This is a genomic window from Sphingomonas sp. FW306-05-A (genome assembly GCF_058782275.1).
Genome location: NZ_JBYSXN010000001.1, coordinates 1 through 57249, shown reverse-complemented (window position 1 = coordinate 57249; position 57249 = coordinate 1). Strand labels below are relative to the sequence as shown.

Here is a 57249-nt window from a genome sequence, read left to right as displayed (position 1 = left end):
CTCGTCGACGATCTTGTCGACCAGTGCGTGGTGGAGCATCCGCGCTTCGCCTAGCCGCGCGGACGATGCCGCGATCACCTGCGTCAGTGCATCCATTTCGCGGTCGAGCGCCCGAAGCGCTGCGTCATAGGGCGTCTGCATCGGTCCCCTCCATCAATTGCGCCATCGCCGCGAAGGCGTCAGCCGCATCGCCGCGGTCCTGCCGGGTCTGCGTCAGCAGCGCCTCGATCTGCGGCGCGATCCGGATCGCGCGATCGACCTCGGGGTTCGACCCCGTGGTGTAGGCACCGAGCCGGACGATCTCCTCCATGTCGCCATGCGTCGCGAGCAGTGCGCGCGCAGCAAGGCGAATCCGGTTCTGCTCGTCCGACAGGCAATGCGGCAGCGTGCGCGACACCGACTTGAGCAGATCGATCGCGGGATAGCGCCCCCGCTCGGCGATCCGCCGCGTGATGACGACATGCCCGTCGAGGATCCCGCGCACCGCGTCCGCGACAGGTTCGTTGTGATCGTCGCCATCGACCAGCACGGTGAACACGCCGGTGATCGTCCCCTGCCCCGGCAACCCCGGCCCCGCGCGTTCCAGCAGCCGTGGGAGCTCGGCAAACACCGTCGGCGTGTATCCGCGCGTCGCGGGCGGTTCGCCATTGGCGAGACCGATCTCGCGCTGGGCCATTGCGAAGCGCGTGACCGAATCCATCAGGCACAAAACGTTGAGCCCCTGGTCGCGAAAATGCTCGGCGATTGCGAGTGTCGTCCACGCCGCCTGACGCCGGATCAGCGCGGGCTCGTCCGAGGTCGCGACGACGACGACGCTGCGCGCAAGGCCTTCGGCGCCGAGATCGTCCTCGACGAATTCCTGCACTTCGCGCCCGCGTTCGCCGATCAGCCCGATCACCGCGACATCGCACGCCGTCCAGCGCGCGAGCATCGACAGCAGCACCGACTTGCCGACACCGGAGCCTGCGAACAGCCCGAGCCGCTGCCCGCTACAGAGCGGTACGAACAGGTCGAGTGCGCGCACTCCTGTTTCGATTCGACCGCCAACGCGCGCCCGGCCCGCAGCAGGCGGGGGGGCTGCCTTGATCGGTTGCGGGTCGGACCCGTTGGGAAGCAGTCCCAGGCCATCGATCGGGCGGCCCAGCCCGTCGACCATCCGCCCGAGCCAGCGCACCGAGGGCCGCACCGCGAAGCTGCCGTCCTCGAGCCACGCGCGCGTACCCGAACGAAGCCCGTGCGGATCGCGGAACGGCAGGCATTGCGCGCGCCCGGCGTTGATCCCGGTGACTTCGGCGGCGACGACACCGCCGCCGGTTTCGATCCCGATCCGCGACCCAATTTCCGCCGCACCCGCCAGCCCGTCGATCTCGATCAACGCGCCCTGCACCGACACGACCCGGCCGAACCGTCGATCGGGCGATGCGGCGGCGAGCGCACGGGTGGCGGCGGCAAGCGACTGCATCGCTCAGGCCGCCAGCATTGCGGCGATATCGCGCGCGGGCACGCCCTCCTGCTCCATCAGCGTCAGGCATTCGCGCAAGCCGCGGACATAGTCGCACGACGCGACTGCATTGGCGAAGCGGACGCTGGCGGCGCGCGCGGCATCGTCGCCCTGGCGTTCGAGCAGTTGGCCAAGATCGGCGACGATCTGCCGCTGCTGGGCAACGACGTCCTGGCCGACATACGCCTGGAGGCAAGCGTAATACAGCCGTCGTGCGGGGCTCGTGGCTTGCCCGGCGTCCATGATCGCGTCACCGCGCAGCACGGTGGCGCGATTGTCGACGATCACTTCGGTCGCGACGGGCACGCGCAATACGGCGCCGTTGACGATCATCGTTTCACCGTCATGCAATACGAAGCTGCGCACTAGAACGTCCCCAAGGAAAGGCATTGCGCTGTTATAGCTGCCGAGCCCCCCCGTCGGGCGCGCCGACGCGCGAATCACCCCTTGTCTCAGCCTTTTGGAGCAGCCGCGTCCGGGGATGCACCACCCCTCTATGATGGATGCGATATGGCCGGACCCGATCCGGCACCCTGCGACGTGGGAGACCCCGGTTGAGCCTTTATTCCGCCCTTTATGCCGGTGTTTCCGGTCTCAGCGCCGAGTCCGCCGCGATGGCCGCGGTCGCGGACAACATCACCAACATCAATACGATCGGCTATAAGGGCACCGACACGCAGTTCAGCACGCTGGTGACCGACGGCCGGTCGCGCACGACCTATTCGGCGGGCGGCGTCTCGGCACGCCCGCAGGCGCTGATCTCGAAGCAGGGGCTGCTCCAGGCATCGGGCAACACCACCGACCTTGGCATCGAGGGCGGCGGGTTTTTCGTGACGCGGACGGGTCTCGGTGGCCAGGACACGGTCGCCTTCACGCGCGCTGGCTCGTTCAAGCCCGACACCGCCGGTTTCTTGCGCAATACCGCGGGCTTCTATCTGCAGGGCTGGCGGCTCGACAACAGCGGCGCGTTCGAAAACACCGGCAATGTCGCCGCGCTCGAACCGATCCGGCTGAACGACCTCACCGGCACCGCGATGGCGACCAACAGTGTCGAGCTGCGCGCCAACCTCCAGTCGAGCGCCGTCCCCGTCGCCGGACCGGTCACGCGCGGCGACATCGCGAGCGGCACGCTCGCCCCGCAATTCACCCGCGCGATCGACGTGTACGACGCGCAAGGCGGCACGCACCGCGTGACCATGGGGTTCGTCAAGACCGGCCCCAATGCTTGGCACGGCGAAATCTACGCCGACCCGGCAGAGGTGACCGCGCCCGGCGGGGTGCTCGCGAGCGGCGAGATCCGCTTCAATCCCGATGGCAGCATCATCAACGATCCCGCGGTCTATACCTCCGAGATGTTCGGCCCGCTCAATCCCGGCTGGACCAACGGCGCGGCCTCCGACCCGATCACGCTCGCGATCGGCAGCAACGGGGGGTTGAGCGGCCTGACCCAGTTCGGCTCGGAATCGGCGCTCATCACGTCGAGCGTCAACGGCGGGATGCTCGGCAACATCGCCTCGGTCCAGGTGTCGGACGCGGGTGTGGTCAGCGCGGTGTTCGAGAACGGGATCGCGCGCAAGGTCTTCCAACTGCCGGTCGCAACCTTCCCCAATGCCGACGGGCTGACGCGGATGTCGGGCAATGCGTTCCTGATGTCGGATGCATCGGGCAATTACGCGATCAACCGCCCCGGCGCGCTCGGTGCCGGCACGATCCGGGCGAGCACGCTGGAAGCATCGACGGTCGATCTCGCGCAGGAGTTCAGCAACATGATCCGCTTCCAGCGCGCTTACAGTGCATCGTCCAAGATCATCACCACGGTCGACGACATGTTGCAGGAAGTCAGCAACCTGAAGCGGTGATGTGCTGAACACGGTCGACGGACCCGGTGACAGCAAGGCTTCGACTTCGCTCAGCCCGAACGGATTTGGGCTCAGCCCGGACGGGTTTGGGCTCAGCCCGAACGGGTTTGGGCTCAGCCTGAACGGGTTGGGCTCCGCCTGAACGGGTTTGGAGTGGATCCAAGCAACACTCCCCGTTCGCCCTGAGCGAAGTCGAAGGGCCCCTCGCAACAGGGACCGCGGCAAGCGGCAGGAACGGACGGGAACACGACAGACTCAAAGGTCGGCAGCGCACGACGAAAGGGCATAAGACATGGCGCTCAGCGATATTCTCGGATCCGCAATGTCGGGGCTCAACGCCGCGCAGGCGGGCTTGCGCGTCGTGTCGACCAACATCGCCAACGTCGGCACGGCCGGTTACGCGCGCGAGAGGCTCAACATCTCGACCAACGTCATCGGCGGGCGCGTCAACGGCGTGGTCGTCGGTGAAACCACACGCGTCGCCGATCGCTTCCTCGAAGCCGCAAGCTATCGCCGTGCAGGCGATGTCGGATCGGCCGAAACCACCGCGGGCTATCTCGATCGGCTTCAGGCGTTGCTCGGCGCGCCGGGTGCGGAATCGAGCCTGACCGCGCAGCTCGACGCGATCTCCAGCGCGGGCGTCGCGCTGACCGGCTCGCTCGCGGTCGTGCAGAACGCCGATGCGTTCGTCGCCAAGACGAGCGACGCGATCGGCTCGCTCCAGCAAGTCGACCGCGACGCCGCCAGCCTGTCGGCGGATGCCGATGCCGAAATCGGCGACACGGTGACGCGCGCGAATGCGCTGCTGACGCAGATCAGCAATCTCAACGACGCAGTGTCGCGGCTCGACGGGCTGGGGCGGAGTTCGTCGGGCCTGTCGGACCAGCGCATGCTCGCGATCCAGGATCTGAGCGGCCTGATCGGCGTCACGGTGCGCGACCAGCCCGATGGCCGCGTCACGATCGAAACCGCAGGCGGCGCGCCGCTGCTCGATCAACGGCTGCGGCTGCTGTCCTATCCCAATGGCGGCAACGCTGCCGGGGCGGCGCAACCCGCCTACCCGGGCGTCGACATTCGCTTCGCCGATTCCGCAGGGTTGCCCGGCGTCGCAACCGGCGACCGGATCGACAATGCCGCGGTGGGCGGCAAACTGGGTGCTTTGCTCGATTTACGGGATCGCACGATCCCCGGGTTTCGCGACCAGTTGGGCAGCCTGTTCACCGGGCTGAGCCAGGCCCTCAACGCTGCGTCGAACGCCGCCACCGCAACCCCTGCACCCGCGCAGATGATCGGCGCGGTTACCCCGCTGACGGCAGGCGACCGGCTCGGCTTCACGGGCAAGGCGACCATCGCGGTGACGGACTCCGCGGGCAAGCTCGTCGCCGCGGCAAAGCTCGATTTCGATGCGATGGGGCCGCAGGCGACCGTCGGCGACATGGTCACGGCGATCAACGCCGGCCTTGGCGGCAGCGCGAGCGCAACCTTCGCGAACGGCCGCCTCACGCTGTCCGCCACCGCCCCCGGCACCGGCGTCGCGATCGGACAGGATCCCGCCAACCCGTCGCAGCGGGCCGGGATCGGGCTGTCACAGGTGTTCGGGATGAACGACCTGATCCGATCGGACGGATCGACCATCCCGAGCGGCTTCGCGGCGATCGATCCGCATGGGTTCGTCGCGGGCGGCACCGCGCAACTGATGCTGCGCGACGGTGCGGGCCGCGTGCTTGCGCAACACACGCTCACCCCCACGCCCGGTGGCAGCTTCGGCGACCTGGTCGCGGATCTCGCCGCCAGTCCGCTTGGTCGATACGGCAGTTTCGCCCTGGATGGCGCGGGACGGATGCGCTTCGAGCCCAACCCGACCGTATCGGGCGCGGTACTGACCATTCCAAGCGATTCGACCGATCGCGCCGGTACTGGGCGCAGTTTCACGACGATCGCGGGCCTGACCGGCAGCGCGAGCGCACTCGCGACGGGCGAAGTGCGCCCCGACATTCTCGGCAACAGCGGACGCCTGCCGCTTGCACTGCTCGATACGCGCGCGACCGTCGGCGGGATCGCACTCGGCAGCACCGACCGGAGCGGCGCGGCGGGCTATGCCGATGCGCACGCGCGGACGGTCGACCTCGGCATGGCAGGCGCGACTTCGGTCGATCGCCGCGCCGCGCAGGTACTGGGTGGTGCGGGCAGCACCGCCGCGCTCGCCAAGGCACGGCTGACCGAGGCGGCGGCGCGACGCGACGACGCGGTCAACCGGCGCGACAGCTTCTCGGGCGTCAACATCGACGAGGAACTGTCACAGATGGTCGTCCTGCAGAACAGCTATTCCGCCGCGGCGCGCGTCATCAGCACGGTCACCGCAATGTACGACACCTTGTTGACGATGGTTCGCTGAAAGGACCCTGCATGACCCGGATCGCCACCATCCCGCAGCAACGTCTCACCGCCGACGCGATCCAGCGCAACCAGGAGCGGCTGGCGGTGACTCAGGCGCAGCTTGCCTCGGGCCGCAAGGCGAACGACCTCGCAGCGCTCGGCACCGATGCGGTGCGCACGCTGACGACGCATTCGATGCTCGCACGGTCTGAGGCGCAATCGGGCGTCGCACGCCAGCTCGGCACGACGCTCGCGCTGTACGACACCGCGATTAGCGGCGTCGACACGCTCGGTACCAACCTCCAGCAAAGCCTGCTGACGGCGCAGGGCACCGGCGAAACCGCAAGCCTGCAGGACACGATCGAAAGCGCCTTCTCGCAATTCTCGGCATTGCTCAACGCGGACGAAGGCGGCGTGCCGTTGTTCGGCGGGGGGCAGAGCACTGCCCCGTTCGCACCCGCCACGCTGGCCGAGCTGTCGGCGACCCCGGCGAGCGACTTCAACGACGGCACCGTCCACGCAAGCGCGCGCGTCGCCGACAATCTCGACATGACCTATGGCATCACCGCGCGCGAAGTCGGCGGCGAACTGGCGCAGGTGTTCCGCACGCTTGCCGATGCCGGGCCGTTCACAGGCGCTTTGACCCCGGCACAACACGCTGCGCTCAAGGCCGCGGGCACCGCGCTCGACAACGCGATGACCGGGGTGCGCGCGCTCAACGCCGAGAACGGCCACCGCCAGGCCAAGGCCGAAACGCTCGCGACGCGGGCGGACGAACGCGCAAACCTGTTCAAGGGCATCATCAGCGCCAACGAGGATGCCGACCTTGGCCAGATCGCGATGGATCTGTCGCAGCAGAAGACGATGTTGCAGGCCAGCTACTCGGTCTTCAGCCAGTTGAGCAGCCTCAGCCTGGTTGATTACCTGCGCTGATCGCAATTCCCGCGCTCCCGCGAACAGTCGTGGTGCGGAGCATCTATAACAGTCGGTATGCTTGCCTCGTCGCGATCACGCGGGGGCGGTCCATTTACGCAAAGGGGCGTCGATGCACATCTATTCGAATCTCAAGATCGCCGTAAAGATCGCCACGTTGCTGGTGTCGCTCGGCGTCGTCATGCTGGTCGTCCTCTACAATGGCGCAAGCCAGTTGGGCGTGCTTGACAAGAGCTATGCCGCGCTCACTACCGCGACCTTGCCCAACAATGCGCGGCTTGCGCAGGTCGCCGACGCATCGGGAACGATCGTCTATTCGGGGTATAAGGTCATGGCGTATGACGGTGCCAGCGCAGAGTCCCGCGCGGCCGCCGCCGAAGTGCGCCAGCAAGGCGATGCCGGGCGCGCGCTGTTGCAGAGGATCGGCCAGGCCGACCCGGCGGTGGCATCCAAGATCCCGGCGCTCCAGTCGCGGCTATCGCAAGTCGAGCAGACCGTCGCGCAGTCCACCCGCTATGGCCTGCGCAACGACAACGACGCCGCACGCAAGCTGCTGATGGAGGCGGACCGTCTGGATGCGCAATTCAGCGACGAGCTGTCCGCCGTCATCACGGAACGCGCAAACGCCTCGACTGCCCTGACCAAGACGCTTTCCCAGGATGCTGCGGCCACGCAGCGCAGCATGGTGCTCATCGGGCTCGTCAGCGTGGTCGTCGCGCTCGGCGCGGGCATCCTCATCACCCGCCGCACCATCGCCGGTCCGCTCAGCACGATGGAAACCGGCATGCGACAGCTCGCCGCCGGGGACAGTACGATCGCGGTCACCGCGGTCGATCGTCAGGACGAAGTCGGCGCGATGGCGCGGGCTTTGGTGGTGCTGCGCGACAATGCGCAGGAACAGGCCCGCGCCGAAGCGGTTAAGAAGCAGGCCGATGCCGATCAGGCGATGGTGATCGACTCAGTGTCCTCCCACCTCGAAATGATGGCGAAGGGCGATCTCACCCGCCCGATCGATCGCGATTTCCCGGCGGGCTACGCCGCGCTCAAGACGCATTATAACGCTGCGCTCGACAGCCTGCGCGACCTGATCAGCGCGGTATCCGAAAGCGCGCGGTCGATCCGCAACGGATCGAACGAGATCGAACAGGCGTCGGATGATCTTGCCCGCCGCACTGAGTCGAGCGCCGCTTCGCTCGAGGAAACCTCGGCCGCGGTCACGCAGATCAACGATCGGCTGCGGACCGGTGCGGATAAGGCCCACAGCACGGTCCAGCGCGCAGACCAGGCGATCGCCACGGTCGGCACCGGGCGCGACACCGCGGGCCAGGCGGTTCAGGCGATGCACCGCGTGTCGGACAGCGCCAAGGGCATCGACAGCGTCATCGAAGGGCTCGACAAGATCGCGTTCCAGACGCGCGTGCTGGCGATGAACGCCGCGGTCGAGGCAGGGCGTGCGGGCGAATCCGGGCGCGGCTTCGCGGTCGTCGCGGATCTCGTCGGGCAGCTTGCGATGCGCTCCGAAGAGGAAGCCAAGCGCGCACGCGAACAGCTCACCGCGACGCAGAACGACGTCGTTCTGGCGGTCGATGCGGTCCACAAGGTCGATCACGCGCTGGTCGCGATCTCGGACGATGTCGGCGTGGTGCACGAACTGCTCGCGGCGATGTCGATCGACAACAGCGCGCAGGCCTCCGCAATCCAGCAGATCGCCACCGCGATCCAGAGCATGGACGAAGGCACGCAGCAGAATGCCGCAATGGTAGAGGAAGCCTCCGCCGCCGCGCGCAACCTGAACGGCGAAGTCGGCGTGCTGACGCAAAAGGCGGCGGTCTTCACGGTCGGGCATCAGCCTGCGCCGGCTGCAACCCCGGCACGCGCCACCCCCGCCCCCGCCGCGCCTGCACCGAAGCCGTCCGCCGCCAAGGGCCCCCTCCCCGCCGCCGGTTCGTCTCCGGCCAAGCCGACGCCGGCCTATCTCGCCCCGCCCAAGCCGCTGCCTGCCGCCGCCATCCCGGCGCTGGTGCGCGACAAGGACGACTGGGACGAATTTTGATATCGGCCCTTGGGATCCATGGCTTCCCCGGCGAACGCCGGGGAAGCGCATTGGCTTAGCGGTCCCGCCGCCCCAGCAACCGCAACCGCAGCGCGTTCAACTTGATGAACCCGGCGGCGTCGCGCTGGTCATACGCGCCCTGATCGTCCTCGAACGTGACGACCTTTTCCGAATAGAGCGACTGCGGAGACTTGCGCCCGGTCACGTTGACCGAACCCTTGTACAGCTTGAGCCGGACGGTCCCCTCAACCTTCGCCTGGCTGTGGTCGATCGCGGCCTGGAGCATCTCGCGCTCCGGCGAGAACCAGAAGCCGTTGTAGAGCAGCTCCGCATAGCGCGGCATCAGCTCGTCCTTGAGGTGCGCCGCACCACGATCCAGCGTGATCTGCTCGATCCCGCGATGCGCGAGGTGATAGATCGTGCCGCCCGGCGTCTCGTACATGCCGCGCGACTTCATGCCGACGAAGCGATTCTCGACCAGATCGAGCCGCCCGATGCCATGCTTGCGCCCCAGCTCGTTGAGTGCCTCCAGCAGCGACGCAGGCGACATGCCCACGCCGTTGAGTGCAACGCCGTCGCCACGCTCGAAATCGATCGTGATCGTCTCAGGACTATCGGGCGCGTCCTCGGGGTTGACCGTGCGCGAATAGACATAGTCCGGCACCTCGTCCCACGGATTCTCGAGCACGAGCCCTTCCGACGAGGTGTGGAGCATGTTGGCGTCGGTCGAGAACGGTGCCTCGCCACGCTTGTTGTGCGGAATTTCGATCTGGTGCTGCTCGGCCCATTCGATCAGCCGGGTGCGGCTGGTCAGGTCCCACTCGCGCCACGGCGCGATCACCTTGATGTCGGGTGCGAGCGCGTAATAGCCGAGCTCGAAGCGGACCTGGTCGTTGCCCTTGCCGGTCGCGCCGTGGCTGACCGCATCCGCGCCGACCATCCGCGCGATCTCGATCTGGCGCTTGGCGATCAGCGGCCGCGCGATCGACGTACCGAGCAGGTACAACCCCTCGTACAGCGCGTTGGCGCGCATCATCGGGAAGACGTAGTCCTTGACGAACTCCTCGCGCAGATCGTCGATGAAGATGTGCTCGGGCTTGACCCCGGCTTGCTGCGCCTTGCGCCGCGCAGGTTCCAGTTCCTCGCCCTGCCCGAGATCGGCAGTGAAGGTGACGACCTCGCATTGATAGGTCTGCTGCAACCACTTGAGGATGACGCTGGTATCGAGGCCGCCCGAATAGGCGAGGACTACACGGTTGATTTTATCGGTCACGGGCAGGATCCTTCGTGTTCGGCTGCCCCCTATGCGACCGTGCGCGCGCGTGCAACCGCTGGCCTGCTCTTGCGGATCGCCAATTTGAGGCGCACGCTGTCGTTTCTTCGGTCGGGGGGCCTTTCAGACATGCATTTTCGTGCAACCGGCGGCGTTGCCGCGTTCGTTGTCATGGTCGCGGCCTCCGGTGCGGCACGCGCCGACGAAGGCATGTGGACGTTCGATGCATTCCCCACAGCCAAGGTCAAAGCCACCTACGGCTGGGCACCCGATCAACCCTGGCTCGACCGGGTCCAGGCATCCGCGGTCCGTCTGACCGGAGGGTGTTCCGCCTCCTTCGTGTCGCGCGACGGGTTGATGCTGACCAACCACCATTGCGTCCAGGCGTGCGTGCAGGAGCAATCGAGCGCGGAGACGGACTACATCACCAATGGCTTCGTCGCACGCGACCGCGCGAAGGAACTCCAATGCGCCGGCCAGCAGGCCGAGGTGGTCACTGCGATCAGTGACGTGACCGCGCGCGTCCGCGCGGCGATCGGGCGATCGACCGGGGCGGCATTGATAGCAGCCCGCAACGGAACGATCGCAACGATCGAGGCGAGCACCTGCACCGACCGCGAGACCACGCGGTGCGAGGTCGTCACCCTGTTTGGCGGCGGACGCTATGCCCTCTACCGCTATCGCACATACAGCGACGTCCGGCTGGTCTGGGCACCCGAACTCGCCGCTGCGGCATTCGGGGGCGATCCCGACAATTTCAGCTTCCCGCGCTACAATATCGATGCGGCCTTCCTGCGCGCTTATGAAAACGGCAAGCCTATCGCCACGTCGCAGCATCTGCCGTGGAATGCCCGCGCGCCACAGCCGGACGAGCCGACCTTCGTGATCGGCAACCCCGGCCGCACCCTGCGGTTGATCACCGCCGATCAACGCAACGTCCAGCGCAGCCTGGTCTTGCCATTCGTGGTGTCATTCCTCTCGGAATATCGCGGCCGTTTGATCACGGCGCGCGCGCAGAATGCGGAGCGCTTTCGCGAAGGGTTCGAGGAGCTCGCATCCATAGAGAACAGTTACAAGGCGCTGCGGGGAGAGTTGCAGAGCCTCAACGACGAAACCTTCGCTACCATGCTCGACGCGCAAGAGGCGCAGCTGCGATCGAGCAAGGCGGCGCGGCTTGGCCGCGGCGCCGGCGACGATCCCTGGCAGGCCATTGCCAAGGCGGATCGGATCTATCGCGACATCTTCTACGATCGCTTCGTCCTGGAGCAGAACAGCGGTTTTCAATCCACGCTATACGGATATGCCAAGACGCTGGTTCGCGCCGCGGCTGAGCGCGACAAGCCGGATGCGGAGCGACTGCCGGGCTATACGCAGGCATCGCTGCCGTTGACCGAAAAACAGCTGCTTGATGCAGTGCCGGTCTACCCCTGGCTAGAGCAGCTGCAACTCGAATTCTGGCTGTCCAAGACCCGCGAATATCTGGGCGCGGACAGTCCTGCGGTGAAGCGCCTGCTCGGGCGGGAATCCCCCGAGCGTCTTGCTGCCACCCTTGTCGCGGGAACGAAGCTCGCCGATCCCGCAGTGCGCCAGGCGCTGTTTACCGGTGGCATGGCGGCGATCCGCGCGTCGGACGATCCGTTGATCCGGCTCGTCCTCGCCAATGACGCGACCGCCCGCGCAGTGCGGGAGCGCTACATCGCCGAAGTCGACGCGCCGATCAGTGCCGCGCAGGCGCGTCTGACGGCGGTACGATTCGCAGCATACGGCGATGATCTGTACCCGGACGCGACCTTCACGCTGCGTATTTCCTACGGAAAGGTCGCCGGATGGGTCGAGCGCGGACAACCGGTACCCCCCACGACTCGTTTCGCCGGATTGTTCGATCGCGCCACCGGCCAGGATCCGTTCCAGCTCGCCGCCGCAATCGACCGCGCGCGATCGAGCCTTTCGCCTGCGACGACCCTCGACTTCGCCACGACCAACGACATCACCGGCGGCAATTCTGGATCGCCCGTGGTCGCGCGCGACGGATCGGTGATTGGCGCGATATTCGACGGCAATCTGCAGAGCCTCGGTGGAACTTTCGGCTATGATGCCAGCGTCAATCGCTCGGTCGCCGTCTCGACCGCAGCGATCGAGGCGGCGTTGCAAACCGTCTATCCTGCCCCGGCGCTGCTCGCCGAACTGCATCGGGGCTGATACCGGGGCTGAACACCGCTAGCCGCGAAAAGCGCGCTCGGTCTCGATCATGTAATCGCGCGTGATCGGCAGGACGTGGCGGTTGCGCGCGAACTGGACCTGGTAATTGACCAGCCCGCCGAAGTGGAACGCCGCGCTCGCGCCCGCCAGATAGAATTGCCACATCCGGAAGAAACGCTCGTCATACAAGGCGATGATCTGCTCGCGCGCGGCAACGGTGCGGTCGTACCAGTCATCGAGCGTGTACCCGTAATGCAGCCGCAGCACCTCCACGTCGGTGACCATGAAGCGCAGCCCCTCATTCGCCGAGATGATCTCCGACAGCGCGGGGTTGTAACCGCCCGGGAAGATGTACTTGGTTGTCCACTTGTCGGTAACGCCGGGACCGCCAGCGCGTCCGATCGTGTGGAGCAGCATCACACCGTCTTCGGTCAGCAGGTCGCGGCACTTGCGGAAGAAGGTCTTGTAATGCGCCGGGCCGACATGTTCGAACATGCCGACCGAGACGATCCGGTCGAACGAGCCGGTCAGGTGGCGATAGTCGATCAGCTCGAACTTGACGCGGTCCGCGACCCCCGCCTCCTGCGCGCGCCGCCGTGCGACCTTGAGCTGCTCCTCGGAAAGCGTGATCCCCAGCACGTCCGCGCCGGTATGCTGGTGCAGATACAGCGCCATCCCGCCCCAGCCGCAGCCGATGTCGAGCACCGTCATCCCGGGTTCGAGCGCGAGCTTGGCCGCGATATGCGCCTTCTTGTCGCTTTGCGCCTGTTCCAGCGTGTTGCCGGGGCTGGCGTAGTAAGCGCAGCTATATTGCCGGTCGGAATCGAGGAAAAGGTCGTACAGCCGGTCCGACAGGTCGTAATGGTGCGCGACGTTGCGCTTGGAGCGGCGCGCCATGTTGACCCGCCCGATGCGATGCGTGACCGCCTGGATCGCGCGCCGCAGCGGCGACGCCGCCAGGCCGTTCGCGCCCGCTTCCCACGGGTCGTTCGCGGTGAGCAGCCGGACGAGATCGCGGATGTCGCCCTGTTCGATGACCATGCGGCCATCCATATACGCCTCGGCCGCGCCGAGCCCGGGATCGCGCAGGATCCCGTTCGCGGCGCTGGTGTCGGTGAAACGGATCGTCACATCGGGAAAGCGCGGATCGGCGGTGCCGAAGCGAACGGTCTTTCCGTCTGCGTGATGTACGGTAAGGGTGCCGCGCTTTACGCGCTTGGCGAGAAACAAGTCGATAAGAGCCATGTACGGCCCACTAACGCCTCAGATGCCGGCATACCAATCGTAATCGACATTATCTTCCCAATAACCGCCCTTGCCGAGCCCGATCTCGGCCAGCGAGGCGACCGCATCGATCCCCATGACATATTTGGCATGCTTGTAGCCGAGCTGCCGTTCCAGCCGCAGCCGCACCGGCGCGCCGTGTCCGACGTCGAGCAGCCGGTCGTTCATCGCCCATGCCAGAATCGTCTGCGGGTGGAAGGCGTCGATCAGGTCGATCGACTCGTAGTAATTATGCCCGGAATACAGGTCGGCGCAGGTGAACACGATATAGCGTGCCGCATCGCGCACACCCGCCGCCTTGAGCACGCTGCCCAGCATCGGCCCGTGCCACTTGCCAATCGCACTCCATCCCTCGACGCAGTCGTGCCGTGTGATCTGGGTGCGCGCAGGCATCGCCATCAATTGCTGATGCGAGATTGCGAGCGGCCGCGCAACGAGGCCGCCGACCTTGAGCCGCCAGCTCGCGAACTTGTCCGCGACCATCGCGTTGTAATCGGGCGTATTGGGGTTGCGCGTGCCATTGGTGCGGAAGAACGGCGACATCTGGTCCGCGCGATATTCGGGCGCGAGGCTATGCCGGTTCGACAGCGCGCGCTGCAGCCCCATGTTGAGCTTCTCGCCCGAGAACAGGATCTTCCGTGCCGCCGGGATCTCCGCGACGCGGTCGCATCCCGCGAGCAACGCACCCGCGCCGAGCGCCGCGCTGGTGACCAATGACCGGCGTGTGATCAGGGAGCTCATGCCGCGTCCTCGCGCTTGTCGTGATTGGGGATTCGCCACCAGCCGGTGATCATCGACCGCGTCTCGGGCCACGCACCCGCCAGGATGACGAGCGCGAGGTGGACGATGATGAACAGGACGATGCCAAGCATCGCGATGAAGTGCACCGAGCGCGCCGACGCACGCCCGCCCATCAGATCGAGCAACCACGGCCACGCGGCGTTCATACCCGGCGACAGCGCGAGCCCCGACACGATAATCGCGGGGAGCAGCGCGAAGATCGTCAGCACATAGGCAAGCTTCTGGAAGATGTTGCGCGCGTTCGGCTGGTCCGGATCGTGGAAGCGGAGCGCGGCGTGTTCCTGCGCGTCATACCACAGATGCGCCGCCGACAGTTCGCGCCCGCGGATCCGAAAGTCGCGCTGGAAGTGCCGGTTGAGCAGGCTCGATACCATGTAAAACAGGAGACCGAACCCGAGCACCAGCGCGAACAGAAGATGCCAGCGCCGCGCGACCGCTAGGTTATACCCCGCCGGGATCGTCAGCCACGAGGGTGCCCACCAGGTATGGAGCCACGCATGATCGGTATTCGCGCCGAACTCACCCCAATAGAGGTGCGGATGCGCGTTGAGGATGGTCAGTCCGCTGCCGATCATGATGAAGATCGTGATCGCGGACACCCAGTGCCAGATCCGCGTTGTCAGCCGGTGCCGGTAGATCGGCGTGTCCGCCGCCGGTCGCAGTGTATCGGAAGAGCGGGTTGCGTCGGTCATGCGGGTGCCTGTTCGTGCCGTCGCCGGGAGTGATCCATCGTTAGCGTCCCTTACGCCGTTCGCCCACTGCAATCCAAGCCTTGAGGAACAACTCCATGTCGGACCAGCATTTTTACGAACCACGCGATGGTCACGCGAGCGTTCCCGGACTCGACCATGATCCGCTTAACGCGATCATCGCGCCGCGACCGATCGGCTGGATCAGCACGCTCGCCGAGGACGGCACCCGCAACCTCGCGCCGTACAGCTTCTTCAACCTGTTCAATTACCGCCCGCCAATCATCGGCTTCTCGTCGATGGGATGGAAGGACAGCGCCGCCAACATCGCCGCGACCGGCGAATTCGTGTGGAACCTCGTTACGCGCGACCTGGGCGACGTGATGAACACAAGCGCGGCAACCGTTGGGCCAGAGATCGACGAGTTCGACTTGGCGGGGATCGCTACCCTCCCCTCTCGGCTGGTCAAGCCACCGCGCGTCGCGGCCAGCCCGGTCGCGTTCGAATGCCGCCACACGCAGACGCTGCGGCTCGAGACCAAGGACGGCAGCGCGCTCGACCAGTGGATGATCCTGGGCGAAGTCGTCGGCATCCACATCGCGCCGGACCTGATCGCGGACGGTGCCTATCAGACCGCGGCGGCGCACCCCATCCTGCGCGGTGGCGGCCCGGCGGACTATTTCGAGATCGCCGCCGACGCGCTGTTCAAGATGCGGCGGCCGGGGTGATTGCGGACATGCTCTGTCGGCCCGGTTTACACAATCGAGCAGACGGTAGACCTAAGTCCTTCATAGTCACGGTTGGTACGGTCCGTGCTTGCGATATTGCGTCGACCCTGGTGTTGCGTCTCTCGTCGACTTCGCAACAACGGAGATCTTCATGTCGACTGTACGCAAAGCATGTGCCGCAGCCATCGCCGCGACCACCTTCCTGACCACACCCGCTGTCGCGACCACTGTCGACTTCGCCTATCTGAACGGAAGCGACAGCGTCGCGGCGGGCAGCTTCAGCTATGCCACCGGTGCCGCCGGCGTCCTGAATTATGGCGACCTTACCGCGTTTGACCTGTCGATCAGTGGGGTCACCTATCGGCTCGCGGACGTTCAGGCGCTGACCGAATATGTCTATTTTGGGTACGATATCGCAGCCAATACGTTCGTGACGTCGCCCCTGTTGAGCGGCCCGGCGGGGAGCTTCACCGGCAGCCTCTCGGCACTGAACGCGACCTTCAACCGCGGCTTTTTCTTTGCCCACGTCCCGACCGGAGAATTCACCGAATTCTCGATCCCCGTCACCAAATTCTTCACCTCGGTCACGTTCGTCGTGGCAGACCCCCTGCCGGAACCGGCCACCTGGACGATGATAGTGTTCGGACTGGGGGCAATCGGCGGCGCGATGCGTTACCGGCGCAGCGTCCCGGCCATCGTATCCGGCTGAAACACTGCGGCGATAAAACCGCCCGCCAGAAACCCATCGATGGTGATCGGGAGCGCCGCCCAAAAGTCTTAAAAGACCGCGCTTGGCCGTTCTACTGTTTGGCTTTATGGCTTTGCCGCGATGAGTATATCGCTTCCCGCCGTTCAGTTCGGAACGGACATCACCGAATGTGATCGCGAGCCGATCCATATTCCCGGTAGTATCCAGCCACATGGCCTGCTGCTGATCGTCGCGGCGGACGATCAGCGGGTGATTGGCGGGGCCGGCCGCCGGCTCGAACCCACGTTCGGGGCGGACTGGCTCGGACAGACGGTCACCACCTTGCTCGGCGCGGAAGCGGCCGCGTTGCTTGCCGGTGCGGTACGGCCGATGTGCGTGCTCAGCCGGATCGATACGCCCGGGTGGGACGGCACCGCGCACCGCGACGGGGATCGCTGGCTGATCGAACTCGAGCCGTCCGAGACGCAGCGTGCGACCGACGTCCTGAGCTGGATCGACGATGTCGGGGTCAGCTTCGAACGGTCGGGCGGGTTGGTCGACCTGTGCGAGCGCGCCGCCAAGAGCTTCCGCACGCTGATCGGCTACGACCGCGTGATGATCTACCGGTTCCTCGATGACGATTCGGGCGTCGTCATTGCCGAGGATGCCGCCGACGACCTCGACAGCTACCTCAACCATCATTTCCCGGCGTCCGATATCCCGCAGCAGGCACGCGCGCTCTATCTGCGCAACCGCGTCCGCGTGATCCCCGACGTCTATTATCAGCCCGATCCGATCCGCCCGGCGAGCGAAGCGGGGATCGACATGAGCAACAGCGAGTTGCGCAGCGTCTCGCCGATCCACATCCAGTATCTCAAGAACATGGGGGTCGCCGCCTCCGCCTCGGTGTCGATCGTCAAGGACGGGGTGCTATGGGGCCTGGTCGCCTGTCACAACATGACGCCGCGCCATATCAGCGCGGCAACGCGGCGTTCCGCGGCGCTGGTCGCGGGCGGTCTCGCACGCCAGATCACCGCCAAGGAACAGGCCGACGATTACCGCGAGCGCCTGCGGATCCGCGCCGACGAGGACGTGATCGCCGCGCGCCTGGCCAGCGACGTCGACCCGGCGCAACTGTTCAAGGCGGCGGGCGCGGACCTGCGGCGGATGTTCGAGGCCGACGCCTTCGCGGTCATCGACGGCACCACCGCCTATTGCAACGGGGCGTGCCCCGACGAGGCGCAGATCCGCGAGATTGCAGGCTGGGTCCGGAAAAAGGGCACCGAGCCGTTCCACACCGACAGCCTGTCGAGCGAGTTCCCGGCGGCAGCCGCCTATCGCGATCATGGCAGCGGCGTACTGGCGATCACCCTGTCGTTCCAGACCCCGACCATGTTGTTGTGGTTCCGCGCGGAGGAAAAGCAGGTTGTCGAATGGGCAGGCAACCCGCACAAGGCGGTCAACCTGCAACCCGGCGAGAAGCTGACGCCGCGCGCCTCGTTCGAAGCCTGGACGCAGGTCGTGCACGGCAAGGCCCGCCGCTGGTCGCAGCCCGAGGTCGAGGCCGCGCGCCGGCTGACCGTGCGGCTGTACGATGCCCGCCAGAACCGCCGGATCCGCGATCTGGCCGACAGCCTGAGCGTTGCGGTTGCGGACAAGGATCGGCTCATCGCGCAGCAGGAAACCTTGCTGAAGGAGGTCAACCACCGCGTGCAGAACAGCCTGCAGCTGGTGATGGCGTTTCTCGCCCTGCAGGGCCGCGCCAGCGACGATCCGGCACTCACGGGGCACCTCACCGAGGCGCAGCGCCGCCTGTCCGCGGTCGCGCTGGTGCATCGGCGATTGTACACCGATGACAACGTCCAGTCGATCGACCTGTCGCGCTACCTGACCGATCTGATCGTCGACCTGAAGGGGTCGATGGGGGACGAATGGGCGAACCAGTTCGCGCTCGATCTGGCACCGATCACGATCGCGGCGGATGACGCGGTGCAGGTCGGGCTGGTGCTGGTCGAACTCGTCATCAACGCACAGAAATACGCGTATGGCGGTGCGCCGGGGCCGATCTTCGTCAATCTCGAACAGCATCGCGCGCGCTTCCGGATGATCGTCGCCGATGCGGGCCGCGGCAAGACCGGCACGCGCAAGGGGTTTGGGACCCGCATGCTCGATTCGATGGTTAGGCGCCTCAACGGTACGCTCGAAGTCTCGGACAACATGCCGGGAGTTCGGACCGTGCTGACCGCCCCAATCACGCAGCCGCGCGCTCCCGCGGATGCCATCGTGGAAGACGCATTCCAATGAGCACCGAGGAAGCCAAGGGTATCCCGTCGAATGGTGCGTTCGATCAGCCCGACGATACGCTGATCGGTCGCCCCGGCGAACGCCACTGGAAACAGAGCACGATCACCGACTCGTCGCTTAAGCAGCGCGGCGGGGTGTTCTACGCGGCGATCGAGATGACGCGGATGCCGATGGTCCTGACCGATCCGCGCCAGGACGACAATCCGATCGTGTTCGCGAACAACGCATTCCTGGATCTGACCGGCTACGATCAGGATCAGGTCCTCGGTCGCAACTGCCGGTTCCTGCAGGGGTCACAGACCGACCGCGCGGTCGTCGCGCAGCTGCGCACCGCGATCGCGGAACGCCGCGCGATCAGCGTCGAACTCCTCAACTACCGTCGCGACGGCTCGCCCTTCTGGAACGGCGTGTTCCTGGGGCCGGTGTACGACGATGCGGGCGAACTGCTGTTCTTCTTCGCGAGCCAGCTCGACGTCAGCCGTCGCAAGGACGCCGAATCCAATGCGTTCCAGAGCCAGAAGATGGAATCGATCGGCCAGCTGACCGCAGGCCTCGCGCATGATTTCAACAACCTGCTGCAGGTGGTCAACGGCAGCCTCGAACTGATGGCGATGAAGCGCGAGGACCAGCGCGCGTTCAAGCGGTATCACGAAGCCGCGCTCACGGCGGCACAACGCGGCACCAAGCTGACCGCGCAATTGCTGTCGTTCGCGCGCCGCAGCCGGCTTGAACCGCGTCCCGTCGAGATATCGAGCCTGGTGTCCGAAATCGCCGAGCTCCTCGAATCTACCGTCGGGTCGCGGGTGGATCTCCAGCTCAACCTGCGCCGCCGTCTTCCCAACATCGAAGTCGACCCGGTGCATTTCGAGACCGCGCTGATCAACGTCGTCACCAACGCACGCGATGCGATCGAGTCGGGCGGGACCATCACGATCACGACGTCGCTGAAACCGGTCGCGGCGGACGAGATCATCGGCCTCGACGCCGGCAATTATGTCCTGCTCGAGATCAAGGACAATGGCGCGGGCATGGCACAAAGCGTGCTCGACCGGGCGGTCGAGCCGTTCTTCACGACCAAGCCCAAGGGCGCCGGAACCGGCCTTGGTCTTGCAATGGCGCAAGGGTTCGCACAGCAATCGGACGGCGTGCTGACGCTCACCAGCAACGCCGGCGAAGGCACCACCGTCCGCTTCTTCTTCCCGATCGCGCAAGACGAGGCCACGGTGCAGGCGCTTGCCCCCGATACCACGGGGTTCCGCCCGGAGGAGGTCGACAAGGAGCAACCCCCGGTCATTCTGGTGGTCGAGGACGAAGCGGCGATCGCCTTCCTCGCGGAAGAGATTCTGACCGACGCGGGCTATAAGGTCGCGGTTGCGAACGATGCGGACGAAGGGCTGCGGCGGTTCGACGAGCTGGAAAAGCAGGGCGGCGTGGCGCTGGTATTCTCCGACGTGGTGATGCCGGGACCGCGCAACGGGCTCGCGCTTGCGCAAGAGATCCGCGGGCGCAATCCCAAGGTGCCGATCCTGATGACCACCGGGTACAACGACGAGATGTCGATCAACGGTCCCCAGCCCGAGGCGCTCGACGTGCTCGGTAAGCCGTATCGTCGCGAAGAACTGGTCAGTCGCGTCCAGGCGGCGTTGCGGCGGCGCGCCGGGGCTGCGCATCAACGCTCCGATTTCGGACACGCGCAGGCATGACCGCCGGAACACGGCAGGATCCCGAAACACCGTTGCCCGTCGCCAGCCGCTTGCGCACCATGACCCGTGCGGCGCACGACACGGTCGATGCGTCGTTCAGCCGATTCGATCTTGCCGATCGCGATGATTACGCGCGCTTCCTCCTGGCCCATGCCAGCGCGACTGCGGCAGTCGAGAACGTGCTGGTGCGCGACGCCACGCTGCCGCAATGGCGGCCGCGGTTGCGGTTGTTGCTCGATGACCTTGCCGGCCTGGGCCTCGCCCCGCCGCTGCCGCTTGCGTTCGACCCCGGCGACACAGTCGCGGCCCGGCTGGGCGCGCTCTACGTGATGGAAGGATCACGCCTGGGCGGTGCCGTGCTTGCCAAGCGTGTGTTTGAAGGCGCACCCGCGGCGTTCCTGTCCGCGCGACACGATCCGGGCGAATGGCGTGCATTCCTGCGCACGCTCGACGCGCGCGGCGTCGGGCAGTCGCCGGAATGGCACGACGCCGTCGCGGCGGGCGCATCGGCGTGCTTTGCGCTCTATGCCACCGCCTCATCCACCACGCCGGTGCTGCACTAGAACGCGTCGACGTCCGCCTGCCCGTTCGTTTCGGGCGGGCAGGAACGCCATCGTGCGAAGTGCGGAACAGGCCCGCTCAGTAATTCCACTGCAACTGGGTGCGGATCACGTCGCCTTCGGCGCGTCCCATCCGCCGCTCGTCACCTTCGCGCCGCTCCATATGCGCATAGGCAAGCGTCAGCTCGAGCGCGGAAACGGGCTGGAACTCGACCCCGAATTCGACTTCGTTGGTCTCGAGCCGGGGCGCGTTGGTCAGTGCCTTCCACCCGCCGCGATAATATTGCCAGCGCGCATAGGGCATGAACGGCCCGACCGGCGACCGCCGCACCCGCGCCATCGTCTGGACGTAGCCGCCGTTCAGCGGGAGCGACCGGATCGCCTGGCGCGACACGTCATATTCGGGGCCACGCCCCCAGTTCCATTCCGCCTGGAAGCCCAGCGGTTGCGGGTAGAGGATCGCGTGGATCCCGCCGCGTTCCTCGCGATAGACGATGTCGCTCGTCCCGCCGCTGCGGATCTCGGGCTGGATCCCGTTGCGCAACACCGCACCGCCCAGTTCGAGCACTTGCCCGTCGAACGCCCCGCCCAGACCGTCGAGCGCGAACGGCCAGGTCGCCATCGCGACCGTCATCACGCCGTCGTTGGTCTCGGTCCGGTTGATCCCCTGCCCGTTGAAGACGCCGACGCCGAACGCGCCGTAATTGCCGAACAGCTTCTGCCCGTCATCCTCCAGCCGCTTCCACACCCGCTCGACCTGCGGCGGGGTGTAATAAGCGATCACGCCGATATCGCGCTCCCCCGGCACCGCGCTGTTGATGCCGTCGCTGCGATCGAGCGTCAGGCGGTTGGACGAGGATTGCATGTTCTCCCACCCGTACGGCACCTTCGACTGGCCGAAACGCAGGCGGAACCGCTTGTCGCGGTCGAGGAAGGTATCAACATAGGCGTCGCGGAGCTGGACGAACCCTTCGCGGCGCTCCCCCCCGGACTGGTTGGCGACGCTGTTGGCAAAATCGGGCTGGAAATAGAAGGATACGCGATCGCTCAGGTCACCCTGCAGGATCAGGCGAATCCGGCGGAAAGTGAAATTGGTGTCGTCGCCGATCCCGCCATCCCCGACCGAGCGTAACCGCGACACCCCGTCGGGGGCGCGCCGGTCGCCGCTGATGATCTCGTTGAAGCGTAGCTGCGTGTAGCCGCGGACCCCGATCCGGTCGTACCAATGCGGCTTGGCGGGCTTCGCAGCGACCGCGACCGCGACCGCGACCGGCGGCTGCTCCACACGCGGTGCGGCCGGTACCGCAGTCGGTGCCGCAGTCGGTGTCGATGCAACCGCGACGCTTGCGGGCGGTGTCGGCGTTGGTCCGGGTGACGGCTTGCCCTTCTGCGCAGCCTTCATCTCGGCGATCGTCGCCTTGAGTTCGTCGATCTGCGCCTGCAATTCCTGCACCGTCTGCGCCTGCGCGCCTTCCACGGGGAGGATCGCGAAGACAGCGCCGAACGAGGCGGATAAAAGTCGTCGTTGCACGGATCATACTCTCGGATCGTCGTCGCTGAAGGCAGCACTGCACCGCCCCTGATCGTCGCTGCGTCCCCGAACACGGGCCGCCGATCGCCCCGCCATTGCCTCAGGAACGGGACCGCGGCAAGGTCCCGTTGCATCGGCCAAATCACGGTGGTTATACGGCGGCTTTTCCCCGGAAAACCGTCGGTCCTGCGGCATTTCAGTCAGCGCGGCAGGTCGGTACGACGTCATGCCATTGCACCCCCTGCCAAGCGGTGGCGAACGACCCTCTGCGGCAAATGGCCAAGGCGGAACGGCCAAACGCTTGTTTTACAACGGTATGGCTCTTTCCGGGCCGACGTGGCGTTATAGCGCGATGCGGCATCGTCCAGTTTCCCCCTTCCCCTGCTCGCGCCTATCGGGCCGCGTACCGGTCCGGGCAGGCGGGAAATGACACGGCACTTCGCTTCGGGTCGGCGCATTGCGCTGCTCGTCGTGGCAGTCGTGGTTCTGCTGTTCGTCGCATTCCTTATGTTCGCGCATCGCCCCGCGATCGCCGAAATCGCGCCACCACCGCGCGGAGCATTTTCGGAAACCGATATCGCGCGCGGGGCCGAACTGGCGCGGATCGGCAATTGCACGAGTTGCCATACCGCCAAGGGTGGGCGTCCGTTTGCGGGCGGCGTGCCGATCGCGACGCCGTTCGGCACGCTGCACGGCACCAACATCACCCCCGATCCCGTAACCGGGATCGGGCGCTGGTCCGAGCCTGCGTTCGCGCGGTCGATGCGGCAGGGCGTCGCGCGCGACGGCAGCCATCTCTACCCGGCCTTCCCCTATGACCATTTTAGCAGCCTGACCGATGCCGATCTGCACGGGCTGTACGCGTACCTGATGACGCGCCGTCCGGTCCATCTGGAGCCCCCCGCCAACCGCATGATCCCGCCGCTCGGGTTCCGCCCGTTGCTTGCGGGATGGAAACTGCTGTTCTTCCGCCCTGCGCGCTTCACCACCGATCCCGGCCACGACGCCTTGTGGAACCGCGGCAAGTATCTCGGCGACGGCATCGCGCATTGCGGCGGCTGCCATTCCCCCCGCGGCGTGCTCGGCAACGAGAAAACCGATCAGCCCTATGCTGGCGGTTGGGTCGACGGATGGTATGCGCCGCCGCTCGACGCGACATCGCCCGCGATCCGCGCGTGGACCGCGGACCGACTGGAGACCTATCTGCGCACCGGATTGAGCACGACGCATGCAGCGGCGGCGGGGCCGATGAGTGCGGTGGCGCACAACCTCTCGCAAGTCCGCGGTCCCGACGTCCGCGCGATCGCGACCTATTATGCCGACCTGATGGCCAAGGCCCCCGCCGCGCGCCGCGAACCGCCGCTCCCCGACCGTGCGGACGCCGCGATCAGGGCGCATCCCGAAGGCGCGGCGCTCTACGCGGGTGCCTGCGCGATGTGTCACGAACCCGGCGCGCCGATGGTGGTCGCGGGTCGTCCGGTGTTGCCGCTCGGTACGCAATTCCACGAACACACGCCGCGCGACATGATCCAGACGATCCTGCAAGGCGTGGCACCGCCGGTCGGCGCGCAGGGGCCGTATATGCCCGCTTACGCCAGCACGTTGAGCGACACGCAGGTGGCTCAACTCGTCGCCTATCTGCAGACCCGCCACGGGACGGTCCGCTGGGACGAACTCGAAAAGGAAGTCGCGCGCGCGCGCAAGGAAGGAAAGCCATGATCGAACTGTCGGTCAACGGGCGGACGCGGCGCATCGATGCGGACGCGTCGACGCCACTCCTGTACGTCTTGCGCGACGACCTCGGGCTGGTCGCGGCGAAGTTCGGCTGCGGGCTCGGCCAGTGCGGCGCTTGTACCGTGCTGGTGGACGATCAGCCGGTGTTCTCCTGCATCACCCCGATCGCGGCGCTGCCGGGGCGGGCGATCACGACGGTCGAGGGGCTCGGCACGCCCGACAAGCCCGGCATCGTCCAGCGCGCGTTCGAAATGGAGCAGGCGGCGCAGTGCGGCTATTGCATCCCCGGCATGATCGCGCGCGCCGAGGCGCTGCTCCGGCATAGCACGACGCCAAGCGAGGACGAGATGCGCACCGCGATGAGCCCGTCGCTGTGCCGCTGCGGCACGCACATGCGGATCCTGCGCGCGGTCCGCCGAGCCGCGGCGATGCGCGGTGGCGGTGTCGTCGATCCGGCGGAGCGGGTGGCATGACCGTGCCGACCCGGCGTGACCTGCTCGCGGGCGGCGGGCTGGTCGTATTCTTCGCGCTGTCGGGCGTCGCGCGTGCGCAAGGCCTGTCCGGCGGCGGCGAAGGGGGTGCGGGGCCCAAAAAGATCCGGCCCGATCTTCCCGGCAGCCTCGCCACCGAACCACGCCTCAACGCATGGATCAGGATCGCGCCCGATGGCGAAGTGGTCGTCTTCACCGGCAAGGCCGAACTGGGCCAGGGGATCCGAACCGCGCTGATGCAGCTCGCGATGGACGAGCTCGACCTGGCCGACAACAGCCTGACGCTGATCTCCGCCGACACCGCGCGCACCCCCGACGAGGGGATCACCGCAGGCAGCCATTCGATGCAGGACAGCGGCACCGCGATCCTCAACGCCGCCGCCAACGTCCGCCACCGTCTGCTCGCCGAAGCCGCGCGGCGGTGGACCGTCCAGCCCGCGACGCTGTCGACCAACGCCGGGACCGTGCGCGCGCCCGACGGGCGAAGCCTCGGCTACGGCGACCTCGCCGCCAGCCTCGACCTCCAGGTCGATGCCGAGCCCGACATGCCGCGCCGCCCGGTCGCCGCCCGCCGTTTCATCGGCCGCACCGTGCCACGTGTCGACATCCACGCGAAGCTCACCGGCGGCACCGCCTATGTCCACGACATCAAGCTGCCGCACATGCTCCACGCGCGCGTCGTGCGCGGCCCGAGCGACGGCACCCGGCTCGCCACGGTCGATCACGCCGCGATCGCACGGCTGCCGGGGATCGTGAAGGTCGTCCGCGACGGGAACTTCACCGCGATCCTCGCCGAGCGCGAATGGCCGGTGGTGCAGGCGCTCCACCTCCTCAACCGCGCCGGCTGGCAGCCGACCCGCCCGCCCCTGCCGCAGGGCGACCTCGGCACCGCGATCCAGCGGCTTCCTGCGCAGGACCGCCCGATCCTCGACCGCCACGACGCGCCGGGGACGGTCCCGGCCCGCGAGATCGCGGCGCGCTATACCCGGCCGTTCCTGATGCACGGGGCGATCGGCCCGTCCTGCGCGGTCGCGCTGTTCGAGAACGGCACGATGACGGTGTGGGCGCACAGCCAGGGGGTCTACCCGCTGCGCAAGGCGCTCGCGCAGTTGCTCGCGCTGCCCGTGGAGCAGGTGCGTTGCATCCATAGCGAGGGATCGGGCTGCTACGGTCACAATGGCGCGGACGACGTCGCCGCCGACGCGGCGCTGGCGGCGCGCGCGGTGCCGGGGCGGCCGGTGCGGATGCAGTGGATGCGCGAGCAGGAACATGGCTGGGAGCCGCTCGGCCCCGCGATGGTCACCGAATTGTCGGGCGCGCTCGACGCCAATGGCCGGATCGTGCGCTGGAATCATGCGGTGTGGAGCAACCCGCACAACATGCGCCCCTCCGCTGCGGGGGATTTCCTCGCGGGGCAAGAGGTCCTGCCGCCCTTCCCCGCAACCCCGCCCAAGCCGATCCCGCAACCCGAAGGCGGCGGGGACCGCAACGCGGTGCCGCTCTACGCCTTCCCCAATGCGGTGGTCCGGCATCATTTCATTCCGGGCATGCCGCTGCGGACGTCAGCGCTCCGGGGGCTCGGCGCGCACATGAACGTCTTCTCGATCGAATGTTTCATCGACGAACTCGCCGCCACCGCGCGCCGCGATCCGGTGGCGTTCCGGCTCGCGCACATGGACGACCCGCGCGCGCAGGCGGTGATCCGCACCGCCGCCGACAAGTTCGGCTGGACCCGCTACCGCCGCCAGCCGTGGCGCAGCGCGGGCGTCGCGTTCGCGCGCTACAAGAATCTTGGCGCGTATTGCGCGATCGTGCTCGACGTCGAGATCGAGCCCGAGACGGGCGAGGCGGTGGTCCACCGCGCGGTCGCCGCGGTCGACAGCGGCGAAGTCGTCAATCCGGGCGGAATCCGCAACCAGATCGAGGGCGGGATCGTCCAGTCGCTGAGCTGGACCCGGCACGAAGCGGTCGGATTCGACGCGCATCGCCGGACCGCGTTCGACTGGAGCGAATATCCGATCGCACGCTTCGTCGACGTCCCCCGCGCGGTCGAGGTGCATCTGCTCGACCGGCGCGGCGCGCCCTTCCTCGGCACCGGCGAAGCTGCGCAGGGCCCGACCGCCGCCGCCTTCGCCAATGCGGTCGCGCTGGCGACGGGCAAGCGGATCCGCGCGATCCCGCTGTCGGCGGGCACGATCAAGGCGGCGATCGGGGACGGATAGCGGGACAATCCCTCCCGTTCGTCTTGCGTCACGAGGCTAGCGTTGGCCGCGGGCTTCGACTTCGCTCAGCCCGAACGGAGGGTGGTGGGGCGACACCGGTGGCATCGCGCTAGGTCGTAAAGTCTCAGGCTCAAAAACCCATGCCCCTGCCGTTCACCCTGAGCGAAGTCGAAGGGCTTGCGCTAGAAACAGGGCTTCGACTGCGCTCAGCCCGAACGGAGGGTGGGGGGCGGACACCGGCAGCATCGCGCGCGACGTCGTGCGGTCTCAGGCTCAAAAACCAATGCCCCCCTCCCCCGTTCGCCCTGAGCGAAGTCGAAGGGCCTGCGCTACCCATAGGCTTGCGCCGGGACCAAGGCATCGACTGCGCTCAGCTCGAACGGAGAGCGGCAAGCCAACACCGGCCGCATAGCTCAATGCGTCGTGCACCCCCTTGCCCTGCGCCGTCGTGCGGGCAACAACGGCGTTCGTCTGGGGAGTATCACCATGCGTCGTCGTACCTTTATCGCGTCCTTGCCCGCGGCCGCCGTCCTGCTGCCGGGCGTCGCGCGGGGACAGAGCGGCAAGACCAGCGCCGATCCAGCCCCCGGCCCCGGCCAGGGCGCCGCACCACCAACCGACCCCAACCCCACCGTCTGGATGCCCGGCGAGGAACGCTTCCTCCGCCCCGACGTCCACGCCGGCGACCGCCCGATCGGCGCGAGCTTCGCGTCGCGCACTGCCGTCTACGGCCTAAACGGTGCGGCCGGGACCGCGCACCCGCTCGCGACGCAGGCGGGGATCGACATCCTGAAAGCGGGCGGCTCCGCGGTCGATGCGGCGATCGCGATCAACGCGTGTCTCGGTTTTCTCGAACCAACGTCGAGCGGGATCGGCGGGGATGCCTATGCGATGATCTGGGACCCCAAGCGCAAGGCGGTCGTCGGTCTCGCGGGCTCTGGCGCGTCGCCGCGCAGTCTCAGCCTCGAGACGGTGCGGTCGCGCGCGAAGAACGGCGCACTTCCGCCGCTCGGTGCGCTCAGCGTGTCGGTGCCGGGGACGGTCGATGGGTGGTGGACGATGCACCAGCGCTACGGCAAGCTGCCCTGGGCGGCGCTGTTCCAGCCCGCGATCGCGCTCGCGGAGGCGGGCGCGCCGGTGCCCGACATCATTGCGTATTACATCCGCCGCAGCATGGCCGCATTCCGTCGCCCGGGGAACGGGCTGGAGGAATCGCAGAACGCGCTGAGCACTTATGGCCTCGCGGACGGCAAGGGCCCCGCGGCGGGCGGCGTGTTCCGCAACCCCGATCTCGCGCGCACCTATCGCGCGATCGCGAGCGGCGGGCGCGATGCCTTTTACCAGGGCGACATCGCGCAAAAGATCGAACGCTATTTCAAGCGGATCGGCGGGTGGTTGTCGGCGGCGGACCTTGCCGCGCATCATTCGGAATGGATCGCGCCCAGCACCACCGACTATCGCGGCACGACGGTCCATGCGCTCGGCGCGAACACGCAGGGGCTGGCGACGCTCCAGATGCTCAACATCCTCGAGCGGTTCGACCTGAAGGGTGCCGGCTTCCAGTCCGCGTTGTCGATCCACTTGCAGGCCGAGGCCAAGCGTCTCGCCTATGAAGATCGCGCGCGATACTATGCCGATCCGCACTTCGCCAAGGTGCCGGTCGAGTGGCTGATCTCCAAGGACTATGCCGCGCAGCGCGCCAAACTGATCCGGCCCGACCGGCTGCTGACCCCGGTCTATCCGGGACAAGCGCCTAGCCACGGCGACACCACCTATTTCAGCTGCGCGGACAAGGACGGCATGATGGTGTCGATGATCCAGTCCAACTTCCGCGGGATGGGATCGGGCCTCGTCGCCGATGGCCTCGGCTTCATGTTCCAGGATCGCGGGCAGCTGTTCAGCCTCAAGGACGGCCACCCCAACCTCTATGCGCCGGGCAAACGCCCGTTCCAGACGATCATCCCCGGCTTCGCGACACGCGGCAACACGCCGTGGATGAGCTTCGGCGTGATGGGCGGCGACATGCAGCCGCAGGGGCAGACGCAGATCATCGTCAACCGCGTCGATTACGGGCTCGAGATCCAGTCGGCGGGGGACTCCCCGCGCTGGCATCATGAGGGATCGTCGCAATCGATGGGTGAGGATACGCCGGGGCTCGGACCCACGGGGCTGCTCCGGCTCGAAACCGGCGTGCCGGTCGCGACCCGCCAGCGGCTCGCCGACATGGGGTGGAAAATCGGTGAACCGGATGGCGGCTTCGGGCGCTACGAATGCGTCGAGCATAGGATGGACGGCGACACCCGCGTCTATGCCGCGGCGAGCGAAATGCGCGCCGATGGCTGCGCGCTGTCTTATTGAGGATATGACGATGCGCCTGTTCCTGCTCGCCGCGCTCGCGCTGGCGTCCCCCGTTGCTGCCGAAACCTATGAACTGAAGGCGACCCCGCAAACCGTCGCCTGGGGGCATTACGATGCCACCGACGCGCCGGTGCTGACGATCAAGTCGGGTGATACGGTGATGATGCACACGCTGCTGACCAACAGCCCCACGGGACTCGAAAAGGCCGGGGTCGCACCCGCCGACATCGAACCCGCCTTGCGCGCGGTGTTCGACGGCGTGCCGCCCGCGAAACGCGGTCCGGGCGGGCACATCCTCACCGGCCCGATCGCGATCGAAGGGGCAGAACCTGGCGACACGCTCGAAGTCCGCATCCGCAAGATCGATCTGGCAATCCCTTATGCGTACAATGCGTTCCGCTACGGCGCGGGGTTCCTGACCGACGATTTCCCGTATGCGCGGATGAAGATCGTCCCGCTCGACCTCAAGCGGATGGTCGGCACGTTCGGTCCCGGGATCGAGGTCCCGCTCGCGCCCTTCTTCGGCAGCATGGGGGTCGCCCCGCCCCCCTCCTTCGGCCGCTACGATTCCGCACCGCCGACGATCAGCGGCGGGAACATGGACGACAAGGCGCTCGTCGCGGGGACGACGCTGTTCCTGCCGGTGCACGTCCGCGGCGCGCTGTTCCAGGCGGGCGATGGGCACGCCGCGCAGGGCAATGGCGAGGTCGATATCACCGCGCTCGAGACATCGCTGACCGGCACGTTCGAGTTCATCCTCCACAAGCGCGCCCCCACGCCCTACCCGCGCGCCGAGACGCCGACCGCCTATATCGCGATGGGGTTCGACGACGATTTGAGCAACGCGACGCGCAAGGCGCTCCGCAACATGATCGACTTCCTCGTCGCGGCAAAAGGCATGACGCGCGACGACGCCTATATGCTGATCAGCGTTGCCGGCGATGTCGAGATCACCGAACTGGTCGATCGCAACAAGGGCGTCCACGTCGTCCTGCCCAAGGCGCTGTTCGTCAAACGCTGAGGCGGCGTACCTTTACGCCCCGTGCTCAGGGGGAAGCGGGACCTCTGAAAAAGGGGCCAACCCTTCATTTCCTGTTTTCCCTAGAAGGCGTGACCTTTGCAGAAAGGCCAGCGGAGGTTTGATCGTCATCCCGCGCCCCAAAGGCTGCCGTCATGCTGAACTCGTTTCAGCATCCACCGCGCACCAGGCATAGTCCGGACTCGCGGAGGGCTGGATCCTGAAACAAGTTCAGGATGACGGCCGGTTTTGCAGAACGCTCACGAAGGCGGGAATCCAGAACCAAGCAGAACAACCGCCGGCAGTTCTCGTGACTCCTGGACTCCCGCCTTCGCGGGAGAACACCTATGGTTTTGCGCAGGTCATATGAATTCCGGAACTCCGGGTCGCGCAAAACAACGATGGTTCGTGACGCCACCAACCCACCCGTTCGTTTCGAGCATAGTCGAGAAACCTGCGCTGTGCCCGGCTTCTCGACTATGCTCGAAGCGAACGGATAGGGGATTCTGGCGAAACAGCGTTACGCACCGCTTAACAGCGCAGATCAGCCCCCGACCGGCTCGACCGTCACCAGCACCACGTCGTTGGTCCGCATCGGCAGGCGCACATCATACCGCCCGTCCTTCGCCACGCGGACGGTGCGATCGATCTCGGGCGCGTCCACCGTCAGGCGTTGCAGTTCCGCAAGCTGCGCAGGCGACAGCGCCTTGGGCGACCCCATTTCTAGATAGCGCGAATGCGCGTCATTGGCGTGGAAGCCGGTACGCCGCACGGTCAGCCGATACGATCCCGCCGCAAGATGCGTCAGCCGTACCGCAGCCGCAGTCGACGGCCTGGCCGGCTGCACCTTGGTAAAGAACGGACGATTGCTCACGGTCTGCACCGGCTGGGTCCAATCCCACAGCAGGACGCGCGTCCGCTTCCCCTCGGTCGCGGCGAGCGCCTGACCGTCGCCAGTGGCTACGTCGCGCCCGTGCAGCGCATTCAGATATTTGTACGCGAACCACGCGGGCTTGCGGATGCCCTCGCGGTTCATCAGCCCGAACCCGCCGTGGAACGGCGTCGGCGGCGGCCCCGCTTCCTCGAACAGGTCGCTATAGGTCCAGTAGCTCATCCCCTGCGCGATCCCGCGCGTCGCACGCAGCTTGGTCAGGATGAACGGACCGCTGACGTAGGAATCATGCACCGGATCGCGCGGATTGTAGCTTGCGCTCCATTCCGAGAAATACAGCGGAAGCCCCGGAAATTTGGACGCCTCGATCTGCGCGCGGACTCGCCGCACGTCGCCCGTGACCGAATCCGGATTGGGCGACAGCTTGTTGTCGTCCTCTCCGCGCTCGTCGAGGAAACCGCCGTCGACGCCGTAAGTGTGCGTCGTCACGAAATCGATCGGCACGCGGTGCTCTGCGGCATAGTCGAGCAGGTCGGGGATCCATGCCGCGCCTGCGGTCGCGGGGCCGCCGACGCGCAATGCGGGATCGATCGCCTTGATCGTCCGCGCGGTCGATTCGTACAGCCGCAGGTACGCGGCCTTGTCCGCCTTCTCCCAGAAACCGTCTAAATTGGGTTCATTCCAGACCTCGAAGAACCATTTCCGCACTTCGGCTGCGCCATAACGCGCACGAACGTGGCGGATATAGGCGTCGATCAGCGCCGCCCAGCCGTCGGGACGTGGATGCGACGTGTTGCCCTTCCAGTAGAAGATCGTCTGTTCCGACGTCTTGAGCGCGCCCGGCGTAAAGCTCAACTCGACGAACGGCCGGATCTTGCGCGCGAGCAGCGCGTCGTAAAGCTGGTCCATCTTCGTCCAGTCGTACGTCGTCTTGCCGTCGCGAACCTTGACCGTCCCCAGCGCGTCGCTGAAAATGTCGTGGAAGCGCACGTACCTGAACCCCAGTTCGCGCGCCGCGACGTCGAGTTGCGCAAGGCTGTCGGGCCGGATCAGCGTCCCCGAATAGTCCGCGCCGACCGAAAGGTCGAACGACCGGTCGATCGGTGCCCCCGCGCGCGCCACGTCCACGGCGATCACGCGCTCCGTCTGGCCCGGCCCGCCCGCCGTCTGTGCGGTCACGGGGGCCGCCACTATGCCGAGCGCCCCCGCTATGACCGCCAAACCGCAACGGGCACCGACCAAAGGTCGCAAAGCGTGTGTGGTCATCGGTATCCTCTGCGCGCGATAGATCGTGTCGTGCCGACCTTACGTCATTTCGGCCAACAGAACGAAGTATTTCACATATGCAAATTCAGTTTACTGGCAAGCATACGACGATCGTTCTAGGCAACCTTCATCATCTTTGCCGTACGCGTTCCGCCTTTTTCGCCAGCAGATCGACATACAGCCGGTGATAGTCCGCCGCCATCCGGTCCGCCGAGAAGCGCACCGTCACGTCCGCGCGGCAGGCGGCACGATCGATCCGGTCGATCCGCCCGATCGCGGCGACCGCCTGCTCCGGCGTATCGACGACGAACCCGGTCTCGCCGTCGCGGACGATGTCCGCCATCGACCCGCGCCGGAACGCAATCACCGGCGTTCCACACGCCAGCGCCTCGACCACCGACAGCCCGAACGGCTCCGCGAAATCGATCAGATGGAGCAACGCCATCGCCGACCCGAGCGCCTCCAGCCGATCCTTGCCCCCGAGCGGCCCATCATAGCGCACCGTCACCCCGTCGATATGCGGGCGAACCTCTTCCTCGAAATACCGCTGATCCTGGACGATTCCTGCGATCCGCAACGGGATTCCCGCCGCCTTCGCCACCCGGATTGCGACCGCAGTGCCCTTGTCCGGATGGATCCGCCCGAAGAACAGCAGCGCGCGTTTCGGTTGCGCCCCGAACGGGAAGGCACCCACGTCGATCCCGTGCGGGATCGTCGCGGCATAGCGCAGCTCGGGGCTGCGATCGGTCTCGCTGATCGCGACGTAATCGACGTCGTGCTGATATTCGGACAGCATCGGCAGGATCCGCTCGGACGGCATCCCGTGGACCGTGGTTATGATCGGCGTGCGGATCATCCGGCTGAACGCGAGCGGCACGAAATCGGCCTGATTGTGGATGATGTCGAACTGGTCCGCGCGCTCCATCACATGCGCGACGTGGCGCATTTCCCACACCTTCGCGTCGATCGCGGGATCATCATTATACGGCCGCGGCACCACCCCTGCGAGCGTCCCCGACGTCGCGCTGTCGAGCGTCGCGAACAGCGTCACGTCCACCCCGCGCGCGACCAGCGCTTCGGTCAGCAGGCTCGTCGCGAGTTCCCACGGGCCGTAATGGTTCGGCGGCGTGCGCCAGGCGATCGGCGCGAGCATCGCGACACGGATCGGGGCGGAAGTCGTCATAGGATCAGCCCCGGACATAGGATTGCACCCGCCACCGCCCGGTGCGTTCGTCGCCGGCACTGCGCCACGCGACCCCGCTCGCCGCCAGGAACCGCGCGTGGAGGTGCGCGGCATGCTGCACGAAGTCGGGATAATCGACGCGGTGATGCGCCAGGATCAGCCGCCCGCCCCGGCGCACGGCAGCGGCGAGGTCGCGCGCGACCTGCCGCATGTCGCGCGGCGACAAGTAGTAAAGCACTTCCGCCACGACCGCGGCATCATAGACTTGGCCCGGGAACCGCCCGGGCAGCACCAGCCGCCGCACCCGCACCCCGCGCGCATCGCCAACCGCACGGCGCACCAGATCGACCCCGCTCTCTGCCCCCTCGGTCGCATCGAGCCGCAAGGCCCGCCGCGCCAGCGCCACACTGTTCGATCCGTTCCCCGCAGCGATCTCGAGCACGCGACCGACCGGCCCACTCCCCAGGCCGTGGAGGATTGCGCTCCGCTTATGCGCCTCATCGCGGTTGGTGAAGGTGCTCCACGGGTCGGCATTTCCGGCAAATTTCTGCTCGAACCCGGCTAGGTCGATCGGCTTCATCGGGCAGTCTCGCGATACCGTTCAACGGGATGGGCAAAGGCGGCGAGTTCGCGGCGCGAGATGGTGAACCCGCCCGGATCGTCGTCGATCATCCCGAACTGGCTGCGATAGCGCAGGATCACACCCCGCTTCGCCGCCGCACCGTCCGTCCCGAGCACGAAGCCGTGCGTCGCGGGGCGCGCCCGCACCTGGCGGTTGGGCCACACCAGATACTCAAGCCGCCGGATCGCCGGGCAGTCGGCGGCGACGCTCGATACGACGCGGTGATCGGGATGATCGTCGTCGCGCGCAGGCATCACCAGCAGGTCATGCCCGCGCGCCTGCGCCAAGGTCCGCGCAAGCACCCGCCGAACCGCACCGCCGCCCGCGCCAAGCTCGCCATCGGGCAAAGCCAGAAAGCGGACGTCCCCCGCACCGATGCCGATCCCCCGCAACGCGCCCCGCGTCTCGCGCGCGCGCATCGCGACCAGTCGCGCGCGCGGCCATGTGCGACTGTTGGGGTGCGACCCCGCCCCGTCAGTGACGATGATCACGCGCACCCGCGCACCACGGCGTCGCAACAGCCGCATCAGGCCGAACGCCCCGATCACCTCGTCGTCGGGATGCGGCGCAACGACCAGCACGCTCCGCACCCCATGGAGCCGAAGCGTCTTCACAATCCAGGCACCAGCACGGCATCCACCACGGCCTTGCCCACGCGCATCCGCTGCACGTCGGGCGCGGGTTGGCGGAGATAGACCATCAGATCGGTCATCGCCGCCGACAATGGATGCGCGACGAACATCCCCGACACGCCGACCGCCTGTTGCGCCAGCGTGATCGCCCGTTCGGCAGCCGACGCCACCGCCAGCCGCGCCGCCGCGACACGTTCGATAAAGCCGGGTTCTGACCAAGTCGCCGCGACCGCCCGCACGGCATCCGCCGCGGCTTCCGCCGCACCATACAGCTCCGCAAGCCGCCCGAGCTGGTGCGGATCCTCGCCCCGCCCGGTCGCGACCAGATGATCGCGGACATGGTCGAACACCCCCGCAACGCCACCCGCATGGCAGGCGACGAACCGTAGCGCGCCCCCGCTGAAATAGGGTTCGCGCGCATAGTCGCCGGGTTCACCGATCGTGCGGAAGGTGGCGGGGTCCGCACCGTTCCACCGCACGACATGCGTCTGCGAGCGTTCCATGCCGACGACGTCCCACCACGTGCGGTCGACCTCGGGCGTGGATGCCGCCAAATCGATCAACAGCAACCGGTGTCCCTCCGGCGTATCGGCCCCCGCCAGCGCGTGCGTGAGGAGGCCGCATCCCGAGGCGAAGCTCTTCCCGCCGTGCAATCGCCCGTCGACCACGCGCAGCGGTTCGTCGACCAGTGCCGCGTTCCATACGCCGAACAGGCTGCCCTGCCCCGCCATCGCGGCGACCGCGGCGGGATCGTCATACCGCCCAATGATCTGCATCGCATCGACATGCCCCTCGAACACGCGCGCAAGCGGCAGGTCACGGCGTCCGATGCGGTAGAGGAAGCGCAGCAATGCTAGCATCTCCGCCGGATCGCGCGGATCGCCCGCCACTGGCAGCAGCGCGTGGAGCGCGCGGAGCGTCTCGGCCATCGGTCGATCGTCGGCCCGCGTGCGCGACAGCAATGGATCGAGCAGATCGGACAATATGGTCATGCGTCCGCACCCGCATGGCGCAGCAAAAGCGCGGACAACGCCGCCTCCGCCGTGTCGAGATCGACCAGCCGTTCGCCGCCGGGAATGTCGGGGACCACCTGCATCGCAAAACTTTCGGCATTGGGTGCGGCGGACGCCACCGCGAGGATTTCCGCGACCGGACGGTGCAGCGCCGCCGCGAGGGACTCGGCGGTCGTATCCAGCATCGGGCAGCCGGCCCGAGCCATCGCATGACGCGCATAACGCCACGCGACATCGTCGGGATGCGCCATCCGCGCGGACGCACCCGCCGTGCGATCCATGTCACGCAGATGCCCCGCGAGCCCGCCGAGCGCACGACCTTCGCGCCGGGTCGACGTTTCCACCCGGATCGTGCCGTCGCGGCGGACCCGCAAGCCGAGGCGGTGTGCGGTGTCGACCAACCGTCCGTCCTCGCCCGCGGATACCGGCTCGAACCCGCCGAGCGCGTCATAGGTCTGCGCCGAACAGGCAAGGCTCGCCGCGCTGGTATAGTGATGCGGGCGTGCGCTCTCCCACGGAATCGGGTCGAGCAGTCGCCGCAACCGCGCCAGTCCATCGTAATAGGCTTCGATGCGATCCTGGACCGGGCTCGGCATGCCCCCGCTCCGGACGATCAGGCCGACGGCAACATCGGCAATGTCGAGCGCAGCGAGATTGGTCGCCACCCAATCGGGCGCAGGCACAGAGTCCGCATCGGTCGACAGCAATATCCCGCCCGCGCCGACCGTCTCCAACCCCAAAGCCATCGCCGCCGCTCGCGCACGCCCCGCGTTGGGCGTCGCGTCCGCCGCGATATGACGGGTGACGATGTCGTAGGGAACGATCGCACGATGCGCCGTCACGACCCGTTCGCTTTCGTCGGTGCAGCCATCGAGCAAAAGGCACAGCACGAAGGCTTCACTGCGCTCCTGCGCCGCCAAACCCGTCAACAAGCGCGGCAACAAGGCCGCCTCGTTACGCGCGGGCACACAGATCGCAATTCTTGCGGGTGCCTGGGAGACTTGCGCTTCGACCGGACCACGCCATGCCGCACCGCGATCGGAATGGGTACGGAGTTCCAAGGGTGACATCGTGCGTATGATCTCGCTTTCGCAATTCAAACGCCGCGACGTCGCAAAAAGATCAACGATGCCCAAAAAGTTGAACGTCCGAAGATCGTGGCTCCAATCCGAATGCCAACCGCGCACGGCTACTCGCGCTTCGGCGGATGTCTTCACGGACTGTTCTACTGCGACATTTCGTAGAACAGCCCGGAAGGCACGATCGTTTTTCGATCCATCAACCCGAGCCGGGGTGTTCCGATTCCGCCGCGTCTGCACCGTCCTTGCCCGTCGTCCCGGATGCTTCAGCCGCCGCCACCCCCGAAGTGTCGATCACTTCGATCGGTCGCCCTGCGGCAACGGCGGAACGGGGATATTCGGAGACGTCCTGCTGATCGGGCCCGGTCGGCCCCGACTTTGCATCGGTGTCGCCCGTCGTATCGTCGCGGTCGCCCCGCGTGGTCGCATTGTCGGTTTCCGATCCCTCGGTCCCCGCTTGCCCACCGCCGTGATAGCCGATGTCGGTCTGGCCGCCGTGCCCGAAGAACCCGCCGACGCTGCTGTCGCCGTCCTTGCCGGTGTGGGGGTTCTGATAGCTGCCGCCGCCGCTGTCGCCACCCTCGCCCCGGCCCGGTGCGTTCACGCCATCGGGTTTGCCCTTGTCCTGCTCGTTCCCGCTGACGGGGGTTGGCACTGTGTCAGTCATATCGATCTCCTGGAACGTCTTCTCTAAGGGGTGCGGGCTCGGCATCGGTCTCGACCGTTGCAATGATCGGCGACGCATCGAAGTCGGCAAGCAATGCGGCAACGTCGTCGTAAAAGGCCACCGCCCCCGCCGCGCGCAGCACATCGTCCGGGAACTTGCCCGACCGCACCGCGATCGTCGCAATCCCGTTCTTGCGGGCGGCTTCGACGTCGTACGGCGTATCGCCCACCACGATGACCTCGCTCGCCGTAACCGTTTCCCCCTTCTCACCCAGCGTCTTGCCCAATTTCTCGAGCGCGACCGCGAAGATGTCGGGGGCAGGCTTGCTATTCTCGACATCGTCCGATGTGGTCGACGTCGCAACCATATCGCGCACATCGAGCAGATCGAGATAGTGTTCGAGGTCTTCGCCCGATGCGGACGACGCGAGCACGACCTTGATCCCCGCGCCGTGGACCCGGGCCAGCAAATCGCGCGCGCCGGCGAAGGACTTCACCTGAACGATGTAGCGATCCTTGAACGCGGCCCCGTGCGCCTTCCCGAGCGCTTCTTGCTCGGCTTCGTTCTTGTCCGGAAGCAAGGTGGGGATCAGCATGTCCGTCCCCTTCCCGATCTGATCGTGAACGGTCTGGTCGTCGAACGCGGCACCGATGTCGCGAAACACGTCCTGCCATGCCGCCACATGCAGGTCGTTGCTGTCGACAAGAGTCCCGTCGATGTCGAATAATACCGCTTTTACTGCCATCAGATACCCTTGCTGCCGCCCGCCAAGCGAACCGTGAACCTCCTCAACGCGTCGATCCCGTGACCGATCCCCGCGCGCGCGTGGGCACCATGGTCTGCGCCAGGGGAACGTACGATTGCACGGCGCGCACTTGCACAAATGTTGCTGCAATGTATCTGCCTCTGCAGCTAATGAGGTAGAAGATAATGGCGGTGTTCAACGTCGAGGATTGCGCCGCCAGCCGCGCACCCGGACGGATGTTGCGGCGGCTCGACAAGACGATGTCGGCCTATGTGGAGTCCCGGATCAACGGCGGCGAGCTGTCCTACCAGCAATGGGTCGCGCTCAAGGTCGTGCGCGACGGGCTGGTCGCCACTGCGGGCGACCTAGCGCGTGAGCTGGGGATTACCACGGGTGCGACGACGCGGCTGATCGACGTGCTCGAAACCCGCAAGTTGCTCGCGCGCGATCGCAGCGGTGAGGATCGCCGGGTGGTTGGGCTGCGCACGACCGACCTCGGCAGCGCAACCGTCGAGAAACTCAAGGGCGACGTCGTCAGCGCATGGAACGAAGTGATGGCACCCTTTTCGCAAACCGAGGCCAACGCGTTCGTCGAAATGCTCGCGCGGATCCTCGCCGAGGCCGAGCGCGTCGCGGGAATTCTGCCGATCGTGGAGAACGACCAGTGACCCGTTCGATCGGACTGGCCGCGCTCGCCGCGGTGCTGCTGTCATCCTGCGCCGCCGTGCCGCACGATGCCCCGCAAGTCGCACAGGTCCAGCCCGCCACGCTCGGGCTGTCACCCGTGTCCGCACCGATCGCGCAGGATTGGTGGACCACGTTCAACGATCCACAGCTCGATCGGCTGGTGGCGATGGGCCTGGCCGACAATCCGTCGCTCGATCGCGCGCTGGCGCGGGTGCGGATGGCGCAGGCGACGCTCGGCATCCGGCGCGGCGACCAGTTGCCGCAAGTGACGCTCGACGGCCAGTCGATCTACCAGCGCTTTCCCGACCGCTCGCTCTACCCGCCGCCCTATGCGGGCAACGCCTATCCGGTCTCGACCGTACAGGCGAACCTCAGCTGGAACCTCGATCTGTTCGGTCGCCAGCGTGCCTTGGTCGCGGGCGCGCGGGCCGACGTCGCTGCGGCGGCACTGGATGCGGCGGCGGCACGGCTGACGGTGTCGACCTCGATCGCACAGGCCTATGTCGGCTTGGCGCGCGCAGACCAGTTGATCCGCGTCGCCGACAGCTTTGTCGCGACCCGGCGACAGGCGCTGGGCTTCATCAATTCGCGGATCCGCAACAAGCTCGCCAGCCAGTTCGAACTACGCCAGGGCGAAACCCTGCTTGCGGAAGCAGAGCAGGCAAAGACCCGCGCACTGGCGCAGCGCGAGCTGCTCGTCCACGCGCTTGCCGCGCTGGTCGGGCGCAGTGCGGATTTCTACCCGCAGATCACCAACCCCAGGCTCGCCTTCGATGCGCCGCCGGTCGTGCCCGACATGCTGCCCGCCGATTTGCTCGGGCGTCGTCCCGATCTGCTCGCAGGCCAGGCGCGGATCGATTCGGCGGCAGCGGGACGCCGCGTGGCGCGCGCGGACTTCCTGCCCAACGTCAATATCCAGGCGCTCGCAGGGTTTGCCGCGCTCGGTCTCGGCAGCTTCTTCGATCTCGGCGCGCGGACCTATGGCGCGGGACCGGCGATCCACGTGCCGATCTTTGAGGGCGGCAAATTGAAGGCACAATATCAGGGTGCGACCGCCGCGCTCGACGAGGCGGTCGCCGCTTATGACGATGCGGTGCTCGGCGCGGTGCGCGATTCGGCCGACGCACTGACGCAAGTCCGCGCGTCCGATCAGGACGCCGCCGCGCAACGCCGCGTCGTCGCGGGCCTGCGCGAGACGGTGCGGCTCGATCAGGTGCGCGTCTCGACCGGCCTCGGATCGCAGCTCGACAGCATCGACGCGGGCTTCCGTCTGCTCGAGGCCGAACAGGCGCTCGTCGGGCTCCAGACCGATGCGCTGACGCGCCGTATCCAGCTCATTGCCGCGCTCGGCGGCGGTTTCGATCCATCTTCGCCGCCCCGCGCGGCGGCTCTTGCGGACAAGGCTTCATGAACGACCAGACCCCCACCGACTGGAAGCGCAAAGCGGAAAGCGCCGAGCGGATCGATCCGGTCGTCGGCCCCGAGCCCGTCGCCGCCGAACCGTCGCCGCCCGAAGCGACTCCGATCGATCACGCTGGCCGCCGCCGTACGCGGACCCGGCGGATCGCCTTCGGGCTGATGGGTCTGGTCGTGCTGATCGGGCTGATCCTCTACGGCATCAGCGTCTTCACCGCGCCGCCGACTGAGGAAACCGACGACGCCTATGTCGCGGGCAACGTCGTCTCGGTCACTGCGCGCGACGGCGGGACCGTCCTCGCGCTCCACGCCGACAACACCCAGTCGGTCAAGCGCGGCCAGCCGCTGATCGACCTCGATCCGGCATCGGTCGGCGTCCAGATGGATGCGGCGCAAGCCGCGCTCGGTCGCGCGGTCCGCGCGGTGCGCTCGACCCATGCACAGGTCGACGAAGCCGGCGCGGAGATCGCCCAGGCACAGGCCGAGCTGTCGCGCACGCAGAACGATTACGGCCGCCGTCAGGGCGCCGCGCGCGATGGCGCGATCTCGGGCGAGGAGCTGTCGCACGCCGCCGACGCGGTCACGTCCGCCCGCGCCGCGCTCGCGCTCGCGCGCGCCAAGCAGGCGCAGGCGGCGAGCACCGTCGCGGGCACCGACATCGCCAACAACCCGCAGGTCCTCGCCGCGATCGCCGACGTGCGCCGCGCCGCGATCGACAGCAGCCACATGAAGATCGTCGCGCCGGTCGCCGGCATCGTCGCGCAGCGCACCGTCCAGCTCGGGCAGCGCGTCGCGGCGGGCACGCCTTTGATGGCGGTCGTCCCGCTCGACAGCCTGTGGATCGACGCCAATTTCCGTGAAACGCAACTCCAGCATCTCCGCGTCGGGCAACCGGTAACGATCACCGCCGACGTCTACGGCAAGGCCGTCACCTTCCACGGCAAGGTGCTCGGGCTCGGCGCGGGCAGCGGCAACGCCTTCTCGCTGCTTCCGCCGCAGAACGCCTCGGGCAACTGGATCAAGATCGTCCAGCGCGTCCCCGTGCGGATCGCGCTCGATCCCGCCGAACTGCGCGCGCACCCCTTGCGGATCGGGCTGTCGGTCAACGCGATCGTCTCTACCTCCAACCTGTCCGGCCCGATGGTCGCGGGCAGCACCGCCCCCGCGGGCGGCACGCAGCAAAGCCTCGACGGCGGCCCCGAAGTCGACGCGATGGTCCGCCGCATCATTGCCCAGAACCTCGGGCGCGATCGGTGAGCGCCCCCGCCGGTGCGGGGGCGGCCCCGCTGCGCGGCGCGACGCTGGCGATCACCTCGCTCGCGCTCGCGCTGGGGACCTTCATGCAGGTGCTCGACGGGACGATCGCCAACGTCTCGCTCCCGACGATCGCGGGCAACCTCGGCGTCTCGACCGACAATGGCACGTGGGTGATCACCTCCTTCGCGGTCGCCAATGGCGTGACCGTCCCGCTGACCGGCTGGCTGATGCAGCGCTTCGGCGTGGTGCGAACGTTTACCGTGTCGGTCATCCTGTTCACGATCGCGTCGTTGCTTTGCGGCCTCGCCTGGGACCTGTCGTCGCTGATCGGCTTCCGCATCTTGCAAGGCGCGGTATCCGGGCCGATGATCCCGGGCAGCCAGGCGCTGCTCATCTCGATCTTCCCCGCCCACAAACGCGGCACTGCGCTCAGCATTTGGTCGATGACCACCCTCACCGCACCGGTGCTGGGGCCGGTGCTCGGCGGATACATCTCGGACAATTACCACTGGGGCTGGATCTTCCTGATCAACGTCCCCGTCGGGATCGCCTGCGCGTTCGTGTCATGGCGTTCGCTCGCGAGCCGCGAGACCCCGACCCGCAAACTACCAATCGATACGGTCGGGCTGATCCTGCTCGCCTTCTGGGTGTTCAGCCTGCAGACGATGCTCGATCTCGGCAAGGATCGCGACTGGTTCAACAACCCGCTGATCGTGATCCTTTTAGTCTGCGCGATCGTCGGGTTCGTCGCATGGCTGATCTGGGAACTCACCGACGGCAATCCCGCGGTCGACCTGAGCCTGTTCCGCAGCCGCAACTTCGCGTTCGGAACGCTGGCGCTGTGCCTCGGCTATGCGCTGTTCTTCGCCAACAACCTGCTGCTGCCGTTGTGGCTGCAGGCGCAGATGGGCTATACCGCGACCTGGGCCGGGTTCGTCGCGGCACCAAGCGGGATCGTCGCGGTGATCGCGACGCCGTTCATCGGGCGGCTCAAGATCGATCCACGCTGGCTGACGACGATGGCGTTCCTCGCCTTCGCCGGGTCCTATTTCCTGCGATCGCAATACACGCCCGATGCGAGCTTCTGGACGCTGATGTTCCCGCTGCTGTTGCAGGGGCTGGCGATGAGCATGTTCTTCGTGCCGCTCGTCACCATCTCGTTCGACGGCATCCCGGGCGAGCGCGTGCCATCGGCGAGCGGTATCTCGAACTTCGCGCGGATCACCGCGGGCAGCTTCGCGGCGTCGATCATCACGACCTCATGGGATCGCCGCGAGGCGCTCCACCAGACCCGGCTGACCGAAGTCAGCACGCCCTATTCGCCAATCTACCGCCAGGCAGTCGAGCAACTCCAGGCGGCGGGCATGTCGCCGACACAGGCGGCGGGGTCGATCATGCGACAGATCGTCAACCAGTCGTATCTGCTGGCGTCGGTCGAGCTGTTCTGGATCTGCGGATGGATGGCGGTGGTGATGGTCGGGGTGATCTGGCTGACGCGACGTCCGGCCCCGAGCGACATCGTCGTGGCGGCGGACTGACCGGCCCCCGTCCGGTTTACGGGCGGGGCCGCACCGCATCCCACGAAGCATCCGCCAGCGTCTCCTGAAGGAACGCCACCAGCGCGGTGATCGCGGGCGGAGTCGACGGTCCACGCGGATACACCGCATGGACCGCGAGATCGTCCGGTCCCTCCCACCCTGGCAGCACGGGCACCAGCGCGCCGCTGGCAAGCGCCTGCTCGACATCCCACAGCGAGCGCAGCGCGATTCCTACCCCGGTGATCGCCAGCTCGCGGATCACCTCGCTCGAATTGGTCCGCACATGGCTCTCGCCCTCGACGGTGAAGCGCCGCCTTCCCTTGACGAGCCGCCACGGCATTTGCCCGGCGGCGGCGAGCAGATGATGCTGCGGGAGCGCCTCGATCGTCGCGGGCGGGCCGTGCCGTTCGAGGTAGCGCGGGCTGGCGCACAACAGCCGACGACTGCCACCGAGCCGATGCCCGACCAGATTGGGCGGGATCGTCGTCGCGATCCGGATCGCGAGATCGTAGCGCCCCCCGTACAGGTCGACCGTGTCGTCCGAAAGGTCGAGCTCGAGCCGGACCCGCGGATAGTGCGCCAGAAAGGCGTGCAGCTTGGGCGCCACGTGCAACCGCCCGAACGACGTGGGCGCAGACATCCGCACGGTCCCAGCGGGTTCGGACCGAGCCCCGATCAGGCGGCTCTCCGCATCGCGGACGGCCTGCAGGATCGCGGCGACGTCGTGGTGGAAACGCTCTCCTGCGTCGCTCAGCGCCAGCTTGCGGGTCGTGCGATGAAACAACCGCACGCCCAGCCGCTCCTCGAGCCGTGCCAGTCGCTTCGAGACCATCGCAGGCGAAAGATGCATCGCGCGCGCCGCGGCGGACAGACTGCCGCCCGCCACGATCGCATCGAAGACGTCGTAATCCGGATCCATTCGTTCTTCTCATGAACAAGTGTTTCGACGTTTGATCGGCTGGCGTCGAAATTGGCAAGCGCCTATTCCTGCCCACACAGTCCCGATCATGTCCCGAGGATCGTCCCAATGACACAGCCAGCAGATCCGTCGCCTGCGACCAGCCCGCACGGCGTCGACTATCAGCACCGCGCCGGCCTCCAGGTCGCAGCCCCCCTCGCCGCATTCCTCGAAACCCGCGCCCTCCCCGGCAGCGGCCTAACGCCCGATGCTTTCTGGCAGGGGGTCGCCGACATCTTCGCACGCTTCGCCCCCGAGAATGCGCGCCTGCTCTCGGTACGTGATGCGTTGCAGGCAAAACTCGACGCATGGCACACCGAGCATCAGGGCGCGGCGTTCGACGCTGCCACGTATCGCACCTTCCTCCAAGACATCGGCTATCTCGTCGACACGCCGGAGCCGTTCACGATCGCGCCCGAGAATGTCGACCCCGAGGTCGCGCAGCTTGCCGGCCCGCAGCTCGTCGTCCCGATCCTCAACGCGCGTTTCCTGCTCAACGCGGCCAATGCGCGCTGGGGCAGCCTGTACGACGCGCTCTATGGCACCGACGCCCTGCCGGGCAGCGCCACCGGGAGCGGTTACGATCCCGTCCGCGGCGCGGCGGTGATCGAATGGGCGAAGGCCTTCCTCGACCGCGCGGTGCCGCTCGCCGACGGGTCGTGGAGCACGTGGACCGGCGACACGCCGGTGCTCGCCGATCCCGACCAACGCGTCGGACAGGCGGGCGACACGATCCTGCTGCGCCATAACGGGCTGCACATCGAACTGGTGATCGACCGCACGCATCCGATCGGTCGCGACGACCCCGCCGGGCTCGCCGACGTGGTGCTGGAATCCGCCCTCACCACGATCGCGGACCTTGAGGATTCGATCGCCGCGGTCGACGCCGAGGACAAGGTCGCGGCCTACGCCAACTGGCTCGACCTGATGCAGGGCACGCTGGAGGCGCGCTTCCACAAGAACGGGCGGACGATGACCCGGACGCTCGCGCCCGACCGGGAGTATGTGCGGACCGACGGGACGCCGCTCGTCCTGCCGGGGCGCAGCCTGATGTTCGTCCGCAACGTCGGGCACCTCATGACGACCCCAGCGGTCCTGCTGTCGAACGGCACGCAAGCCCCCGAAGGCATCCTCGATGCGATCGTGACGTCGCTGATCGGAGCGCACGACGTCAACGGCGCGCGGACCAACAGCCGCGCGGGATCGATCTATATCGTGAAGCCCAAGATGCACGGCCCCGAAGAAGCGGCGTTCACCAACCGGTTGTTCGACGCGGTCGAGGATCTGCTCGGTCTGCCGCGCCACACGGTCAAGGTCGGCGTGATGGACGAGGAACGCCGGACCAGCGCCAATCTCGCGGCGTGCATCGCGGCGGTGAAGGACCGCATCGTGTTCATCAATACGGGCTTCCTCGACCGGACCGGGGACGAAATGCACAGCGCGATGCGGGCGGGTCCGATGGTGCGCAAAGGCGAGATGAAGCGCGCCGCGTGGATCCAGGCGTATGAGGATCGCAACGTCCAGATCGGTCTGGCGAGCGGTTTTGCGGGTCGCGCGCAGATCGGCAAGGGGATGTGGGCCGCGCCCGACCGGATGCACGACATGCTGCGCGACAAGATCGCGCACCCCCAAAGCGGCGCGACCACCGCCTGGGTCCCGAGCCCGACCGCGGCGACGCTCCACGCGACGCATTATCACGACGTCGACGTTGCGGCGCGCCAGTCGGCGCGGCGCGACGAAGGCATCGCGCCGCTCGAAACGCTGCTCTCGCTGCCGCTCGCGACCGGGCACAACTGGCATCCCGACGAGGTGCGCGAGGAACTGGAGAACAATGCGCAGGGGATTCTCGGCTATGTCGTGCGCTGGATCGACCAGGGGATCGGTTGTTCCAAGGTGCCCGACATCCACGACGTCGGCCTGATGGAAGACCGCGCGACGCTGCGGATCTCGTCGCAGCATATGGCGAACTGGCTGCTCCACGGCGTCGCCACGCCGGAGGATGCGGACGCCGCGCTGCGGCGGATGGCGGCGAAGGTGGATGCGCAGAATGCGGGTGATCCGCTGTATCGCCCGATGGCCGCGGACCCCGACACCAACCTCGCCTTCCGGGCGGCGCGGGCGCTGGTGTTCGAGGGGCTGACCCAGCCCAACGGCTATACCGAACAGCTGCTCCACCAATTCCGCGCCGAGGCCAAGGCCCGGGGCTAGGACGCAACGCCCTCCCGATCCGCGCGGTTCAGAACCGCCGCGCGGATCGTCCGGTCAGCGACATCCCCGCCGCGGACAATTGGCTTTGCAGCCTTCCGACGGCCTGATCCGATTCGGGCGGCAAGTCGCGTGCAGGCTTCCCCTTGAGCAACCGGCGGCGGTCGGCCTCGCTCGGCTCGATCCGCCGTACGCGCACCGCGGCGTGCCCGCCCTGCCGGATGCCGAGTGCCTCCGCGGCGCCCTGGGACAAGTCGATGATCCGCGCCCCCGGCACGAACGGCCCGCGATCGTTGATCCGGACGACGATCCTGCGCCCGGTCGCGAGCGCTGTTACTTCGACATAGGTCGGCAACGGCAACGTCTTGTGTGCGGCGGTGATCCATTTCGGCCGGAACCGCTCGCCATTGGCGGTGCGGTTCCCGGACTCGCTCCCGTACCAGCTTGCGTAGCCTAGCATGTCGTAGGTCGGGTCCGCCGCCGGAACCAGCGTCACGCCGCGCACGACATAAGGTCTGCCGATCTTGACCAGCGCGTCGCTCGGCGGTCGGTAATTTCCGCCCGCGCAGGCGGACAGCGCGAGCAGCGTGGCGGCGATTGCGCCGCTCCGCAGGGTCGTACGACTGGACATGGCGGTCTTTTAGGCACGCTTGCCGATGGGCGGAAGGTCTTTCCGGGCTCAGTCCGGTCGACCGATCCGATATGGCCCGGCCCGTGTGGGCAGCGCCTGCCCCTTCCAGCTTAGCCGGATGACGCCTTCGTCCACCAATTGATCGACCGCGTCGTGCACCGTCGGCATTTCGCTTCGCCAGTCGCCGTCCGTTGCCACCGCGCGGGCCACCTCGCTCGGGCAAACCGTCGCCCCCGGAGCGCGCTTGGCCAGAAGCGCCAGTGTGGCGTCGCGTGCGGTCATGGCGGCGATCGTCTTTTGTAAGTGCCCGGACGCACCGCGTCCGGGCAGGTTGGATCAATCCTCGGCAGCTTCGGCATCGGCCTTGGTCTTGTGCGCGACGCCGGGCTCCTCGGCGGGCGGCGAATAGACGGTGAACAGCTTGAGCGGCGCGTCGCCCTTGTTGATGATGTTGTGCAGCGCGCCCTTGGGGATGACGATCAGATGATTGTCGCTGACCTTCTGTCGGCTGCCGTCGACCACCGTCTGCCCTTCGCCCGAGACGAAGAAGGTCGTCTGGTCGGCGTCATGCGTTTCCTCGCCGATGTCATCGCCGGGTTCGATGTGCATCATCACGACCTGACAATTGTCGTCGATATACACTTCTTTCTGGAAGTAGGTGTTCGCCTCGACCAGCTTGATGATGTCCTTGTTGAATACAGCCACGATGTTTCTCCCGAATGAAGACCGTTAAGCGCTGGATCACCACTGCAAGTTCCACCAAAACACGCGATGATCGCGCGACGGCTCTTCTCGCGACGTACGGCGTTGTCCGCCGATGACCGTCAAGATCGACCCGCCGCATCCCGACACGCGCCCCGACCGCGCGCAACTCCACCGCATCGTCGAAGGGCTGAGCGACGGCGTCGTGCTGATCGAGCCCGACGGGGAGATCGTCTGGGCGAACGAAGCCGCGCTCGTGATGCACGGCTGCACCGCGCTGTCCGACTGGGGCGGGACGGTGAAGGGCTATCAGCAGGCGTTCGATCTGCGGCTGCGCGACGGCCAGCCGATGCCCAAGGCGGCCTATCCGATGGCGCGGCTGTGCCGTGGTGAATCGTTCGAGGACGTCGTCGTCGACGTGCGCAAGGCCGGACAGGAGGAACCCGACTGGGTCCACCGCGCGCGCGGCTTCGTGCTGGACCGCGACGGCAAGCCCGACTGCCTCGTGCTCATCATCGGCGATGCGACCGAAGCCTATGAGGCGGGCGAACGCTTCGAGAGCATGTTCAACGCCAACCCTGCCCCGGCGTTGATCGTGCGCCTCGCCGACCTGCGCTACGTTCGGGTCAACGAAGGTTTTCTCGACCTGTCGGGATGGGAGCGCGATGCGATCGTCGGGCGGTCGGTGTACGAACTCGACATCCTCGCGCAGGCGGCGGATAGCGACAGCGCCAAGGCCCGGCTGACCGAGGGCCGGATCGTCCCCCAGATGGAGGCCGAACTCCCGCTTCCCAACGGCGACAGCAAGCTCGTCCTGCTCGCGGGGCACCCCGCCGAGATGCCCAACAACGAAGCGTGCATGATCTTCACCTTCGCCGATCTCGAGCCCCGCCGCCGCGCCGAGACCGCGCTGCGCCAGAGCGAGGAGCGCTTCGCCACCGCCTTCCGCTTCGCGCCGGTGCCGATGCTGCTGACCAGCCTCGACGGCCACCGCATCCTCAACGTCAACCACGCCTTCCTCGCATTGACCGACTGGGGCCTCGAAAGCGTCGTCGGGCGCAAACCCGCCGAGATCGAGCTGTTCGAAACGTCTGCAACCCGGCGCGAAATCGAGAAAAAGGTGGCCGAAAGCGGGTCTTTTCGGGGCTATGAAGTGCAGATCAAGACACGAACCGGCTCGCTTGTGACGTGTCTGGCGTCGGCCGAGACGGTCACGATCAACGGGCAATACTGCATTCTCGCGGCATTCCAGGACATAAGTGACCGTAAACGCACCGAACTCGACCTGATCGGCGCGATCGAGGGGGTGATGCAGGATTCGAGCTGGCTCAGCCAGAAAATCATGGACCGCCTCGCTGCGCTACGCGGGCCAACCCCCCGGCCCGGCACGACAATCCGCTCGGTCGAACTGACGTCACGCGAACGCGAAGTGCTAGCCCTCATCACCCGCGGCAAAAGCGACGACGCAATCGCCGACGCCCTCTCCCTCAAGCGCAACACCGTACGCAACCACGTCGCACGGCTCTACGCCAAGATCGGCGCGCACAGTCGTGCGGAGGCGATCATCTGGGCGCGCGACCGCGGCCATCAGCTGAGCTTCGAACCCGTCGATTGATCGCCCGCAAGCAAAACACCTAGGTGAAACTTTCTGCATCAGGAGGCGCGCGGGCACCCATGCAACAGGTGCCCGCGCATCTGTGGTGCATTGATCCTTAACCCTATTTTCCAATCATCCGGGCAGGTGCCCGATTTGAGAGGAGAACATCACATGTCCATTCTTGCATGGATCCTGCTGGGCTTGGTCGCCGGTTTCATCGGCAGCAAGATCGTCAATCGCAACGGCGAGGGCCTGATCCTCGACATCATTCTGGGTGTCATCGGCGCGGTCGTCGGCGGCTTTCTATTCAACCAGTTCGGTGCAGCAGGCGTCACTGGCCTCAACCTCTACAGCCTCCTGGTAGCCGTCGTCGGCGCGATCGTCGTGCTGGTGCTCTACCACATGGTGGTCCGCACCACTGTTCGCTGAACCGCCCTACCGCTTTCAAACCTACCGGTTGGGGCTCGGCCGGATACAGGAGCATATCATGACACAGACCATCACAGGCTTGTTCGACCATTACGACGACGCCCGCCGCGCGGTGCAGGATCTCGAAGCAGCCGGAGTCGCACACCGCGACGTCAGCATCGTCGGCCATGACAAGCGCGGCACGGCCGGCGACACGAACGACGTCGGCGAAGCAGCGGCGGAAGATGCCGGAATTGGTGCGGGCCTTGGTGCCACGGTCGGTGGCGTCGGCGGCTTGCTCGCAGGCATTGGTTTGCTGGCAATCCCGGGGATCGGCCCGGTCGTGGCAGCTGGCTGGCTCGCCGCAACCGCAGTCGGTGCCGCAGGTGGTGCAGCGATCGGTGCAGCGGCAGGCGGCCTGGTCGGCGCGCTGACCCATGCGGGCGTGCCCGAGCAGGATGCGCACGTCTATGCCGAGGGCGTCCGTCGTGGCGGAACGCTCGTCACCGCCAAGGTCGATGAACCGCTCGTCCAGACCGCCCGCAACATCCTCGGCGACGACACTTCGGTCGACGTCTCGGAGCGTCGCGATGCCTATCGGTCGCAGGGGTGGAATACGTTCGACGACACCGCCCCGGCCTATTCTGATGCCGACATGGCGACCGAGCGCGGCCGTTACACGCGCATCTGATTTCCCACTCTACTGAAAGGATGACGCATATGCGTATCTCGACCCCATTGCTGCTCGGCGTCGCGCTGTTGGCAACCCCGGCGATCGCGCAGAACGCGCCCGCCAAGGACAATCACGTCGTCAAGGACACGCACACCGTCAATGACGGTGGCGCACGACGCGGCGCGAATTCGTTCACGCAGAACCAGGCGCGCGAGCACATCGCCAAGTCCGGTTTCGCCAATGTCTCGGCGCTGTCGAAGGACGCGCACGGCGTCTGGCGCGGCACCGCAACCAAGGCGGGCCGAACTGTTCACGTCGGGCTCGACTTCAAGGGCAACGTGACGACGGCCAAGTAAGCCCGCGTATCTCGGGCCGGTGTTCGCTTAGGCGATCGCTGGCCCGAATACCGACGACCCCGTCCGCGCCGCGAGCATTTCCAGCGCGCGCACGCCGAGAATCGAATTCCCATGCTGGTCGAGGTTGGGCGACCATACCGCGATCGCGGCGCGCTCCGGCGCAATCGCCAGGATGCCGCCGCCGACACCGCTCTTGGACGGCAGTCCGACCCGCACCGCAAAATCGCCCGAACCATCATAATGGCCACAGGTCATCATCAGCGCGAGCACCGTTCGCATCCGTCGCGCCCGTTCCATCTCCGCATCATCGTCCGGCTGTAGCCGCGTATGCGTCAAGAACCGGCCGGCAAGCGCAAGCCCCGAACAATCGACCGAGATGGCGCACTGTTTGCCGTAGGCATCCATGATCTGGTCGAGATTGCCTTCGATATTCTCGTGATGCTTCATAAAGCTCAGCATCGCACGATTGAGATCCCCGCCCTCGCGCAGGACCTCCTCATCGAGCGTGACCTCCCGGCCTTCGACTTGCTCGCGAACGAATTCCACCACCGCATCTCCGCGCTGCTCGGCGGCGACGACCATGTCGACGACGACCAGCGCGCCCGCGTTGATGAACGGGTTGCGCGGAATGCCGTGGGTCCGTTCCAGGTCGACCAGCGAATTGAACGGATCGCCCGACGGCTCGCGCCCGACCCGGTCGAACACCTTGTCGCCCAGATGCCGCAGCGCGAGGTCGAAGGCGAGCACCTTGGAGATACTCTGGATCGGAAAGGCGACGTCGGCCGCGCCCGCCGTCAGGACGGTATCGGCGGTTGCGATTGCGATGCCGAAGCGACCGGGCTTCGCGTCCGGGTCCTTTGCCTCCGCCGACGCCTCAATTTCGGAAGCCTTGGTGTCGATCTCGTCGGCGATCTCGCGGATAATGGTCTGCAAATTCATGCCCACGGAACGTATGGCTGCACGGATCGGGTCCACCGCTGCGATCCGCGCATATGGTCCGGGAATGCGTCGAGTCCCTTGTGGCCTGGCCCGACCATATTCCCGTGATAAGAGCGGTATCGCAACAGGCTGCCTTCAGAAACCAGCTACAAACTCCGCGGGGCATCGCAATGGATATCGAGCAGCGTGTCATGGACGAGCCATTCTCCGGATCCGACGTGCTCATCATTGTCGATCCGCAAATCGACTTTTGTCCAGGCGGCAGGCTGCAGGTTCCGGAAGGCGACACCATCATGGCAGGGATCGCCGCGCTTGCACCGCGTTTCCAGCATATCGTCGTGACGCAGGACTGGCATCCCGCTGGACATCTGTCCTTCGCGAGCAGTCATCTCGACCGACAGCCGTTCGATGTGGTCGCCATGCCCTATGGTGACCAGGTCCTGTGGCCGGATCACTGCATTCAAGGAACGCCCGGTGCAGAATTCCACCCGGACGTGCTGGGCGCGGTCGAACGCGCCCACCTCATCATCCGCAAAGGCTACAACCCCGAAGTGGACTCCTACTCCGCCTTTTTCGAGAATGACCAGACGACGAGGACGGGTCTCGCCGGTTACCTGCGGGACAAGGAGGTTCGACGGTGCGTGTTCGTCGGGTTAGCCTATGACTTCTGCGTGGCCTGGTCTGCCCTCGATGCGCGACGCGAAGGCTTCGAGGCGTGTATTCTCAAGGAGTATACGCGAGCGATCGGAATGCCGGTGCAAGGTGGCACCTCCGTCGATATTGCAGAAGCGCAGTTCCGGGAGAGGAACGTTCGGCTCGTTTCATCGACGAACGCTCATCATCGCTCGTGATTTCAACGGCTCCCCGAACAATGCTAATGCGCGGACGGCATCGAAGTGTATGGCTATATCCGTGCCGCCCGCGTGATTGAGCCGCCTCTCCTGCCTTCCCCGACGGCGTGGCGTGTTGGTTCTACCTTTCCAACGGAACCGTCGGCGCGCCGGAACCTTACGCATAGGGACCATCAGGAGCTGCTACGTTTTGGAAATTGTTACCCTTTGCCTCTTTCTGCTGCTGGCAGTCGTTGTCAGCGGCGTTGCTTCGCGCTTGTTGCCGTCTGCCCTGCCGCGGCCTCTGGTGCAGATTGCGCTCGGTGCGGTGATCGGTGCCGCCGCCACGCCGTCGGTTGAACTCGATCCTGAATTGTTTTTCCTGCTGCTCGTGCCGCCGCTGCTATTTCTGGATGGCTGGCGGATCCCCAAGGACGAGTTGTTCCGCGATGGACGCGCGGTTCTCGGCCTTGCGCTGGGTCTTGTCTTCCTGACGGTCCTCGGCCTCGGCCTCTTCATCAACTGGTTGATTCCGGCAATTCCCCTGGCGGTGTCGTTCGCGCTGGCCGCGGTCGTCTCCCCCACCGATCCGATTGCGGTCGCCGCAGTGGCGCAGAAGGTGTCGGTGCCGAAACGCATGATGCACATTCTGGAAGGCGAATCGCTTCTCAATGACGCATCCGGCCTTGTTTGCCTCCGTTTTGCGATCGCGGCTGCGCTGAGCGGCACGTTTTCGATCACGACAGCTGCCGCCACCTTCGCCTGGATGGCGCTGGCAGGGGTCGGCATCGGGGCCGCGGTGACGTGGCTTGCGGTTACGGGCAAGGCGCTGTTCGCCCGACGCTTCGGCGACGACCAGGGATCGAGCATCCTCGTCAGCCTTCTGCTGCCGTTCGGGGCGTACCTCGCCGCGGAGCATTTCCATGCGTCCGGTGTCCTTGCCGCCGCCGCCGCCGGGATCACCATGACCTTTGCAGGCAGCGGTGCCGCAGTGGGTGCCTCGACCCGCATCCGCCAGCGCGCGGTCTGGGACATGCTGCAGTTTACGTTGAACGGGGTCATCTTCGTGCTGCTCGGTGAGCAATTGCCGATGCTCCTGACCGGCGCGCACGGCGCGATCGCCGCGACGGGGCATGACAGCCTCTGGTGGTTGGTGTTCTATGTCATCGGCATCGTCGCCGTCCTGGCCGCATTACGGTTCAGCTGGGTATGGATCTCGCTCCGGTTCACACTGTTCCGCGCCCGCAAGCGCGGCGCAACCATGACGGGCAGCCCTCCGCGGCGCATCATCGCGGCGATGTCGGTTGCCGGTGCCCGTGGCGCGATTACCCTGGCGGCCGCGCTTACACTGCCGCTGACGATGGCAAGCGGCGCACCCTTCCCGGCGCGCGACCTGGTCATCCTGCTGGCGTCGGGCGTGATCCTGACGTCACTCCTGATCGCGGCGATCGGCTTGCCGCTGTTGCTGCGCGGGCTTCAACTCCCGGCGGACGAGGGCCTGGCGAGCGAACGCGATCGCGCGCGGATCGTCACGGCCAAGGCGGCGATTGCCGAGATCGAACGGGTCCAGCACGACCTCGCCGTCAACAGCGACGAAGCGGATCGATATACAGAAGTCGCTGCCCGCCTGATGACGCAATATCGCGAACGGATCGACAGCATCGACATGGATCACGAAAGCCGGGTCGAAGCGGATCGGGACCAGCAAATCGAGCGCGAACTTCGACTGGCCGCGATCCGCGCGGAGCGGCAATCGCTGTTCCGTCTGGCCGAACGCCGCGAAATCGGCATGACCCTCGCCGAGCAACTTGGCAGGGAACTGGACCTGACCGATGCGCGCCTCACGCGGTTCGCCGGATGACGCCGGGCATTCACCTATGCGTGAGCCCGAGCAGACGTTTGCCGGCTAGTCGTATCTACCGGCATCCTTGCACGTCGATGTTCGTTCGTATCCGGTAAGGAGAGTATGATCATGGCGACCACACCAGAAGACGAAGAACCAGGCTTCGAGACCGATGTCGACGAACTGCCCGCCGGTCCGGAAAAAGGACGTGAAGATACCCTCGAGGACAGTCCTGCACCGAACAAGGACGAGAGCCAGGCTACCGAGATGGAACACGTGCAGGAGGAAGCCGCGGAAGAGCGTAAGGAAGGTGGCTACCAATAGCCCTTAGTTGGCCCCGTCCCCGGGTTCTCGTAGCGCGAACCCGGCGACGTGGCTGACGCTTGGACCGATCAGCGTTTCAGTTGCCCTCAGCATCTACCGTGAAAACCATCGGCTTGCCCCGGGACACGGGTTCCCACCCGGCCTGTAAAGCCGCTCGTACACCACGCGTAACGGTAGGGTCATCGATCTGGAGCCGCCCCCGCTGGAGCCCCTTGAGAAGCCGTTTGGGCGCAGGAAACTCGAGCAATGCCGCACGTTGGCAATCGCGCTCGACGAGCGAAACCGTCATTCCTTTCCAACCCTCCGCGTCCGACCATTGCGGCTCTCGTTCGAGTTGCCAGTCATATACGGTGCCGTCGACCTCGATCGTTCCGCTGTTGCTTTTGATATTGGACATGATGGCGACCTAGCATGCCCACCGTCGCTTGCCACCCGTTCGAGGCCCGCCAAGGGTATGGGTACGGCTTGTCCCCGGACCGGTCGTTGCCCGCCAGATCGCGCGGCGCGATACCGCGGCGGCTATATAGATGGACATTCTTTTGAACTCACCCGTTCACGCTTGGATAGTGCTGCTTGGAAGCAGCGTCGGGCAGTGGACAGACCGAATGCAAAACCGTGTTGGATATCTGGTCGCTGGCGCGTTGGGCGTCGTGACACTCTGCTTTGCGGTCGCCGCCGGCTACTGGGAGAACCGCGCCCCGTCGCACGTGGCCTCCAAAGCCGTTGCAGGGGCACCGGTGTCGGATCACCAAAAGACCGAGAGACGCCATGCCCGGATGGCAGAGGTGGCTGCCGCGGGAGCAACGACACAGTAAGGTGTCGATCTCGCAACAGGTCTGAAAGATACGCTCGCGCGGTAGCCGACGGCAATGAACGCCTCGCAGTCGAGCATCGTGCGCCGGAACATATTGGTGCTCATTTCACCGTCCGACGAGTGCTGACCTGGTACGACACCCTCCAAACGACTGCATTTGGACCAGAATGGATGCGACTTCGAATTTTAACGCCCCTTTTGGCGGGCGAGCGCTTACGGGAACGGTTCGTTGGCTCTATCGGAGCGATCACTTGCATCGCGCTGACGATGGCAATTTGCGCGCACCTTTTTCCCGCATCGGATATTCCCGCCATCGTCGCCCCACTGGGTGCGTCGGCGGTTCTTCTGTTTGCCGTCCCGGCTAGCCCGCTAGCCCAACCCTGGGCGGTCGTCGGCGGCAACGTGATCTCCGCGCTGGTCGGCGTAGCAGTGTTCCGCTTGATCCCGGACATGGTCGTCGCAGCAGGCACCGCAGTCGGAGCCGCAATTCTGGTCATGTCGCTACTTCGGTGCCTCCACCCGCCCGGCGGGGCCGCTGCGCTCACGGCAGTGATCGGCGGGTCCAGCATTCACGCGGCCGGATACGGCTTCGCGCTTGTGCCGGTCGGCCTGAATTCGGTTGCCCTGGTTCTGCTAACTTGTCTTTTTCACCGCGCGACAGGGCGTTCTTACCCGCACCGTCCAGCCTTGACGCCAACCGCCATCGCGGCATCGGCGACGGCTGCCGGTTTCCATCCTGGCGACATCGATGCCGCTCTGGCGGACATGCACGAAAGCTTCGATATCAGCCGGGAAGATCTCGACGTTCTTCTCTCTAGGGCAGAATTGCATGCTCGCGAGCGCCATAACGGCTGAGGGTGGATTGTATGGTCCCTTACGGAATAACCGTGAATGAATGCCGGTGGATCATGCTTACGCGCACTCCTCCATGATCAGAGCCGCACTGGGGCACGCTCGGCGGGAGGGGTAGTTAAGCCTCCTCCAGCCGTGATCTCATTGGCAAAACTTTGTCGCGCTCGGCGCAGTTGCAACTGTCACGAGGAAAAGCTCGGTCGCTTTTCGCGGAGCATCGGACGCCGAAGAGTTGCGCAGCAAGGCTTCGGAGTTCGTGCCGCGCTCGATGAAAGAGTGATGATCTATCACCGACACAAGCGTGGTGCGGAAGAACCTATCCCAGCGAACGTTACTGATCTCATCGTGTTTGCCACAAACGACAACGCCGCCCGTGAGGGCGGCATTGTCGTTTAGCGTTTGGTTGCGGGGACAGGATTTGAACCTGTGACCTTCAGGTTATGAGCCTGACGAGCTACCGGGCTGCTCCACCCCGCGACGGTTCCTGTGAGGGAACGAGGGTAGATGACATGTAAATGGGTTCTTAGAGATACGAGGTGTACACGCTGCTCACCGGCTTCAATGCCTGGCGACGACCTACTCTTCCATCACTTAAGTGATAGTACCATGGGCGCAGTCAGGTTTCACGGCCGAGTTCGGGATGGGATCGGGTGGGGCACTGACGCTATAGCCACCAAGCAATGGAGCCGGTGAACAGCGAATTAGGTTCGTATCTTAAAATCGGTGCACGCTTTACGGTTGTCTGAAGATGGTAGTTGTTAATCAGGCGTTGCATTTGATCATCCGCCAGTCAGCGACATCTGGTTTTCCCAGGA

The 57249-nt window shown here is 66.3% G+C and carries 50 protein-coding genes, 1 tRNA gene and 1 rRNA gene (1 of these 52 only partly in view); 28 read left to right on the top strand and 24 right to left on the bottom strand.

Annotated elements, in window-relative coordinates:
* The 3 genes in view from AC3WJR_RS00260 to AC3WJR_RS00250 are tightly spaced (at most 3 nt apart) and all read right to left on the bottom strand, a layout consistent with a single transcriptional unit that may run on beyond the window.
* A protein-coding gene (locus tag AC3WJR_RS00260) for a hypothetical protein (RefSeq protein ID WP_492721322.1) crosses the window boundary here: on the bottom strand, positions 1 to 141 show its start. The gene continues 294 nt to the left of window position 1, outside the view; 141 of the gene's 435 nt are visible here — the first part of the coding sequence; the start codon lies at positions 139 to 141; its stop codon lies beyond the left edge, outside the window.
* Complete coding sequence (fliI, locus tag AC3WJR_RS00255) at positions 125 to 1462, bottom strand: flagellar protein export ATPase FliI (RefSeq protein WP_492721320.1); 1338 nt, start codon at positions 1460 to 1462, stop codon at positions 125 to 127. Before fliI ends, AC3WJR_RS00260 begins: the two co-directional genes overlap by 17 nt.
* A 3-nt stretch (positions 1463 to 1465) precedes the next feature.
* Positions 1466 to 1891: a flagellar biosynthesis repressor FlbT gene (locus AC3WJR_RS00250; RefSeq protein WP_492721319.1), complete on the bottom strand. Its 426-nt coding sequence runs from the start codon at positions 1889 to 1891 to the stop codon at positions 1466 to 1468.
* 164 nt (positions 1892 to 2055) lie between these two features.
* Here AC3WJR_RS00250 and AC3WJR_RS00245 point away from each other — a divergent pair, with 164 nt between their 5' ends.
* The 4 genes from AC3WJR_RS00245 (at position 2056) to AC3WJR_RS00230 (ending at position 8722) form a co-directional block, all read left to right on the top strand.
* Positions 2056 to 3360 (top strand): flagellar hook protein FlgE, encoded by a 1305-nt coding sequence (locus tag AC3WJR_RS00245; protein WP_492721318.1) that lies wholly within the window; start codon positions 2056 to 2058, stop codon positions 3358 to 3360.
* A gap of 292 nt (positions 3361 to 3652) precedes the next feature.
* Positions 3653 to 5755: a FlgK family flagellar hook-associated protein gene (locus tag AC3WJR_RS00240; protein ID WP_492721316.1), complete on the top strand. Its 2103-nt coding sequence runs from the start codon at positions 3653 to 3655 to the stop codon at positions 5753 to 5755.
* 11 nt (positions 5756 to 5766) lie between these two features.
* On the top strand, positions 5767 to 6669 hold the full coding sequence (locus AC3WJR_RS00235) for a flagellin (RefSeq protein WP_492721315.1): 903 nt from the start codon (positions 5767 to 5769) through the stop codon (positions 6667 to 6669).
* Between the two features lie 112 nt (positions 6670 to 6781).
* Positions 6782 to 8722: a methyl-accepting chemotaxis protein gene (locus tag AC3WJR_RS00230; protein ID WP_492721313.1), complete on the top strand. Its 1941-nt coding sequence runs from the start codon at positions 6782 to 6784 to the stop codon at positions 8720 to 8722.
* Positions 8723 to 8777: 55 nt separating this feature from the next.
* On the opposite strand, the gene AC3WJR_RS00225 is transcribed toward AC3WJR_RS00230, so the two are convergent.
* Positions 8778 to 9995, bottom strand: coding sequence for an argininosuccinate synthase (locus AC3WJR_RS00225; protein ID WP_492721311.1), 1218 nt, complete (start codon positions 9993 to 9995; stop codon positions 8778 to 8780).
* Positions 9996 to 10124: 129 nt separating this feature from the next.
* Here AC3WJR_RS00225 and AC3WJR_RS00220 point away from each other — a divergent pair, with 129 nt between their 5' ends.
* Positions 10125 to 12194, top strand: a complete 2070-nt coding sequence (locus AC3WJR_RS00220; protein ID WP_492721309.1) for a S46 family peptidase — start codon at positions 10125 to 10127, stop codon at positions 12192 to 12194.
* 18 nt (positions 12195 to 12212) lie between these two features.
* Here AC3WJR_RS00220 and AC3WJR_RS00215 read toward each other — a convergent pair whose 3' ends face one another.
* Genes AC3WJR_RS00215 through AC3WJR_RS00205 form a run of 3 tightly spaced genes read right to left on the bottom strand, consistent with a single transcriptional unit; the run spans position 12213 to position 14971 of the window.
* A complete protein-coding gene (locus AC3WJR_RS00215) occupies positions 12213 to 13439 on the bottom strand; it encodes an SAM-dependent methyltransferase (protein WP_354283947.1) in 1227 nt (408 codons plus the stop codon).
* An 18-nt stretch (positions 13440 to 13457) separates the two neighbouring features.
* Positions 13458 to 14219 carry a molybdopterin-dependent oxidoreductase gene (locus tag AC3WJR_RS00210; RefSeq protein WP_492721306.1) on the bottom strand — a complete coding sequence of 254 codons (762 nt, stop codon included), beginning with the start codon at positions 14217 to 14219 and terminating at the stop codon, positions 13458 to 13460.
* On the bottom strand, positions 14216 to 14971 hold the full coding sequence (locus AC3WJR_RS00205) for a cytochrome b/b6 domain-containing protein (protein ID WP_492721305.1): 756 nt from the start codon (positions 14969 to 14971) through the stop codon (positions 14216 to 14218). The genes AC3WJR_RS00210 and AC3WJR_RS00205 overlap by 4 nt, the downstream gene beginning before the upstream one ends.
* 95 nt (positions 14972 to 15066) lie before the next feature.
* On the opposite strand from AC3WJR_RS00205, the gene AC3WJR_RS00200 reads away from it, so the two are divergent.
* From AC3WJR_RS00200 to AC3WJR_RS00180, 5 genes are all read left to right on the top strand, one after another.
* Positions 15067 to 15696, top strand: a complete 630-nt coding sequence (locus AC3WJR_RS00200; RefSeq protein WP_492721304.1) for a flavin reductase family protein — start codon at positions 15067 to 15069, stop codon at positions 15694 to 15696.
* Between the two features lie 151 nt (positions 15697 to 15847).
* A complete protein-coding gene (locus AC3WJR_RS00195; protein WP_492721303.1) occupies positions 15848 to 16405 on the top strand; it encodes a PEPxxWA-CTERM sorting domain-containing protein in 558 nt (185 codons plus the stop codon).
* Positions 16406 to 16525: 120 nt separating this feature from the next.
* Positions 16526 to 18688 carry a histidine kinase dimerization/phosphoacceptor domain -containing protein gene (locus AC3WJR_RS00190; RefSeq protein ID WP_492721301.1) on the top strand — a complete coding sequence of 721 codons (2163 nt, stop codon included), beginning with the start codon at positions 16526 to 16528 and terminating at the stop codon, positions 18686 to 18688.
* On the top strand, positions 18685 to 20391 hold the full coding sequence (locus tag AC3WJR_RS00185) for a response regulator (RefSeq protein ID WP_492721300.1): 1707 nt from the start codon (positions 18685 to 18687) through the stop codon (positions 20389 to 20391). Before AC3WJR_RS00190 ends, AC3WJR_RS00185 begins: the two co-directional genes overlap by 4 nt.
* Entirely contained in the window at positions 20388 to 20954 is a 567-nt protein-coding gene (locus AC3WJR_RS00180) for a biliverdin-producing heme oxygenase (protein WP_492721299.1), read from the top strand. Before AC3WJR_RS00185 ends, AC3WJR_RS00180 begins: the two co-directional genes overlap by 4 nt.
* 76 nt (positions 20955 to 21030) lie before the next feature.
* Here the strand turns inward: AC3WJR_RS00180 and AC3WJR_RS00175 are convergent, their stop codons facing one another.
* Entirely contained in the window at positions 21031 to 22482 is a 1452-nt protein-coding gene (locus AC3WJR_RS00175) for a porin (protein WP_492721297.1), read from the bottom strand.
* Between the two features lie 426 nt (positions 22483 to 22908).
* Between AC3WJR_RS00175 and AC3WJR_RS00170 the strand changes: the two genes are divergently transcribed.
* The 5 genes from AC3WJR_RS00170 (at position 22909) to AC3WJR_RS00150 (ending at position 30308) form a co-directional block, all read left to right on the top strand.
* Complete coding sequence (locus tag AC3WJR_RS00170) at positions 22909 to 24201, top strand: c-type cytochrome (RefSeq protein WP_492721295.1); 1293 nt, start codon at positions 22909 to 22911, stop codon at positions 24199 to 24201.
* On the top strand, positions 24198 to 24689 hold the full coding sequence (locus tag AC3WJR_RS00165) for a (2Fe-2S)-binding protein (RefSeq protein ID WP_492721294.1): 492 nt from the start codon (positions 24198 to 24200) through the stop codon (positions 24687 to 24689). Before AC3WJR_RS00170 ends, AC3WJR_RS00165 begins: the two co-directional genes overlap by 4 nt.
* Entirely contained in the window at positions 24686 to 26929 is a 2244-nt protein-coding gene (locus AC3WJR_RS00160; protein ID WP_492721292.1) for a molybdopterin cofactor-binding domain-containing protein, read from the top strand. Before AC3WJR_RS00165 ends, AC3WJR_RS00160 begins: the two co-directional genes overlap by 4 nt.
* A gap of 486 nt (positions 26930 to 27415) precedes the next feature.
* The gene (locus tag AC3WJR_RS00155) at positions 27416 to 29287 is read left to right on the top strand and encodes a gamma-glutamyltransferase family protein (RefSeq protein ID WP_492721289.1); all 1872 of its coding nucleotides are present in this window, start codon (positions 27416 to 27418) and stop codon (positions 29285 to 29287) included.
* A 10-nt stretch (positions 29288 to 29297) separates the two neighbouring features.
* Positions 29298 to 30308 carry an acetamidase/formamidase family protein gene (locus AC3WJR_RS00150; protein WP_492721287.1) on the top strand — a complete coding sequence of 337 codons (1011 nt, stop codon included), beginning with the start codon at positions 29298 to 29300 and terminating at the stop codon, positions 30306 to 30308.
* Between the two features lie 541 nt (positions 30309 to 30849).
* On the opposite strand, the gene AC3WJR_RS00145 is transcribed toward AC3WJR_RS00150, so the two are convergent.
* The 8 genes from AC3WJR_RS00145 to AC3WJR_RS00110 form a co-directional block, all read right to left on the bottom strand.
* Positions 30850 to 32376 carry a GH39 family glycosyl hydrolase gene (locus AC3WJR_RS00145; RefSeq protein ID WP_492721286.1) on the bottom strand — a complete coding sequence of 509 codons (1527 nt, stop codon included), beginning with the start codon at positions 32374 to 32376 and terminating at the stop codon, positions 30850 to 30852.
* A gap of 217 nt (positions 32377 to 32593) precedes the next feature.
* Positions 32594 to 33646, bottom strand: coding sequence for a glycosyltransferase family 4 protein (locus tag AC3WJR_RS00140; RefSeq protein WP_492721283.1), 1053 nt, complete (start codon positions 33644 to 33646; stop codon positions 32594 to 32596).
* Positions 33647 to 33650: 4 nt separating this feature from the next.
* On the bottom strand, positions 33651 to 34226 hold the full coding sequence (locus AC3WJR_RS00135) for a class I SAM-dependent methyltransferase (protein WP_492721281.1): 576 nt from the start codon (positions 34224 to 34226) through the stop codon (positions 33651 to 33653).
* On the bottom strand, positions 34223 to 34882 hold the full coding sequence (locus tag AC3WJR_RS00130; RefSeq protein WP_492721280.1) for a PIG-L deacetylase family protein: 660 nt from the start codon (positions 34880 to 34882) through the stop codon (positions 34223 to 34225). Before AC3WJR_RS00130 ends, AC3WJR_RS00135 begins: the two co-directional genes overlap by 4 nt.
* Entirely contained in the window at positions 34879 to 35892 is a 1014-nt protein-coding gene (locus tag AC3WJR_RS00125; RefSeq protein ID WP_492721278.1) for an acyl-CoA dehydrogenase, read from the bottom strand. The genes AC3WJR_RS00130 and AC3WJR_RS00125 overlap by 4 nt, the downstream gene beginning before the upstream one ends.
* Positions 35889 to 36983 carry a glycosyltransferase family 2 protein gene (locus tag AC3WJR_RS00120; protein WP_492721276.1) on the bottom strand — a complete coding sequence of 365 codons (1095 nt, stop codon included), beginning with the start codon at positions 36981 to 36983 and terminating at the stop codon, positions 35889 to 35891. The genes AC3WJR_RS00125 and AC3WJR_RS00120 overlap by 4 nt, the downstream gene beginning before the upstream one ends.
* 208 nt (positions 36984 to 37191) lie before the next feature.
* A complete protein-coding gene (locus AC3WJR_RS00115) occupies positions 37192 to 37659 on the bottom strand; it encodes a hypothetical protein (protein ID WP_492721274.1) in 468 nt (155 codons plus the stop codon).
* Positions 37652 to 38404: an HAD family hydrolase gene (locus tag AC3WJR_RS00110; protein WP_492721272.1), complete on the bottom strand. Its 753-nt coding sequence runs from the start codon at positions 38402 to 38404 to the stop codon at positions 37652 to 37654. The genes AC3WJR_RS00115 and AC3WJR_RS00110 overlap by 8 nt, the downstream gene beginning before the upstream one ends.
* A gap of 185 nt (positions 38405 to 38589) precedes the next feature.
* Here AC3WJR_RS00110 and AC3WJR_RS00105 point away from each other — a divergent pair, with 185 nt between their 5' ends.
* Genes AC3WJR_RS00105 through AC3WJR_RS00090 form a run of 4 tightly spaced genes read left to right on the top strand, consistent with a single transcriptional unit; the run spans position 38590 to position 43302 of the window.
* On the top strand, positions 38590 to 39072 hold the full coding sequence (locus AC3WJR_RS00105) for a MarR family winged helix-turn-helix transcriptional regulator (RefSeq protein ID WP_492721270.1): 483 nt from the start codon (positions 38590 to 38592) through the stop codon (positions 39070 to 39072).
* Entirely contained in the window at positions 39069 to 40502 is a 1434-nt protein-coding gene (locus AC3WJR_RS00100) for an efflux transporter outer membrane subunit (RefSeq protein WP_492721268.1), read from the top strand. The genes AC3WJR_RS00105 and AC3WJR_RS00100 overlap by 4 nt, the downstream gene beginning before the upstream one ends.
* Positions 40499 to 41764, top strand: a complete 1266-nt coding sequence (locus tag AC3WJR_RS00095; protein WP_492721266.1) for an HlyD family secretion protein — start codon at positions 40499 to 40501, stop codon at positions 41762 to 41764. The genes AC3WJR_RS00100 and AC3WJR_RS00095 overlap by 4 nt, the downstream gene beginning before the upstream one ends.
* On the top strand, positions 41761 to 43302 hold the full coding sequence (locus tag AC3WJR_RS00090; protein ID WP_492721264.1) for a DHA2 family efflux MFS transporter permease subunit: 1542 nt from the start codon (positions 41761 to 41763) through the stop codon (positions 43300 to 43302). The genes AC3WJR_RS00095 and AC3WJR_RS00090 overlap by 4 nt, the downstream gene beginning before the upstream one ends.
* 16 nt (positions 43303 to 43318) lie before the next feature.
* Here AC3WJR_RS00090 and AC3WJR_RS00085 read toward each other — a convergent pair whose 3' ends face one another.
* Complete coding sequence (locus AC3WJR_RS00085) at positions 43319 to 44221, bottom strand: LysR family transcriptional regulator (RefSeq protein ID WP_492721262.1); 903 nt, start codon at positions 44219 to 44221, stop codon at positions 43319 to 43321.
* A 108-nt stretch (positions 44222 to 44329) separates the two neighbouring features.
* Between AC3WJR_RS00085 and AC3WJR_RS00080 the strand changes: the two genes are divergently transcribed.
* On the top strand, positions 44330 to 46468 hold the full coding sequence (locus AC3WJR_RS00080; protein WP_492721261.1) for a malate synthase G: 2139 nt from the start codon (positions 44330 to 44332) through the stop codon (positions 46466 to 46468).
* 28 nt (positions 46469 to 46496) lie between these two features.
* Here the strand turns inward: AC3WJR_RS00080 and AC3WJR_RS00075 are convergent, their stop codons facing one another.
* From AC3WJR_RS00075 to AC3WJR_RS00065, 3 genes are read right to left on the bottom strand one after another with little or no spacing between them, the layout of a single operon-like run.
* On the bottom strand, positions 46497 to 47096 hold the full coding sequence (locus tag AC3WJR_RS00075) for a septal ring lytic transglycosylase RlpA family protein (protein WP_492721259.1): 600 nt from the start codon (positions 47094 to 47096) through the stop codon (positions 46497 to 46499).
* 48 nt (positions 47097 to 47144) lie between these two features.
* Positions 47145 to 47378: a DUF3253 domain-containing protein gene (locus AC3WJR_RS00070; protein ID WP_492721258.1), complete on the bottom strand. Its 234-nt coding sequence runs from the start codon at positions 47376 to 47378 to the stop codon at positions 47145 to 47147.
* A gap of 54 nt (positions 47379 to 47432) precedes the next feature.
* Positions 47433 to 47801: a cupin domain-containing protein gene (locus AC3WJR_RS00065; RefSeq protein WP_277967895.1), complete on the bottom strand. Its 369-nt coding sequence runs from the start codon at positions 47799 to 47801 to the stop codon at positions 47433 to 47435.
* A 112-nt stretch (positions 47802 to 47913) separates the two neighbouring features.
* On the opposite strand from AC3WJR_RS00065, the gene AC3WJR_RS00060 reads away from it, so the two are divergent.
* From AC3WJR_RS00060 to AC3WJR_RS00045, 4 genes are all read left to right on the top strand, one after another.
* A complete protein-coding gene (locus AC3WJR_RS00060; protein ID WP_492721256.1) occupies positions 47914 to 49413 on the top strand; it encodes a PAS domain S-box protein in 1500 nt (499 codons plus the stop codon).
* 153 nt (positions 49414 to 49566) lie between these two features.
* Positions 49567 to 49824, top strand: a complete 258-nt coding sequence (locus tag AC3WJR_RS00055; RefSeq protein ID WP_354283886.1) for a GlsB/YeaQ/YmgE family stress response membrane protein — start codon at positions 49567 to 49569, stop codon at positions 49822 to 49824.
* A gap of 58 nt (positions 49825 to 49882) precedes the next feature.
* The gene (locus tag AC3WJR_RS00050) at positions 49883 to 50494 is read left to right on the top strand and encodes a general stress protein (protein ID WP_492721255.1); all 612 of its coding nucleotides are present in this window, start codon (positions 49883 to 49885) and stop codon (positions 50492 to 50494) included.
* A 29-nt stretch (positions 50495 to 50523) separates the two neighbouring features.
* Positions 50524 to 50832 (top strand): hypothetical protein, encoded by a 309-nt coding sequence (locus AC3WJR_RS00045; RefSeq protein WP_492721253.1) that lies wholly within the window; start codon positions 50524 to 50526, stop codon positions 50830 to 50832.
* Between the two features lie 27 nt (positions 50833 to 50859).
* On the opposite strand, the gene glsA is transcribed toward AC3WJR_RS00045, so the two are convergent.
* On the bottom strand, positions 50860 to 51771 hold the full coding sequence (gene glsA, locus AC3WJR_RS00040; protein ID WP_492721252.1) for a glutaminase A: 912 nt from the start codon (positions 51769 to 51771) through the stop codon (positions 50860 to 50862).
* 170 nt (positions 51772 to 51941) lie between these two features.
* Here glsA and AC3WJR_RS00035 point away from each other — a divergent pair, with 170 nt between their 5' ends.
* The 3 genes from AC3WJR_RS00035 to AC3WJR_RS00025 all read left to right on the top strand — a co-directional run bounded on the left by AC3WJR_RS00035 (position 51942) and on the right by AC3WJR_RS00025 (position 54768).
* A complete protein-coding gene (locus tag AC3WJR_RS00035; RefSeq protein ID WP_492721251.1) occupies positions 51942 to 52622 on the top strand; it encodes a nicotinamidase in 681 nt (226 codons plus the stop codon).
* A gap of 190 nt (positions 52623 to 52812) precedes the next feature.
* Positions 52813 to 54462: a Na+/H+ antiporter gene (locus AC3WJR_RS00030; RefSeq protein ID WP_354283876.1), complete on the top strand. Its 1650-nt coding sequence runs from the start codon at positions 52813 to 52815 to the stop codon at positions 54460 to 54462.
* A 111-nt stretch (positions 54463 to 54573) separates the two neighbouring features.
* Positions 54574 to 54768, top strand: coding sequence for a hypothetical protein (locus AC3WJR_RS00025; RefSeq protein WP_492721249.1), 195 nt, complete (start codon positions 54574 to 54576; stop codon positions 54766 to 54768).
* 76 nt (positions 54769 to 54844) lie between these two features.
* On the opposite strand, the gene AC3WJR_RS00020 is transcribed toward AC3WJR_RS00025, so the two are convergent.
* Positions 54845 to 55165 (bottom strand): hypothetical protein, encoded by a 321-nt coding sequence (locus tag AC3WJR_RS00020; protein ID WP_492721247.1) that lies wholly within the window; start codon positions 55163 to 55165, stop codon positions 54845 to 54847.
* A 537-nt stretch (positions 55166 to 55702) separates the two neighbouring features.
* On the opposite strand from AC3WJR_RS00020, the gene AC3WJR_RS00015 reads away from it, so the two are divergent.
* Positions 55703 to 56437, top strand: coding sequence for an HPP family protein (locus tag AC3WJR_RS00015; RefSeq protein WP_492721245.1), 735 nt, complete (start codon positions 55703 to 55705; stop codon positions 56435 to 56437).
* A 397-nt stretch (positions 56438 to 56834) separates the two neighbouring features.
* Here AC3WJR_RS00015 and AC3WJR_RS00010 read toward each other — a convergent pair.
* Positions 56835 to 56911, bottom strand: a tRNA-Met gene (locus tag AC3WJR_RS00010).
* Between the two features lie 86 nt (positions 56912 to 56997).
* Positions 56998 to 57112: ribosomal RNA gene (gene rrf / locus AC3WJR_RS00005) — 5S ribosomal RNA — on the bottom strand.
* Between the last annotated feature and the right edge of the window lie 137 nt (positions 57113 to 57249).

Bases quoted from the DNA above. Each gene is read 5' to 3' on its own strand.
- AC3WJR_RS00230 (WP_492721313.1), top strand. From the start codon at position 6,782: ATGCACATCTATTCGAATCTCAAGATCGCCGTAAAGATCGCCACGTTG.
- AC3WJR_RS00075 (WP_492721259.1), bottom strand. From the start codon at position 47,096: ATGTCCAGTCGTACGACCCTGCGGAGCGGCGCAATCGCCGCCACGCTG.
- AC3WJR_RS00205 (WP_492721305.1), bottom strand. From the start codon at position 14,971: ATGACCGACGCAACCCGCTCTTCCGATACACTGCGACCGGCGGCGGAC.
- AC3WJR_RS00095 (WP_492721266.1), top strand. From the start codon at position 40,499: ATGAACGACCAGACCCCCACCGACTGGAAGCGCAAAGCGGAAAGCGCC.
- AC3WJR_RS00110 (WP_492721272.1), bottom strand. From the start codon at position 38,404: ATGGCAGTAAAAGCGGTATTATTCGACATCGACGGGACTCTTGTCGAC.
- AC3WJR_RS00140 (WP_492721283.1), bottom strand. From the start codon at position 33,646: ATGACGACTTCCGCCCCGATCCGTGTCGCGATGCTCGCGCCGATCGCC.
- AC3WJR_RS00060 (WP_492721256.1), top strand. From the start codon at position 47,914: ATGACCGTCAAGATCGACCCGCCGCATCCCGACACGCGCCCCGACCGC.
- glsA (WP_492721252.1), bottom strand. From the start codon at position 51,771: ATGAATTTGCAGACCATTATCCGCGAGATCGCCGACGAGATCGACACC.
- AC3WJR_RS00190 (WP_492721301.1), top strand. From the start codon at position 16,526: ATGAGTATATCGCTTCCCGCCGTTCAGTTCGGAACGGACATCACCGAA.
- AC3WJR_RS00070 (WP_492721258.1), bottom strand. From the start codon at position 47,378: ATGACCGCACGCGACGCCACACTGGCGCTTCTGGCCAAGCGCGCTCCG.
- AC3WJR_RS00195 (WP_492721303.1), top strand. From the start codon at position 15,848: ATGTCGACTGTACGCAAAGCATGTGCCGCAGCCATCGCCGCGACCACC.
- AC3WJR_RS00185 (WP_492721300.1), top strand. From the start codon at position 18,685: ATGAGCACCGAGGAAGCCAAGGGTATCCCGTCGAATGGTGCGTTCGAT.
- AC3WJR_RS00105 (WP_492721270.1), top strand. From the start codon at position 38,590: ATGGCGGTGTTCAACGTCGAGGATTGCGCCGCCAGCCGCGCACCCGGA.
- AC3WJR_RS00200 (WP_492721304.1), top strand. From the start codon at position 15,067: ATGTCGGACCAGCATTTTTACGAACCACGCGATGGTCACGCGAGCGTT.
- AC3WJR_RS00215 (WP_354283947.1), bottom strand. From the start codon at position 13,439: ATGGCTCTTATCGACTTGTTTCTCGCCAAGCGCGTAAAGCGCGGCACC.
- AC3WJR_RS00045 (WP_492721253.1), top strand. From the start codon at position 50,524: ATGCGTATCTCGACCCCATTGCTGCTCGGCGTCGCGCTGTTGGCAACC.
- AC3WJR_RS00135 (WP_492721281.1), bottom strand. From the start codon at position 34,226: ATGAAGCCGATCGACCTAGCCGGGTTCGAGCAGAAATTTGCCGGAAAT.
- AC3WJR_RS00210 (WP_492721306.1), bottom strand. From the start codon at position 14,219: ATGAGCTCCCTGATCACACGCCGGTCATTGGTCACCAGCGCGGCGCTC.
- AC3WJR_RS00165 (WP_492721294.1), top strand. From the start codon at position 24,198: ATGATCGAACTGTCGGTCAACGGGCGGACGCGGCGCATCGATGCGGAC.
- fliI (WP_492721320.1), bottom strand. From the start codon at position 1,462: ATGCAGTCGCTTGCCGCCGCCACCCGTGCGCTCGCCGCCGCATCGCCC.
- AC3WJR_RS00055 (WP_354283886.1), top strand. From the start codon at position 49,567: ATGTCCATTCTTGCATGGATCCTGCTGGGCTTGGTCGCCGGTTTCATC.
- AC3WJR_RS00180 (WP_492721299.1), top strand. From the start codon at position 20,388: ATGACCGCCGGAACACGGCAGGATCCCGAAACACCGTTGCCCGTCGCC.
- AC3WJR_RS00085 (WP_492721262.1), bottom strand. From the start codon at position 44,221: ATGGATCCGGATTACGACGTCTTCGATGCGATCGTGGCGGGCGGCAGT.
- AC3WJR_RS00050 (WP_492721255.1), top strand. From the start codon at position 49,883: ATGACACAGACCATCACAGGCTTGTTCGACCATTACGACGACGCCCGC.
- AC3WJR_RS00035 (WP_492721251.1), top strand. From the start codon at position 51,942: ATGGATATCGAGCAGCGTGTCATGGACGAGCCATTCTCCGGATCCGAC.
- AC3WJR_RS00080 (WP_492721261.1), top strand. From the start codon at position 44,330: ATGACACAGCCAGCAGATCCGTCGCCTGCGACCAGCCCGCACGGCGTC.
- AC3WJR_RS00220 (WP_492721309.1), top strand. From the start codon at position 10,125: ATGCATTTTCGTGCAACCGGCGGCGTTGCCGCGTTCGTTGTCATGGTC.
- AC3WJR_RS00125 (WP_492721278.1), bottom strand. From the start codon at position 35,892: ATGACCATATTGTCCGATCTGCTCGATCCATTGCTGTCGCGCACGCGG.
- AC3WJR_RS00170 (WP_492721295.1), top strand. From the start codon at position 22,909: ATGACACGGCACTTCGCTTCGGGTCGGCGCATTGCGCTGCTCGTCGTG.
- AC3WJR_RS00250 (WP_492721319.1), bottom strand. From the start codon at position 1,891: ATGCCTTTCCTTGGGGACGTTCTAGTGCGCAGCTTCGTATTGCATGAC.
- AC3WJR_RS00120 (WP_492721276.1), bottom strand. From the start codon at position 36,983: ATGTCACCCTTGGAACTCCGTACCCATTCCGATCGCGGTGCGGCATGG.
- AC3WJR_RS00240 (WP_492721316.1), top strand. From the start codon at position 3,653: ATGGCGCTCAGCGATATTCTCGGATCCGCAATGTCGGGGCTCAACGCC.
- AC3WJR_RS00235 (WP_492721315.1), top strand. From the start codon at position 5,767: ATGACCCGGATCGCCACCATCCCGCAGCAACGTCTCACCGCCGACGCG.
- AC3WJR_RS00155 (WP_492721289.1), top strand. From the start codon at position 27,416: ATGCGTCGTCGTACCTTTATCGCGTCCTTGCCCGCGGCCGCCGTCCTG.
- AC3WJR_RS00025 (WP_492721249.1), top strand. From the start codon at position 54,574: ATGGCGACCACACCAGAAGACGAAGAACCAGGCTTCGAGACCGATGTC.
- AC3WJR_RS00115 (WP_492721274.1), bottom strand. From the start codon at position 37,659: ATGACTGACACAGTGCCAACCCCCGTCAGCGGGAACGAGCAGGACAAG.
- AC3WJR_RS00150 (WP_492721287.1), top strand. From the start codon at position 29,298: ATGCGCCTGTTCCTGCTCGCCGCGCTCGCGCTGGCGTCCCCCGTTGCT.
- AC3WJR_RS00020 (WP_492721247.1), bottom strand. From the start codon at position 55,165: ATGTCCAATATCAAAAGCAACAGCGGAACGATCGAGGTCGACGGCACC.
- AC3WJR_RS00160 (WP_492721292.1), top strand. From the start codon at position 24,686: ATGACCGTGCCGACCCGGCGTGACCTGCTCGCGGGCGGCGGGCTGGTC.